Genomic DNA, 57,671 nt, shown 5'->3' with positions numbered 1-57,671 from the left:
CAAAAGAAAGTGCAGAAAAGCCATCCATATAAAGGGCAATTTATTGATTTTTCAGGCTAAACCTTGCACAACTGAAGGAGGAGAAATGAGCACAATCGCCATTATCAGTTTAATTCTTCACGGGGTGACGTTTCTCTGGATCATCACACTCATGCAAAAGCTATCGTTAAAAGAAACGGAGACAGACCACAAAAAGACGGTCAAAGAAATAGAGGATTTACTTGCGGCGTATACGCTCGAAATGAAAGAAGAAAATGAAAAGCTTCTCAAGCAGTTCGAAGCGATGAGAAAGGTGCCAGTAGCAAAGGAGCCGGAGGACGCTTCTACCCTAGCTACCCCCGCTAAGCCAATGAGTGAGCCTGAGCCAGAGGCTGTACGAGAATCGGATCCCGCTCCGCCAGAAGAACAAGAGGAGTCTGTTCCCCCGTGGCTTGACGGGTCCAATGACGAAGCCGTCATTGTCGAAACATCCGATCAAAGCCGAGTCATTTCATTAGCGAAACAGGGACTTTCCGTTGAAGAGATTGCTAAAAAATTAAATATGGGAAAAGGGGAAGTAGAGCTACTATTGAAATTTTACGGTTAAATCGTGACTCGCTCTTGCTTTCCCTCTTTTCGTGTGGTATATTAATCCACGGTGTTAATCACACACGCCTCGGATTCAGGCAAAGGTGCTATCTGAACAGGTAGTCTTGCATGAACATGATGAGTGCGGAGGACAAAAAAACCAAAGAGGAGGTGTTGGATGTGGCAGTTATTTCCATGAAACAATTGTTGGAAGCTGGGGTGCACTTCGGTCACCAAACACGCCGTTGGAACCCTAAAATGGATCGCTACATCTTCACAGAACGTAACGGAATTTACATTATCGATTTACAAAAGACCGTCAAAAAAGTAGAGGAAGCGTACAATTTTGTTCGCGAGCTTGCTGCTGACGGCGGGAAAGTCCTTTTCGTAGGGACGAAAAAGCAAGCGCAAGATTCAGTGAAGGAAGAAGCTGAGCGCTGCGGTATGTACTATATCAACCAACGTTGGTTAGGTGGTACATTAACGAACTTTGAGACCATTCAAAAGCGCATTGATCGCCTTAAAAAGCTCGAGAAAATGGAAGAGGATGGAACGTTCGATGTTCTTCCTAAGAAAGAAGTTATCCTTCTTAAGAAAGAGATGGAGCGTCTTGAGAAGTTCCTAGGCGGAATTAAAGATATGAACAGCCTTCCGGATGCCCTTTTTGTGATCGACCCTCGTAAAGAGCGTATTGCGATCGCGGAGGCTCATAAGCTAAACATTCCAATCGTAGCGATTGTAGATACAAACTGTGACCCAGATGAAATCGATTATGTCATTCCAGGTAACGATGACGCGATTCGCGCGGTTAAACTTTTGACTGGAAAAATGGCAGATGCTGTAGTAGAAGCAACTTCTGGTGCTGGCGAAGAGGCAGAAGAAGTGGCGGAAGAGACAGAAGAGACAACAGCTTAATGTCAAAACTCTCGGAAAGGGTGATAAAGGGGAGTGACCCTTTATCGCCTTTTTTTCCACTCTGAGAAAAGATAGGAAAGCAAAGCATACTAAAAAAGCCGAGCTTTTCTTAAAATGAACAGCTTACAAAGATAAGATCATCATACATAATCATTAAGGAGGAATGTTCCATGGCAATTACGGCAAGCATGGTAAAAGAGCTGCGCGAAAAAACAGGCGCAGGGATGATGGATTGTAAAAAAGCATTAACAGAAACGAACGGAGATATGGATAAAGCGATTGACTATCTTCGTGAAAAAGGGATTGCGAAAGCGGCGAAAAAAGCGGACCGCGTAGCTGCTGAAGGACTAGCCTATGTAAAAGCAGAAGGGAATCACGCGATCATCGTCGAAGTTAACTCTGAAACAGACTTCGTCGCAAAAAACGAAAACTTCCAAAAACTCGTAGCTGAATTAGCTTCTCACTTGCTAGAAAAACGTCCTGCTTCTGTGGAAGAAGCGCTAGAGCAACCATTTAGCGGTGGAGAAACGGTTCAAGAATACATCAACTCTGCGATTGCAAAAATTGGCGAAAAGCTTTCCCTTCGTCGGTTTGAAATTGTTGAAAAAGAAGACGGAGATGTGTTTGGACAGTACATCCATATGGGTGGACGCATCGGGGTTCTTTCCGTTATCGGTCAATCTTCAGATGAAGAGCTTGCGAAGGATATTGCGATGCACGTTGCAGCGATTAACCCTACTTATGTGACACGCGATCAAGTGTCTGAGGATGAAGTAGCTCGCGAGCGCGAAGTGTTAAAACAACAAGCACTTAATGAAGGTAAGCCAGAAAACATCGTCGAAAAGATGGTGGAAGGGCGTCTTGGCAAATACTTTGAGCAAGTATGTTTACTTGACCAAGCATTCGTTAAAGATGGCGATCAAAAAGTTGGCAAATACGTGCAAAGCAAAGGGGCTACTGTGAAAGAGTTCATCCGCTATGAAGTAGGCGAAGGGCTCGAGAAGCGTGAAGACAACTTTGCAGAAGAAGTTATGTCTCAAGTGAAGAAGTAATGAGGAACATGCAAGGCGCATAGTAGAGTGAGCGGTGGCGCCTGTTTTGAAGATAAAAAGGGGCACTGCGTGTCCCTTTTTTCAAAAAAGCGAGCTTCAGCATGAAACACATATACATAGAGAGTGGAGCTTGAACTTCAGATAAGACTTTGGAGGTACTCATGGCTAAATATAAACGAGTCGTTTTAAAGTTGAGCGGCGAGGCGTTAGCAGGAGAACAAGGATATGGCATCGATCCGGAAGTCATTCAATCGATTGCTTCACAAATTAAAGAAATCGTTGAATTAGATGTAGAGGTTGCTGTCGTCGTAGGTGGTGGCAACATTTGGCGCGGGATGGCAGGTAGCGCGAAAGGGATGGACCGAGCAACTGCAGATTACATGGGGATGCTAGCGACGGTCATGAATTCATTAGCGTTACAGGACAGCTTGGAAAACCTTGACGTCCAATCACGCGTTCAAACCTCGATTGAAATGAGACAAGTGGCAGAGCCTTATATTCGCAGACGGGCGATTCGCCATTTGGAGAAAAAGCGGGTCGTCATTTTTGCCGCAGGAACAGGAAATCCTTATTTCTCTACCGATACAACGGCTGCACTACGGGCAGCTGAAATCGAGGCTGAAGTCATTTTAATGGCGAAAAATAAAGTGGACGGTGTGTACAATGCCGACCCTTCTGTTGATCTCAATGCCAAAAAATATACGTCCATTTCCTATTTGGATGTGTTAAAAGAAGGCCTAGCGGTCATGGACTCAACGGCTTCATCCCTATGTATGGACAACAACATTCCGCTCATTGTGTTCTCGATTATGGAAGAAGGTAATATTAAAAAGGCCGTTCTTGGAGAAGAAATCGGTACTGTTGTAAGGGGGAGTAACTAATGTCAAAAGAAGTGTTAAACGATGCAGAACAACGTATGACGAAAGCAACGGAAGCGCTAGGACGTGAATTAGCAAAGTTACGAGCTGGTCGTGCGAATCCAGCGATGCTTGATCGCATCACAGTGGAATATTATGGAGCGGAAACACCGCTTAATCAGTTGGCGACCATTTCAGTTCCAGAGGCTCGTTTATTAGTCATTCAACCATTCGATAAGTCATCCATTTCAGACATTGAACGTGCGATCCAAAAGTCAGATCTCGGATTAACCCCTTCCAATGACGGAACTGTGATTCGTATCACAATTCCACCGCTTACGGAAGAGCGTCGTCGCGACTTAACAAAGCTTGTGAAAAAGTCAGCAGAAGAGGCGAAGGTTGCCGTTCGAAACATTCGTCGTGATGCCAATGATGATTTGAAAAAACGACAAAAAGACGGTGAACTGACAGAGGATGATTTGCGCAGAGTGACAGAGGATGTCCAAAAGCTGACAGACAAGTACATCGAGCAAATCGACCAAAAAGCAGAAGCGAAAGAGAAAGAAATCATGGAAGTATAATCACTTTCACGTTAAAATAGAGTAATGTAAGAGACCCTCTGATGATAGGGGGTTTTTTTCTCTAATTAAATTGTTCATAAAAGGCTCCGATCTGGTTGGCACAACGGTCTTCATAAAATAAGGAGTTTGAACGCAACATTGTTGGAGGGCTATCCATGCTTGAAAAGTTTTCAAAGTGGAAGGGAAATCGTTCAAATCATACGACACCTTCCCATTCGCTTGATGAATCAGCAATTCCAAAACATGTGGCCATTATTATGGATGGAAATGGCCGTTGGGCCAAGAAAAAAGGTCTTCCTCGCATAGCAGGACACCGCGAGGGGATGAAAGTCATTAATAAAATTGTCCGAAAAGCCATTGATTTAAAGATTGAAGTGCTGTCCCTATACGCATTTTCTACGGAAAATTGGAAGCGTCCAAGAACAGAAGTAGATTATTTGCTTAAGCTTCCCGAACGTTTCTTAAAGCTCGAGCTGCCAAACTTGATGGAAGAAAATGTACAAGTGCGAATCATGGGGGGATTGGACACCTTACCGGAGCACACAGCGAAGGCTGTCACAAAAGCGATGGAGGAAACGAAAGATAACACGGGCCTTATATTAAACTTTGCGCTAAATTACGGCAGTCGATATGAAATGGTGGAAGCGATGAAACAGGTTGCCAAAGAAGTAGAGACGGGAACCCTTTCGAGCGATGCCATTACAGAAGACGTGATTAGCCGCCATTTAATGACGGCTGACCTCCGCGACCCAGATTTGCTGATCCGAACGAGTGGAGAAATACGCTTGAGCAATTTTATGCTATGGCAATTAGCTTACAGTGAATTTTGGTTTACCGATGTGCTTTGGCCGGATTTTACAGAACATCATTTGACGGAAGCGATCGCTGTCTATCAAAAACGGGCACGGCGCTATGGAGGCGTTTAAGAAAGGGGCGAACCTCTTTTGAAACAAAGGGTTGTTACAGCCATTATTTTTGGACTAGTTTTTCTAACATTCGTCGTTGTAGGCGGGCTTCCGTTTACGATGTTTATCATTGTCGTCGCAACGATCGCAATGAGCGAATTGTTAAAAATGAAAAAGATTGCGCCTTTCTCACCGATGGGGGCGTTCAGCCTTTTGCCAATGTGGATGCTGCTCCTGCCGAACGATTGGTTTAAAGTAGTTATTCCTGACTTCACGAAGGTTGAAATTTTCATCTTTTTTATATTATTTCTTTTGTTACTTACCGTATTAACGAAAAATACATTTACATTTGATGAGGCAGGGTTCGTGATCCTCTCTTCAGCGTACATAGGATATGGATTTCATTTTTTACTATTAAGTCGCGAAATCCCCGAAATCGGGCTTCCTCTCGTCTTTTTCGTCTTGTTTGTTATCTGGGCGACCGATTCAGGCGCTTATTTTGCAGGACGGGCGTTCGGCAAGCATAAGCTTTGGCCACACATTAGCCCGAATAAGACGATCGAAGGGTCCATCGGAGGAATCATATTAGCGGTTATCATCGGTAGCCTTTTTTACTGGATTATGCCGCTATTTTCCTCTTATGGAGTCGCTCTTGCGGTGATCGTAGTCGCTTCTGTCTTCGGGCAGCTTGGTGATCTTGTGGAATCCGCCTTAAAGCGTCACTATGCCGTAAAAGATTCAGGGACTGTCTTGCCAGGTCATGGTGGAATATTAGACCGGTTTGACAGCTTGATTTATGTCATGCCCATCTTGCATTTATTGCATTTGCTTTAACGTCTATTTAGAAGTGTAGGTGAAAATGTGAAAGGTATCAGTGTATTAGGAGCAACTGGATCCATAGGGACGCAAACATTGGACGTGCTGGCGAACCACCGAGACAAATTTCGCCTTGTCGCCATGTCTGTAGGAAAAAATTTAGCGCTCGCAGAAGAGCAGATTCATCAATTTAAACCGCCTCTAGTGTCAGTCATGACAGATGAGGATCGGAAAACGTTGGCTTCCAAAGTTCCAGAAGGTACGAGAGTTGTCTGTGGAGAAGAAGGACTTATCGAAGTGGCAACTGCCGAGAAAGCCGAGATTCTTGTCAATGCCGTTATTGGTAGCGTCGGATTAGCTCCAACTCTCGCGGCGATTGAAGCAAAGAAAACGATTGCTCTCGCGAATAAAGAAACCCTTGTTACAGCGGGACATCTTGTAACAGAAAAAGCAAGGGAAAATGGCGTAAAGCTGCTGCCAGTTGATAGTGAACATTCGGCCATCTTCCAAGCGTTGCAAGGAGAACGGATGGATCGATTGCACCGAATCATCATTACCGCCTCTGGAGGGAGCTTTCGCGATAAATCACGGGACGAGTTAAACGGTGTAACCGTAGAGGATGCCTTAAAACACCCTAATTGGTCCATGGGGGCAAAAATTACAATCGATTCGGCAACGATGATGAACAAGGGGCTTGAAGTTATTGAAGCCCACTGGTTGTTCAATCTTCCGTATGAAAAAATTGATGTGTTGCTACATAAAGAAAGCATTATCCATTCCATGGTAGAGTTTGTCGATCGAAGTGTCATTGCCCAGCTAGGGACACCCGATATGCGCGTGCCGATCCAATATGCCCTTTCCTATCCCGACCGACTTGAATTTCATAAGGGACAACAGTTAAACTTATGGGAAGTAGGTAAGCTTCATTTTGCTCCATTAGATATGGAACGTTTCCGTTGTATGGCGTTCGCATACGAATCAGGAAAGCAAGGTGGAACGATGCCTACGGTCTTAAATGCAGCGAATGAAGAAGCCGTCGAGTTGTTTTTAAACAACCAGCTATCGTTTTTAGGCATTGAAGATGTGATTGAAAAGGCGCTTGAACGACACGAGCGCATCGATTCACCAAGTTTAGCGGACATTTTACATGTCGATCAAGAAACGAGAGCGTTTGTCCACTCGTTGATAAAATAAAGGTGGGGTATAACTGTGCAAACACTAATTGCTTTTTTAGTGATGTTTGGGGTCTTAGTTTCTGTTCATGAATGGGGGCATCTCTATTTTGCAAAAAGGGCAGGCATCTTGTGTCGCGAGTTTGCGATCGGGTTTGGACCAAAACTGTTCTCATGGAAAAGAAATGAGACAGTTTACACGATTCGTTTAATTCCTCTTGGAGGATACGTGCGTATGGCGGGCGAAGATCCAGAGTTGATTACCATTAAACCTGGATATGAAGTGGGGCTCGTGTTTAATGAAAAAAACGTAGTGTCTCGCATCATTGTGAACAACAAATCAAAGCATCCAGAAGCACAGGTTGTCCAAGTAGAGCGCATTGACTTAGAACGTGAACTGTTCATTGAGGCCTATGACGACGACGGTGAACGGAAGCGATGGGACGTCGATCCAAAAGCGGAGATGGTACAAGATGAAGAGGCAACACAAATTGCCCCTTATGATCGGCAATTCGGTTCAAAATCGGTAGCACAGCGAGCATTGGCGATTTTTGCAGGCCCTTTAATGAACTTTGTCTTAGCGTTTGTCCTGCTTGCCGCTTATGGCTTTATGCAAGGAATTCCTGTAGAAGACCCAGTTGTCGGAAATATCGCTGAAAATAGTGCAGCTGAGACTGCTGGCTTGCAGAAGGGCGACTATGTGCTAAGCATTGATGGTCAGACTCTTGAGACATGGGTTGATATGACGATGATCATCCAACAACACCCAAATGAAGAGATTACTTTTGAAGTGGAGCGGGCAGGACAAATTTTGCAAATTCCGGTCACACCCAATCAGGTCGAAGGGATGGATGGTGAGCCAATTGGCTTAGTAGGGATCGAACGCCCAGCACCAGAACCGGCCACTCTCGTTTCAGGTCTTCAATTCGGAGCGACGCAAACCTACACGTATATGACGATGATTTTTGACGTGCTTCGACTGCTCGTCACAGGTCAATTTTCTTTAGATTACGTAGCAGGTCCTGTCGGGATTGTCAATTATACTGGCCAGGCAGCGGAAATGGGTATATTTGTCCTATTACAATGGACAGCAGCGCTGAGTGTTAACTTGGGGATCGTCAACTTGCTACCATTGCCTGCCCTTGATGGCGGGAGACTCGTCTTTTTAGGTTTGGAGGCGGTGCGCGGGAAACCGCTCGATCCGAGCAAGGAGTCGCTCGTTCATTTCGTCGGTTTTGCGCTATTAATGCTCCTCGTCCTTGTCGTCACATGGAATGATATTAACCGGTTGTTTTTATAAAAAGCATTTAAATGATGAGTAGATATGAAAGAAGGGACGTTTCATGAAACAATCTTTTTTCCTCGTGCCAACGATGAGAGAAGTTCCAGCAGACGCAGATGTCGTAAGCCATCAGCTGATGCTACGAGCTGGGATGATCCGTCAAGTGGCCGCAGGTATTTATACGTACTTACCACTTGCACGTCGAGTAATTCGTAAAATCGAATCAATTGTAAGGGAAGAGCTCGATCAAACTGGAGCGCAAGAGATTACGATGCCAACGTTGCATCCTGCAGAGCTCTGGCAAGAATCTGGACGCTGGGAAAAGTATGGTGACGAGCTCATGAGGCTAACGGATCGGCATAACCGTCAGTTTGCCCTCGGCCCGACCCACGAAGAGGTCATTACATCCCTCATTCGTGATAGCATCAACTCCTATAAAAAATTACCGCTCAACGTTTATCAAATTCAGTCGAAGTTCCGTGATGAACGAAGGCCTCGGTTCGGACTCCTTCGCGGACGCGAATTTATTATGAAAGACGCTTACTCGTTTCACACGGGTGGTGAAAGCTTAGATGAGATGTACAAGGTAATGTATGATGCTTACAGTCGCATCTTTCGCCGTGCAGGCCTTAACGTGCGCCCAGTTATCGCTGATTCTGGTGCCATTGGTGGGAAGGATACCCATGAATTTATGGCCCTTGCTGATGTGGGCGAAGATACGATCGCTTACTCCGATCAATCGGATTATGCGGCGAATATTGAGATGGCAGCTGTCAAGGTAAACTACACACGCCCAGATGAGCCATTGCTTGAGCGGGAGTTAGTTGATACGGGAGATGCCAAAACGATTCGTGCAGTGGCAGAGAGATTGTCTGTTCAAGAGGAAAAAATCATTAAGTCACTGCTCGTATCGATCGATGACGAATGGGCCCTTATTTTACTCCGCGGCGATCACGAGCTGAATGACATTAAGCTGAAGCACGCTTTAGGCGCTTCAGACATTCGCTTAGCAACAGAGGAAGAAGTATTAGAGGTGATTGGTACCGAGGTGGGGACAATTGGTCCTATCGATGTAAAAGGGATGAAAGTCATTGCTGATCACGGTATTAAATCCATTGTAAACGGTGTGTGCGGAGCAAATGAAAGCAACAAGCACTTTGTTCATGTCAATGAGGGGCGTGACTTTACCGTCGACACATACGCAGATCTTCGCTTTATTCAAGAAGGGGACCCATCTCCAGATGGAAAAGGAACGATCCGCTTTGCTCAGGGGATTGAAGTCGGTCAAGTGTTTAAGCTCGGTACCGTTTATTCCGAAAAGCTTGGAGCCACGTTTTTAGATGAAAACGGGAAGTCCCAGCCAATGCTTATGGGCTGTTATGGCATTGGTGTGTCTCGGATGGTGGCAGCTGTCATTGAACAGCATCATGACGAGGATGGGATCGTCTGGCCGACGTCAGTCGCCCCATTTGACGTTCATGTGCTTGCGTTAAATGTGAAGAAGGAAGAGCAGATGAAACTAGCAGACTCGGTCTATCATTCTTTGCAACAAGCGGGTCTGGATGTTTTGTTGGATGATCGACCAGAGCGTGCCGGAGTGAAGTTTAAAGACGCTGATTTAATTGGCTTACCGCTCCGTGTCGCCGTCGGAAAACGGGCAGATGAAGGCTATGTGGAAGTGAAAGTCCGCAAAACAGGTGAAGTGATTGAGGTCCATGCAGATGAGCTGGTACCGACAATTCAAGCGAAGTTGCAGCAGCTAGCAGAGTAAGGGAAGCGTGAGAATGGTACCTCTCATCTGGAGGTACCTTCATTTTTGCCTGCTTCTTGTAAGGAAGCGAAGAATAAACAGAGATAATCTAGCTATTAACGAACACTTTTGCTTTTTTGTAAAGGAGGGAGAAGGATGAACGAAGAACAACGCGTGCGCCAGGAGCGCTTCAAATTGTTAATGGAGCAGCTACTCATCCCGGAAGACGTAACAGCTAACCATTTGAAGGATGGAAAAATCGAAAAGCTCACGATCAAAAAAGATGAGCGCCGATGGCACTTTCAGTTGTCTATACCGACGGTGTTACCCGCTTCCATCTATGAGCTACTTGCCGATCGCTTGGTTCAGACGTTCTCTCACATTGCCAAGGTGAGCTTTCAGATCCAATATGGACAACCGGATCTCTCAGAACAAGTGTGGCAATCCTATTGGCCATTGATCGTTGCTAAACTAACGAATATCTCGCAACCACTTAAAGAAATGCTTGAGAAGCAAACACCGCGCTTTGACGGCAAAAGACTTGTCATTCAAGTCGGAAATGAAACAGAAGCAATCGCGTTAAAGCGGAAGTTGACGGAACCGTTGCAGCAAGCGGTGCAATCGTTTGGCTTCCCGGCTGTGCAATTAGATGCGGAAGTCAAGGAATCGAAGCAGGCGTTTGAAAAATTTGTCGAACAGCGAAAGCAAGAAGATCATTCGAAAGTGGTTGAAGCGATACTAGAAAAGAAAAAGCTTGAACAGCAAGTGGAAAAGAAGATGAAGGAAGAGAAGCTGACGATTGGTTATCCGATCAAGGATGAACCCGTTCCCCTCGAGACGATCGTGGAGGAAGAACGCCGTATTACCGTTCAAGGTTACATATTTGCAGCCGAGACAAAGGAGCTTCGCAGCGGGCGGACGCTATTAACCTTTAAGATTACAGATTACACCGATTCGATCTTGGTGAAAATGTTCTCTCGTGATAAAGAAGACATTCCGTTATTACAAGCTGTGAAAAAAGGAATGTGGGTAAAAGTTCGTGGCGGGGTTCAAAACGATACGTTCGTTCGCGATCTTGTGATGATTGCGAACGACGTCAATGAAGTAAGTGGAAAAGAGACGAAAGATGAAGCACCAGACGATGAAAAGCGGGTTGAGCTCCATTTGCATACGGCAATGAGTCAAATGGATGGTATTTCGTCTGCGGGTGCGTATGTAACGCAAGCGAGCAAATGGGGCCACAAGGCGATTGCCATTACTGACCATGGCGTTGTTCAGGCGTTTCCTGAGGCGTACGGTGCTAGTCAGAAGCACGGGATCAAAGTCATTTATGGGGTTGAAGCAAACTTGGTCGATGACGGTGTACCGATTGCCTATAATGAAGCCCACATACCGCTTCTCGATAGCGAATTTGTCGTTTTCGACGTGGAGACGACTGGTCTTTCTGCCGTTTACAACAAAATTATTGAGCTTGCGGCAGTTAAAGTGAAAAACGGTGAAATCATTGATCGGTTCGAGCGATTTGCCGACCCTCATGAACCGCTCACCAATACGATTATTGAGCTAACAGGAATCACGGATGATATGCTGAAAGGCCAACCGGAAGTGGAGCAAGTGCTCAATGAATTTCATGCGTTTATCGGCGATGCCGTCCTCGTCGCCCACAACGCCAGCTTTGATATGGGGTTCCTCAATACAGGATTTCAAAAAATGGGGCTCGGTGAAGCAAAAAATCCGGTCATAGACACATTAGAGTTAGGACGCTTTCTTTACCCAACACTGAAAAACCACCGCCTAAATACGCTTTGCAAAAAGTTTGACATCGAGCTCGTAAGCCATCACCGGGCGATTTATGATGCGGAAGCAACAGGACATTTGCTTTGGAGAATGGTTAAAGACGCGACGGAGCGAGACATTTTGTATCATGACCAATTAAACGACAACATGGGGGAAGGAAATTTCCACCGCCAACGGCCGTCCCATTGCATTTTGCTTGCACAAACGCAAGAAGGGTTAAAAAACTTATATAAGCTCGTGTCCATGGCCCATGTCGAATACTTTTATCGTACACCGCGCATCCCTCGTTCTCAGTTGCAAAAGCATCGGGAAGGGATCCTCGTTGGCTCTGGTTGCGACAAAGGTGAAGTGTTCGAGGGTATGATGCAAAAAACTCCGCAAGAAGTAGAAGAAATCGCCAAATTCTATGATTATATCGAAGTCCAGCCGCTAGCAAACTATGAACATTTGATCGAAAAAGAGCTTGTGAAAAGCCGCGAAGCGTTGCAAGAAATCGTAGCGAATATCGTCAAGCTTGGAGAGCAGCTTGGCAAGCCAGTTGTTGCGACAGGAAATGCCCACTACCTTAAGGAAGAAGATTACATTTATCGAAAAATATTAATTGCTTCACAGGGCGGGGCCAATCCTTTAAATAAGCAAACACTCCCGCAAGTTCATTTTCGAACAACATCGGAAATGCTAGAGGCGTTCGCCTTTTTAGGGGAAGAGAAGGCGAAAGAGATCGTAGTCACGAACACGAATCACATTGCAGATCAGATCGAAGAGATTCATCCGATTCCAGATAAATTGTACACTCCGAAAATTGAAGGGGCCGATGAGGAAATTCGGCAAATGAGCTACAATAGAGCCCGGAAGATTTACGGTGATCCTCTACCTGAAATTGTGGAAGCCCGGCTAGAAAAAGAGCTTAAGAGCATCATCGGACACGGGTTTGCGGTTATTTACTTAATCTCGCATAAACTTGTAAAGAAGTCACTCGATGACGGCTACCTAGTCGGTTCTCGTGGCTCGGTCGGTTCATCGTTTGTGGCGACGATGACTGAGATTACTGAAGTGAACCCGTTGCCGCCTCATTACGTATGCCCTAACTGTCATCATTCTCATTTCTTTAATGATGGGTCGGTCGGTTCTGGCTACGACTTGCCAGATGAAAATTGTCCAAAATGCGGAACACCTTATGTAAAAGACGGACAAGACATTCCGTTCGAAACGTTCCTCGGCTTTAAAGGGGACAAGGTTCCTGATATAGATTTGAACTTCTCGGGGGAGTATCAGCCTAGAGCCCATAACTATACGAAAGAGCTGTTCGGTGAATCGTACGTCTACCGTGCAGGAACTATCGGTACAGTTGCGGAAAAAACAGCTTACGGATATGTTAAAGGCTACCAAAGTGATCACGACCTCCACTTCCGCGGGGCAGAGATCGACCGACTTGTGACGGGCTGTACGGGGGTAAAAAGGACGACCGGTCAGCATCCGGGCGGAATTATTGTTGTTCCAGATTATATGGACATTCACGACTTTTGCCCGATTCAATTCCCGGCAGATGACCGCGGAGCCGAATGGAAAACGACTCATTTCGACTTCCATTCCATCCATGACAACTTGCTAAAGCTCGATATTCTAGGACACGATGATCCAACGGTCATCCGAATGCTCCAAGATTTGAGTGGGATTGATCCAAAAACAATCCCGACGGATGACCCAGAAGTGATGAAAATCTTCAGTGGTCCAGACGTGTTAGGTGTTACTGAGCAACAAATTCTGTGTAAGACAGGAACGCTTGGGATTCCTGAGTTTGGAACAAGGTTCGTGCGGCAGATGTTAGAGGAAACAAAGCCGAGTACGTTTTCAGAACTCGTACAAATTTCAGGCCTATCTCACGGAACAGACGTATGGCTTAACAATGCGAACGAGCTCATTTATAACGGAACGTGTGAGTTAAAAGATGTGATCGGCTGCCGGGACGATATTATGGTTTACTTGATCTATAAAGGACTTGAACCATCACTTGCCTTTAAAATTATGGAGTTTGTCCGTAAAGGGAAAGGCCTTCAGCCAGAATGGATTGAAGAAATGAAAAAGCATGATGTGCCTGATTGGTACATCGGCTCCTGCTTAAAAATCAAATACATGTTCCCGAAAGCTCACGCCGCTGCTTACGTTTTAATGGCGGTTCGGATCGCTTACTTTAAAGTCCATTATCCGATCCTTTATTACGCCTCTTATTTTACGGTTCGAGCAGACGATTTTGACCTCGATACGATGGTAAAAGGCTCGGCAGCCATTCGGGCGAAAATCGAGGAGATTAACGGTAAAGGACTCGATGCATCTCCGAAAGAGAAAAGCTTGCTGACTGTCCTTGAACTTGCGTTAGAAATGGTCGAGCGTGGCTTCTCCTTCCAAAAAGTTGACCTATATCGCTCAGAAGCGACTGAGTTTCTTGTGGAGGGCAATACGCTTATCCCACCGTTCAACGCGCTGACAGGTGTTGGAACAAATGCTGCGATTAACATCGTTAAAGCAAGAGATGAGCGGGAGTTCCTTTCGAAGGAAGATTTGCAGCAACGAAGCAAAATAACAAAGACAGTATTAGAAAATCTCGATGCTCACGGGTGCCTGGAAGGATTACCTGAATCGAATCAACTATCGCTGTTTTAGTAGATCATCCTCTAGCCTAGTTGCAAAGAGCGAAAGAGTATGATATTGTTTTTATGGTAATACTTAGAATAGTTTCGGAGCAAAGAGTGGGGAAACCCACTCTTTCGTTTGTTCCTCTATCACAAAGGGAAAACCTCTGGAAGATAGGGGAGCACACGAAGGTGTAAACGTATGTTTTACCAAGCCAAATTTAACAATCGTACGAGCGGTTTTTTTGAAGGAAAACGAAACGACGGAAACAATAAGTGAAGGAGGGTATAGATGGGTAAAAAAGTAGTAGACATTACGGCAGAGCTCGTCAAGCCCATATTGGAGCAGCTTGATCTAGAACTGTACGATGTTGAATTTAAGAAAGAAGGAAAAGACTGGTTCTTGCGTGTGTTCATCGACTCTGAAACAGGCGTCGATTTAGAAGACTGTGGGAAGGTAAGCGAGCGATTAAGTGAAAAGCTCGATGAAACAGATCCTATTGAGCAGGCTTATTTTCTTGAAGTCTCATCCCCTGGAGCAGAGCGCCCGTTAAAAAGGGAAAAGGATTTGTTGCGTTCGATCGGCAAAAACGTTCATGTGACGCTATATGAGCCAATTGATGGAGAAAAAGCGCTTGAGGGAGAACTAACCGAGTTTGACGGTGAAACCTTAACGATCGAGATAAAAATTAAAACGAGGAAGAAGACAGTCACCATTCCGTATGCGAAAGTCGCAAGCGCGAGGCTCGCAGTTGTCTTTTAATTTGAAAGGGGGAAGCTGGCGTCATGAATAGTGAGTTTATGGACGCACTGACAACGCTTGAAAAGGAAAAGGGAATTAGCAAAGAAGTAATCATTGAGGCCATTGAAGCGGCACTTATTTCTGGCTATAAGCGCAATTTTAATCAGGCGCAAAATGTACGTGTGGATGTGAATCGTGAAAATGGTAGCATTCGCGTGTTTGCTAGAAAGGAAGTTGTTGAGGAAGTATTTGATGCAAGACTGGAAATTTCTCTTGATGAAGCCAAAGGGATTAATCCTAACTATGAAGTGGATGATGTGGTGGAAATCGAAGTAACACCAAAAGACTTTGGACGGATTGCCGCGCAAACGGCCAAACAGGTTGTTACACAACGAGTGAGGGAAGCAGAACGTGGCATTATTTATGCCGATTTCATTGACCGCGAAGAGGATATTATGACGGGGATCGTCCAGCGCCAAGACAATCGGTTTATCTATGTTGATTTAGGAAAGGTAGAGGCGCTGTTGCCACTTAGCGAACAAATGCCAAACGAATCGTACCGTCACAACGACCGAATCAAAGCGTACATTACAAAAGTAGAAAAGACGACAAAAGGTCCGCAAATTATGATTTCTCGTACTCATCCTGGTTTATTAAAACGGCTGTTTGAACTCGAAGTACCGGAAATTTATGACGGAACAGTTGAGCTAAAATCGGTTGCCCGTGAAGCGGGAGATCGTTCAAAAATTTCCGTCCATGCGGAAAATCCCGAGGTGGATCCAGTCGGGGCGTGTGTGGGTCCGAAAGGGTCGCGGGTGCAAACAATCGTCAATGAATTAAAAGGCGAAAAGATCGACATCGTTCGCTGGTCTGAAGACCCTGTTGAATATGTAGCGAATGCGCTCAGCCCTTCAAAGGTAGTCAAAGTTAATGTGAACGAAGAAGAAAAAACGACACAGGTCATCGTTCCAGATTATCAACTGTCACTAGCGATTGGTAAGCGTGGACAAAACGCTCGTCTTGCAGCAAAGCTGACAGGATGGAAAATTGACATTAAAAGTGAGAGCGAGGCTCAGGAGCTAGGCTTACTTGAGGATGAAGCAGCTAGCCATGAGACTCTAGTATTGGATCAGGAAACGGCTGATCAGCCAGAAGCGACGGTGGAAACGAGCAAAAACCACGAGGAAGAGTAAAGGGGATGATGCTAATGAAACAACGTAAAATCCCTCTCCGAAAGTGCGTTGTCACAAATGAAATGAAACCAAAGCAAGAATTAATCCGCGTCGTACGCTCACCAGAAGGGAACGTTTTCATTGATCCGACTGGAAAGCAAAACGGACGAGGTGCCTATATTAGCAACAATAAAGAGTGCTTTGAATTGGCAAAGAAAAAAGACATTTTGTCTAAACATTTAAACGTCAAAGTGTCGGATGATGTGTACGACCAGCTAGAGGAAGCGAGACAGCGAGGGAGCTCCAAATGAGTGAGGCAAAGTGGCTATCGCTATTAGGATTGGCCGCTCGCGCCCGCCAATTGCTCACAGGGGAAGAACAAGTGGTGAAAGCCGTCCAAAACGGCCAAGTAACCCTCGTCATCCTTTCATCTGATGCTGGGATTCATACAAAGAAAAAACTTTTAGATAAATGTGGCAGTTATCAAATTCCTGTAAAGGTTGTCGGCAACAGACAGATGCTTGGGCGAGCAATCGGCAAGCATGAGCGCGTTGTGATCGGAGTGAAAGACGCAGGATTTTCTCGAAAGTTAGCCGCATTAATCGACGAATGAGGTGGAGGTAGACATATGAGGAAGATGCGAATATATGAGTACGCCAAAGAAAAAAACCTATCAAGTAAGGAAGTAATCGAAAAGTTAAAAGGTCTTAATGTCCACGTTTCCAACCATATGTCCGTGATCGATGAAAAGACGATCACACTCCTTGAAGGGAACGGGAACCAAAAGCAAGGTGGAAGCGGGAAGTCTGAGCAGCAGAAAAAGGCCGGAGAGAAAAAACCTGCTCAAGACCATGGACAACGTAAGCCGAATCCAGCCCCTGCTAAAGCTAATAATCAACATGACCCCTCCCAAGGTAGCGACCAACAAAAAGGAAAGGCGCAAGATGGGGGACAAAAGCCGAAACACAAGGGCAACAAAAATAAAAAACAACATCAAAAAAACAACAACAATAAGCGAAATCAACGGGGAAGAGGGCGTCAGCCGGAGATGAACAAAGCGAAGCCATTACCGGAGAAAGTGACATTTTCCGGATCACTAACGGTCGGAGAGCTTGCGGAAAAGTTAAACAAAGAGCCGTCTGAGCTTATTAAAAAATTAATGTTTCTCGGCGTGATGGCCACAATTAACCAAGAGCTTGATAAAGATTCAATCGAGTTAATTTGCGAAGACTACGGAGTAGAAGTAGAAGAAGAAGTGATCATTGATGAAACGGACATTGAAAGCTATGTCGTTGAAGATGATCCGTCCCTATTGAAAGAGCGTCCACCTGTCGTAACGATTATGGGTCACGTCGACCATGGGAAAACAACGCTCCTTGATTCGATCAGAAACACGAAAGTAACCGAAGGGGAAGCGGGCGGAATTACGCAACATATCGGTGCTTATCAAGTGACCGTCGAAGGAAAGAAAATCACGTTCCTCGACACACCAGGTCACGCGGCATTTACAACAATGCGAGCACGTGGTGCACAAGTGACGGATATTACGATCCTAGTCGTTGCTGCCGATGACGGTGTGATGCCGCAAACAAAAGAGGCGATCAGCCATGCGAAAGCGGCAGGTGTTCCAATTATTGTTGCGGTTAACAAAATGGATAAGGAAACAGCAAATCCAGATCGTGTCATGCAAGAGTTAACAGAATATGAGCTCGTACCAGAAGCATGGGGAGGCGAAACAATCTTTGTGAACGTCTCGGCTTTAACGGGCACAGGCATTGACGAGTTACTTGAAATGGTGCTTCTCGTGGCTGAAGTGGAGGAGCTGAAGGCAAATCCAGACCGGTTAGCTCGCGGAACGGTCATTGAAGCGGAGCTCGATAAAGGACGCGGTCCAGTTGCTACCCTTCTCGTTCAGAGCGGAACGTTAAAAGTTGGCGATCCAATCGTCGTTGGAAGCACATTTGGCCGCGTGCGGGCGATGGTCAATGACGAAGGTCGTCGCGTGAAAGCAGTGGGACCGTCCACGCCAGTTGAAATTACTGGTTTGAACGATGTACCGCAAGCAGGCGATCAATTCCAAGCATTTGCTGATGAGAAGAAAGCTCGTTCAATCGGGGAAGCTCGCGCGACACGTCAAAAAGAAGAAGAGCGGGCCGAAACATCAAAAGTGAGCCTTGATGATTTGTTTAATCAAATCCAACAAGGGGAAGTTAAAGAGATCAATGTCATTATTAAAGCAGACGTACAAGGATCGGTTGAAGCGATGCGCGGCTCGCTTGAAAAAATAGATGTTGAAGGTGTTAAAATTAACATCATTCATACAGGAGTTGGGGCGATCACTGAGTCCGATATTATTTTAGCTGCGGCGTCCAATGCCATTGTCATCGGATTTAACGTTCGTCCAGATGGAGGAGCGAAGCGGACAGCCGAACAAGAAAAAGTTGACATCCGTCTTCATCGCGTCATCTACAATGCAATTGAGGAAATCGAAGCAGCGATGAAAGGGATGCTCGATCCAGAGTATGAAGAGAAAATTATCGGGCAAGTGGAAGTACGGACAACATTCAAAGTATCTCGTATCGGAACGATTGCTGGTTCCTATGTCACAGAAGGAAAAATCGTTCGCGATGCAACCGTTCGTTTAATCCGTGACGGTGTCGTCATTTACGAAGGAAGTATCAACGCTCTAAAACGCTTTAAGGATGACGTGAAGGAAGTCGCACAAGGATATGAGTGCGGGATTACGCTAGAAAATTTCAATGACATTAAAGAAGGCGACATCATTGAAGCGTACGTCATGGAAGAGATTGAGCGAACATGATCATTGGCGCTGTGTACTGTGAGCTGATCATCTATGATGTCAACTCATTAAAAGCAAAGCGCGCGGTCTTAAAAAGTGTGTTAACACGGCTAAAGCAACGGTACAATGTCGCGGTCGCGGAAACGAACTATCAAGATGTGTGGCAGCGGGCCGAGCTTTCAATTGTCACAGTCGCTTCTGATCGCAGGGTAGCCGAACGGGAGCTACAACGCTCCCTTTCCCTTATTGACGGGGAGCCAGCTCTTGAGCGAGCGCTCACGAATTACGAATGGTTATAACATCGAGCGAAAAGAGGTGAAAAATTCATGAGCAATGTTCGTGCCAACCGTGTCGGTGAACAAATGAAAAAAGAGTTAAGCGATATTTTTATGCGGGAACTGAAAGATCCGCGAATTGAATTTGTGACGGTTACTGGGGTCGACGTTACAGGTGATTTGCAGCAAGCCAATGTGTATATTACGGTCCTTGGTGATGATGAGCAAAAAGAGGCTACTCTTGCTGGACTTTCAAAGGCAAAAGGATTTATTCGCTCAGAAATCGGTAAACGGATTCGCTTACGAAAAACCCCTGAATTGTTTTTCCATTTTGATGAATCCATTGAATACGGAAATCGCATCGAAAAATTACTCCAGGATATTAATCGAGATGGGGAGTAACGGTGCATTAGGATAGGACGCGATGGTTCCTATCCTCTTTTCCATCTTTATGTCTTATTTTCACACGCCGATAGGCACGAGCTAGAGGAGAGAGTCGAACGATGGATATGACAGGAATTTTGCCGTTAGCAAAACCAAGAGGGATGACATCCCATGATTGTGTGGCGAAGCTTAGGCGACTACTGAAAACGAAAAAAGTCGGCCATACGGGGACACTGGACCCTGACGTTTATGGTGTATTGCCGGTTTGTATTGGCCATGCGACCAAAGTGGTCCAGTACATGTCCGACTATCCGAAAGCTTATGAAGGTGAAGTGACGATCGGGTTTTCGACGACAACGGAGGATCGAAGCGGTGATACGGTTGAAACAAAAACGATTCAGCAGCCGTTTGTCGAAGCAGTAGTTGATCAAGTGCTCGCAACATTTGTTGGAGAAATTAAACAAATTCCACCGATGTACTCTGCCGTAAAGGTGAGAGGAAAGCGCTTGTATGAGTATGCACGAGCAGGTATCACTGTCGAACGACCAGAGCGTACGGTCACTATTTTTTCTCTCGAACGAATGAGTGATATAGTCTATGAAGAAGGTGTTTGTCGCTTTCGGTTTAACGTCTCTTGCAGCAAAGGAACGTATGTCCGAACGTTAGCGGTTGACATAGGAAAGGCGCTCGGCTATCCTGCCCATATGTCAGACCTCGTCAGAACGAAGTCAGGTCCTTTTTCATTGGAGGAATGCTTCACCTTTACAGAACTAGAGGAGAGACTAGAACAAGGGGAGGGTTCCTCGCTGTTGCTGCCAATAGAAACAGCGATCTCAGATATCCCTCGTGTGCAAGTGAACAAGGAGATAGAGGAAAAAATTCGCCATGGTGCCGTCTTGCCACAAAAATGGTTCAATCATCCTCGTTTTACGGTTTATAATGAAGAAGGAGCATTGCTTGCTATTTACAAAGCCCATCCGTCGAAGGACGGGTTCGTCAAGCCAGAAAAAATGCTAGCGAATGATCAGCAATAAAAAAGGGGAACAAGGCCGATGGAAACCATCTATTTAACACATCCGATTCAATATGACCGACATGAAAATCCGCCAACCGTCATGGCACTCGGTTATTTTGATGGCGTGCATCTCGGACATCGAACGGTGATCGAAACGGCTGTAAAAATAGCAAAAGAAAAAGGCGCAATGTCTGCTGTTATGACCTTTCATCCGCATCCGAAAGAAGTGTTGCGGAAGCCGTCTGAACCGATGTATTATATTACACCCCTTGAGGATAAAATCACAGAAATCGAAACACTCGGGGTTGATAAGCTATTCGTCGTAACATTTAATGAGATTTTCGCTTCATTAACTCCGCAGCAGTTTGTCGATGAGTATTTACTTTCATTACATACGATTCATGTTGTGGCTGGCTTTGACTTTACATACGGCCAGCTCGGAAAAGGAACGATGGAAACCCTCCCGTTTCATGCCCGTAATCTTTTTTCTCAAACGACTGTCGCTAAGGTGGAGGAGCATGGAACAAAAATTAGTTCAACACATATCCGCCAACTCCTTGACGAGGGCAGAGTAGAAGAGATCTCTCAGTTTCTCGGAAGGGACTATGAGGTGAAAGGGAAGGTCGTACATGGAGAAAAGCGAGGGCGGACAATCGGTTTTCCGACAGCGAACGTTGCACCAATTGCTCGCTATATGATTCCGGCGACGGGCGTATATGTTGTGGAAGCCGTTCTTGATGGTCGGACGCTTCAAGGGGTTTGCAATGTCGGCTATAAACCGACCTTTCACGATTCCACTTGTCACGGGCGGACGATTGAAGTCCATCTCTTTGATTTCGCTAGTCATATTTACGAACGGGGCTTAACCGTACGCTGGAAAAAGCGAATTCGGTCAGAGCAAAAATTTGCTAGCCTCGAAGACTTGAAAAAGCAAATCCAACAAGACACAGAAACCGCAAAAGCATACTTTAATCAATGAAATAAAGATTCAGCTTGCATTTCTATTCGAAACGTTGTAAACTACACTTTGTACTTAACGGGAGATACGATCCCGGAAAAGATCCATTGCTTGGCAAGACGATTTCACCGACGCTTGCTAGGGAATTGGAGTTTTTACTAAAAGGAGGTGGACAGGATGGCATTAACACAAGAACGCAAAAATGAAATTATTAATGAGTTCAAAACCCACGAGAATGATACAGGTTCTCCAGAGGTTCAAGTGGCTATCCTTACTGAGCAAATCAACACGTTGAACGAGCACTTACGTACGCACAAAAAGGATCACCATTCACGCCGTGGTCTTCTTAAAATGGTAGGTCAACGTCGTAACTTGTTAACGTATTTGCGTAACAAGGATGTTACTCGTTATCGTAACCTTGTTGATAAGCTTGGCCTACGTCGATAATGAAGAGAAAAAGCGGGAGATTTCCCGCTTTTTTCTAACGGAAAAAGGCAGGCAAAATTACGTAATGACTCTTTTAATTTCCTCATAAATCGGCAATAATAAAAAAAGATTGTTTAATTTGCGTGCGAGAGGAGTACGTCTGAATGGAACAAGAAAGACATGAGTTTTCTATTGATTGGGCAGGACGGAAGCTCACAGTGGAGACAGGCCAGTTGGCGAAACAGGCAAACGGTGCCGTACTAGTTCGTTACGGCGATACCGCGGTTCTTTCAACAGCTACTGCATCCAAGGAGCCAAAGGACCTTCCGTTTTTTCCACTTACAGTTAATTACGAAGAGCGACTTTATGCAGCCGGAAAAATCCCTGGTGGCTTCATTAAGCGGGAAGGTCGACCAAGTGAAAAAGCGATTTTGGCGAGTCGTTTAATCGACCGTCCGATCCGACCGTTGTTCCCAGAAGGATTTCGTAATGAAGTGCAAGTGATCAGCATTGTCATGAGTGTGGATCAAGATTGTTCCTCTGAAATGGCAGCGATGGTAGGATCATCTTTAGCCCTATCCATCTCTGATATCCCGTTTGAAGGACCTATAGCAGGTGTGACGGTTGGTCGGATTGACGGACAATTTGTCATTAACCCAACGCAGGATCAGCTCGAGAAAAGCGATATTCACTTAGTGGTGGCAGGAACAAAAGACGCGATTAACATGGTAGAGGCCGGAGCTGAAGAAGTACCGGAAGATGTTATGTTAGAAGCGATCATGTTTGGTCATAACGAAATTAAACGCCTAATTGAATTCCAAGAGAAGATTGCAGCTGAAGTTGGAAAATCGAAAACCGATGTGGTGTTAAAGCAAGTAGATCCGATGCTTGAACAAGAAGTTCGCGTAAAAGCGGAGGAGGATTTAAAGCAAGCAGTTCAAGTGCCAGAAAAACATGCCCGTCAAGATGCGATTGAAGCTGTGATGGATAAAGTATTAGAGACGTATGAAGACAATGAGGACGTTCCTTTATCTGAAGTGAATGAAATCTTACATAAAATTGTCAAGGAAGAAGTACGTCGTCTCATCACAGTGGAAAAGATTCGCCCGGATGGTCGTGAGATTGATGAAATCCGTCCACTCTCATCACAAGTGGGGATCTTACCGCGAACACACGGATCTGGCTTGTTCACACGTGGACAAACCCAAGCGCTCAGCATTTGTACACTCGGTGCGTTAGGTGATGTGCAAATTCTTGATGGCCTTGGGATTGAAGAATCGAAGCGGTTTATGCACCATTATAACTTCCCACAATTCAGTGTGGGTGAAACTGGGCCTATTCGTGGACCAGGACGTCGGGAAATTGGTCACGGTGCATTAGGGGAGCGAGCGCTAGAGCCGGTCATTCCGAGCGAACAGGATTTTCCATACACGATCCGTCTCGTTTCTGAAGTTTTAGAATCGAACGGGTCCACATCACAAGCGAGCATTTGTGCCTCTACCTTGGCCATGATGGATGCAGGGGTTCCAATCAAAGCACCCGTTGCGGGCATTGCGATGGGGCTCGTCAAGCAAGATGAGCATGTGAGCGTCCTTACGGATATTCAAGGAATGGAAGATGCCCTTGGTGATATGGACTTTAAAGTGGCGGGTACGAGAAAAGGTGTAACGGCCTTACAGATGGATATTAAAATTTCTGGTATTGATCGAGCTATTCTCGAACAAGCTCTGGAACAAGCACGCAAAGGCCGGATGATCATCCTAGATAACATGCTTGAAGCCATTAGTGAATCTCGCAGTGAGCTTTCACCATATGCGCCAAAAATCTTAACAATGACAATCAATCCTGATAAAATTCGTGATGTTATTGGACCAAGTGGAAAGATGATCAACAAAATCATTGAAGATACAGGTGTAAAGATTGACATTGAGCAAGATGGGACGATCTACATCTCATCAGCTGATACAAACATGAACAACAAAGCCCGTGAAATTATTGAGGACATCGTTCGGGAAGTAGAAGTTGGACAAATGTACCTTGGGACCGTCAAACGGATTGAAAAGTTCGGTGCCTTCGTTGAACTATTTAAAGGAAAAGACGGACTTGTTCATATTTCACAGCTAGCAGAAGAGCGAGTAAATAAGGTCGAAGATGTTGTGAAAATCGGCGATGAAATTCTCGTAAAAGTTATGGAAATTGACAACCAAGGCCGAGTCAACCTGTCGCGCAAAGCAGTGTTGAAGGAGCAAAAAAAGGCGGAAGAGCAGAACCAGAAGTAACTGAAAGAGACTGGAGCCTGTAAACCAGTCTCTTTTTTCAACGATAGAAAACATGAAAATTAGCGGTGAACATCGTTCGACGTAGAAAAAACTTTAGATGTAAAGTATCAGCATCTGCGGCTCTGCTGCCCCTTAAAGTCACCTTGTTTTCTTTAACTCATGAAGGGATGTTAGAGAGTTTGCTGACAAGTGAACTCTCTCCTATACATAATTATAAGCCCCTCTCTCTAACGTTCTAACCTGTCCACCTCTTGCATAGCGTTAATAGAAGAGGGAGGGTGTCACATGAAAAAAATACTCATCCACGGCTGTGTATTTGCAATCATTTTACTCATGACGTACGGAGCGGTTCAAAATCCGTTTTCCTCACAATATATCGGGCAACTAAAAGAAGAGGCACTACCTGTTGCAAAAATGACAGATTCGCTTTACGAAGAAATTAAAGACCGAGCACCTGAGTACGAGCAGCCTGCCATCGACGCAAAAATTGATCGCGTATGGAAAGCGATCCCCGGCTATAATGGGCTTGAGGTAGATGTAGAGAGCTCGTACAATCGGATGAAGCAGGAGGGGCGCTTCGATGAACGCTATCTCGTCTTTCGCGAGACAAAGCCAAGCGTACATTTAGACGATTTGCCCCCTTCCCCTGTTTTTCGCGGCAATCCAGAAAAGCCGATGGTGACGCTGCTTGTAAATGTAGCTTGGGGAAACGAACATTTGCCCACAATGCTCAAAACGATGAACAAGTACGATGTAAAGTCCACTTTTTTTCTTGACGGCTCATGGGTGAAAAAACACCCACAATTAGCTACAATGATAGTAGAGGAAGGGCATGAAATCGGGAATCATGCCTATTCTCATCCAGATATGCAGCGTCTGACACGTGAACGAATGGATGAAGAAATAGTACAAACGAATGAAGTCATCAAGGCAACAATTGAAGTTACACCGAAATGGTTTGCCCCTCCAAGCGGCAGCTACAATGATCTTGTCGTTCAGCGTGCAGCAGAGCACGGAATGCGGACGATTATGTGGTCTGTTGATACAATCGATTGGCGCAATCCAGATCCAAATGAGATGGTTGATCGGGTTTTGAGCAAAGTCCACCCAGGGGCGATGATTTTAATGCATCCAACGGAGTCATCAGCAGCTGGTTTGGAAAACTTAATTCGCGGAATACAAGATAGAGGCTTGCATATTGGAACAGTCTCTGATTTGATGGATGAGTCTCGGATCAATGCAGGTGTAACTCCTTGAGGCGTAAGGAGGAAAGCGAGCATGATTAACACGATGACGCTAGATAACGGTGTTCGGATTATTACCGAGAAGATGTCAACCGTTCGCTCCGTATCCATCGGGATATGGGTGGGAACGGGCTCAAGGCATGAATCAGCTGAAGAAAACGGCATCTCTCATTTTCTTGAGCATATGTTTTTCAAAGGGACGAATACGAGGTCTGCTCAGGAGATTGCCGAGTTTTTTGACTCGATTGGCGGTCAAGTCAATGCATTTACGTCGAAAGAATATACGTGCTATTATGCGAAAGTTCTAGACGATCATGCCGGACAGGCTATTGATACCCTTTCAGACATGTTCTTTCACTCTACTTTTCAAAAAGAAGAGCTGGAAAAAGAACGCAAGGTCGTGTTTGAAGAAATTAATATGGTTGATGATACGCCAGACGATATCGTTCACGATTTATTAAGCTCGGCAACCTATGGAAAGCACTCTCTCGGGTATCCGATTCTCGGAACGGTGGAAACGTTAAATTCATTTAATGAGGGAATGTTACGTCATTATATGGATCGCTTCTATACCGGTGACTATGTCGTCATTTCGGTTGCGGGAAATGTTCATGATGAACTGATTGATAAAATCAAGGAAACGTTTAGTCAGGTGAAGCCGACAACCTATAACTATCAAGGGGAAAAGCCGATGTTTCTTCCGAATCGGATTGTACGTAAAAAAGAGACGGAGCAAGCCCACTTATGTCTCGGTTATCCAGGACTTCCGATTGGGGACAAGGATGTGTATGCCCTTGTGTTGTTGAACAATGTTTTAGGTGGTAGTATGAGCAGCCGGCTGTTTCAAGACATTCGCGAGAAGCGAGGGCTCTGTTACTCCGTGTTTTCCTACCATTCTTCGTTCCGGGATAGCGGTATGCTTACAATCTATGCAGGAACAGGCCATGACCAGCTAGATGATTTAGTTTATTCGATTCAAGAGACAACGTCAGCCCTGGCCGAAAAGGGTTTGACGGAAAAGGAATTGGAAAACGGAAAAGAACAGCTAAAAGGGAGCCTCATGCTAAGCTTGGAAAGCACGAATAGCCGCATGAGTAGGAATGGGAAAAATGAACTGTTATTAAAAAAACATCGTTCATTGGATGAAATGATCGAACAGATTAATGCAGTTCAAAAGCAAGATGTGTCTCGTTTAGCGAAAATACTCTTATCTGCTAGTCCGTCCATTTCTTTGATTAATGCAAACGGTGAGCTTCCAAAAGCATTGATTCACTAATAGAAAAACAAAGATCAGCGCCTCGCTGGTCTTTTTTTGTTCGTTTCCTCATACATGTGAACTATGGGAAATTGTACGGGAGGGATGCCGATGCGGCTAAGTGAAATTAGCGGTAAAGAGATTATTGATTTTCAAAGAGGCGAACGTCTAGGGGTACTCGGTCAAACGGACTTAGTCATCGACGAGGAAAATGGGCAAATTGAGGCATTCATCATTCCAACGATGCGTTGGTTTGGGTTTGGTAAAAAGGAAAAAGAAGTGACGGTTTATTGGGATCAGATCAAAAAAATTGGTCAAGACATGATCATCATTGATCTAGAGCATATGGAGTCATCATAAAAAGACTCCTATGAGTGGCTGGTGACCTTCCTTTATTTAGGGGGAAACCAGCCTTTTTTAATGTAGAAAGAAGGACAGGCTCCGCATCTACCATTCACCGAATGTCATGGCTTTTCATAAGCTATCGTGAATGGCTGCACCCCGTCATTCCTTGGATGAATGGGGGAAAAGAAAGGAGTCAGCAAGATGTTAACGGGAAAGCACGTCGTCATTATCGGCGGTGATGCCAGACAACTAGAGATTATTCGAAAGCTGTCCACCTTTGATGCGAAGATATCCCTTGTCGGATTCGATCAGTTGGATGATGGCTTTATCGGTGTTACGAAAATGAGAATCGATGAAGTGGACTGGAATACGGTAGATGCGATTCTTTTACCCATTAGTGGAACAAATGAAGCAGGAAAAGTGGATACAATCTTTTCAAATGAGTCGATTGTATTAACGGAAGAAATGATCGAAAAAACACCCAACCATTGTGTCGTCTACTCGGGAATTAGCAATACGTATTTAAAACAATGTATGAAAAAGACGAACCGGACCCTTGTCAAGCTGATGGAACGGGATGATATCGCCATATATAATTCCATTCCTACGGCAGAAGGAACGATCATGATGGCGATTCAACACACGGACTTTACGATTCATGGTGCCAACGTAGCCGTTCTCGGTTTAGGACGTGTCGGGATGTCGGTTGCACGTAAGTTTGCGGCATTGGGAGCGAAAGTAAAAGTAGGTGCGAGAGAATCTGACTTGCTTGCCCGGATTGCAGAGATGGGCATGGAGCCATTCCACATTTCCAAAGCGGCCCAAGAACTGCGCGATGTGGATGTGTGCATCAATACGATTCCCGCACTTGTCGTGACGGCGAACGTGCTAGCCGAAATGCCTTCTCACACATTCGTGATCGATTTAGCCTCTAAACCAGGAGGCACGGATTTTCGTTATGCGGAAAAACGGGGAATTAAAGCGTTGCTCGTCCCAGGATTGCCGGGGATTGTTGCCCCGAAAACAGCTGGTCGCATTTTAGCTGATGTCCTCGTGAAACTGTTAGCTGAACCATCTTAGAGGGGGAGATTATCAATGAATTTTGCAGGAAAGCATGTTGGATTTGGATTAACGGGTTCTCATTGTACGTATCATGAAGTTCTTCCGCAGATGGAGCGACTAGTAGAGTTAGGAGCGAAGGTCACGCCATTCGTCACCCATACAGTGCAAACGACAGATACGAAATTTGGTGAAAGCAGCGAGTGGATAAATAAAATCAAGCAGATTACTGAAGAGCCGATCGTTGATTCAATGGTGAAAGCTGAGCCATTTGGTCCGAAAACACCACTTGATTGTATGGTCATCGCCCCAATGACAGGAAACTCAACGAGTAAGTTTGCCAATGCTATGACGGATTCTCCCGTTCTCATGGGGGCCAAAGCAACGTTAAGAAATGGAAAGCCAGTCGTTGTCGGAATTTCTACGAACGATGCACTAGGCCTAAATGGGATAAATATCATGAGATTGATGGCAACAAAAAATATTTATTTTATTCCATTTGGCCAGGACAATCCGCAGGTCAAGCCAAACTCTCTTGTCGCTAGAATGGAAGCATTACCGGAAACGATAGAGGCTGCGTTACGTGGTCAGCAATATCAGCCAGTTTTAATTGAAAAATTCAGAGATTAGCCTCAGAGTGGAGTTGCGCAAATAAAAAATTTCCCTTAAAGTTGTAGGAAGAGAGTCGAGATGTGATTTCAAAGCGTCTCATAATAGAAACCGACTGTAGGGGAAGGAGAACGACTTAAATGACCAATCAGCAAACTTTTTCAGTAGCTGTTGTCGGCGCAACAGGCGCAGTAGGACAGCAAATGTTAAAAACGTTAGAAGAGCGTAATTTTCCAGTAGGACAGTTAAAGTTACTTTCATCTAAACGTTCTGCGGGAAAAACGATTACATTTAAAGGTGAACCATATACGGTGGAGGTGGCGACTCCAGAAGCGTTTGAAGGCGTGCAAATTGCCTTATTTAGCGCGGGTGGCTCTGTTTCCAAGAAGCTTGTACCAGAAGCAATTAAACGTGGTGCCATTTGTGTTGATAACACAAGTGCGTTCCGGATGGATCCAGAAGTGCCGCTCGTTGTACCGGAAGTAAATGAAGAAGATGTGAAAAGCCATAATGGCGTCATCGCAAACCCGAACTGCTCGACGATTCAAATGGTTGTTGCTTTAGAGCCAATTCGGCAAAAATACGGCTTGAAAAAAGTGATTGTCTCCACGTATCAAGCTGTTTCTGGAGCTGGCCTTGAGGCGATTGAAGAAATGAAAACTCAAACGAAAGAAGTGCTTGAGGGCAATGAAGTAAACCCAGAGATTTTACCTGTGGGTGGGGACAAAAAGCATTATCAAATCGCATTTAATGCCATCCCGCAAATCGATTTGTTCCAAGACAATGGTTTTACATTTGAAGAAATGAAAATGATCAACGAAACGAAAAAGATTATGCACATGCCTGAATTAGAAGTAGCTGCCACGTGCGTGCGTCTTCCGGTGGAAACGGGACACTCTGAATCGGTCTATTTTGAAACCGTACAGGGCGGAGCTTCCGTTTCTGAATTAAAAGGACTTTTAGAAACAGCTCCAGGTATAACGGTCCAGGACAATCCGAGCGAGCAGCTTTATCCAATGGCGATCCATGCGGTCGGTAAGCCAGACGTCTTCGTCGGTCGACTTCGCCGTGATCTAGACCGGGATAATGGATACCATATGTGGGTCGTATCTGACAACCTATTAAAAGGGGCTGCATGGAACTCTGTGCAAATTGCAGAGAGTCTCGTGAAGCTCGGTCTCGTGAAGTAGGTGTCATATGAAAATTATCATCCAAAAGTTTGGTGGTACCTCGGTTAAAACGGCTGAAGTACGTGAAATGGCAGCTAAACACGTCAAAAAAGCCGTAGAGGGTGGATATAAGGTCGTTGTCGTCGTTTCCGCCATGGGACGAAGCGGTGATCCTTATGCGACAGATACCCTTTTACAGCTAGTGGATACGAAAACAATTGCAAAACGAGAGCAGGATCTTCTCGTCTCGTGCGGTGAAATCATCTCTTCGGTTGTTTTCACCGAACTTTTGCTCAAGAAAGGAATTCAAGCTACTGCGATGACCGGGGCACAAGCTGGGTTCCGGACGAATGAAGAATTCACCAATGCAAAAATAGTCGATATGAAAGTGGATCGTTTGAAAAAGACGCTCGTTCATCAAGATGTCGTCGTCGTGGCTGGTTTCCAAGGTCAATCACCTACAGGTGAGACGACAACGCTTGGACGCGGCGGAAGCGATACGTCTGCCACGGCCCTTGGGGCAGCCCTGGATGCCGAATGGGTTGACATCTTCACGGACGTGGAGGGGATCATGACAGCCGATCCACGGATCGTAAGTCAGGCTCGCCCACTGGATACGATGACGTATAATGAAGTGTGTAACATGGCATATCAAGGAGCGAAAGTCATCCATCCCCGCGCAGTTGAAATTGCCATGCAAGCGAAGATCCCTATCCATATTCGCTCTACGTACTCCGATGGAAAAGGAACGCTTGTCACTTCGATGCTGACGGAAGCTGGTGCGAGGGATGTCCAAGATCGGATCATCACGGGGATCGCCCACATGTCGGGAGTGACACAAATCAAAGTCCACGCGAAAGATGGAGAATTTGATTTGCAGGAAAAAGTGTTCAGGGCGATGGCCGCTGAAAAAATTAGCGTTGATTTCATCAACATTAATTTAACCGGTGTTGTTTATACGGTAATGGATGAAGTGGCAGATCGGGCGATCGAAGTATTACGAGAGCTCGGTTTTGATCCAGAAGTGAAGCGGCATTGTGCTAAGGTGTCTGCTGTTGGTGCGGGGATGACAGGAGTCCCAGGTGTAACTGCTAAAATTGTTGCAGCTCTTTCTCAGGAGAACATCCGTATCTTACAATCGGCTGATTCTCATACAACGATTTGGGTGCTCGTCAGCGAAGACGATTTAACAAAAGCAGTCAATGCGCTTCATCGCATGTTCCACCTTGAACAATCGGAGCAAACGAAACAAAAACAAGTTTGACAAGAAACGAAAAAAGGGGTAAATGAATAGTATACGATAAAGGCTAGGCGGTTTCAGTTTCCTTTAAGGAAGGAGGCTGAACCGCTTGTTGTTCGCGCAAATACAGCCGTTGTTAGGAGATGATGATGATGGACTTTGGCCACGTCCTTACAGCCATGGTCACCCCTTTTGATGCAAAGGGAAATGTTGATCTAGAAAAAGTGGAACGACTTGTGGAATTTTTGCTTGCCAATGGGACAGAGGGTCTCGTTGTAGCAGGTACGACTGGTGAATCACCAACATTGAGAGAAGAAGAAAAGCTAGCCCTATTTGAAAAAGTTGTCACGGTTGTGAACAAACGAGTTCCAGTGATCGCAGGGGCAGGTTCGAACAATACGTACGTCTCCGCCCAACTGACGAAGAAAGCGACGGCTCTTGGAGTTGATGGCATTATGGCTGTCACACCTTATTACAATAAACCGTCTCAGGAAGGGATGTACGCTCACTTTGCAGCGATCGCAGAAGCGACACACTTGCCGGTTATGTTGTACAATATTCCGAGCCGTTCCGTTGTGAATTTATCAGCGGAAACAATTGTGAAACTCTCTTATATCCCGAATATTACCTCATTAAAAGAAGCGAACGGTGATTTGGATCATATGGTGTCGGTCATCGAACAAACCCCTGATACGTTTCATCTATATAGTGGGGATGATTCTCTAACACTCCCGGCCTTATCCATCGGAGCAAAAGGGGTCGTGTCGGTCGCCTCCCACATAATAGGACCTGAAATGCAGCAAATGATGATGGCGTTTCGGGGTGGAGATGTGGAGCATGCAGCAAATCTCCACCGGAAGCTTTTGCCGATCATGAAAGGCTTATTTACTGCGCCAAATCCTACATGTGTGAAAGCCGCCTTGCAAATCAAAGGACTCGATACAGGTGGTGTCCGCTTACCGCTCGTGCCACCTACATCTGAGCAACGGCAACATTTACAGTTTTTGATTGAACAGTTGAAAGTCTCGTAAAAGCGTCGAATGGACTCGGCGCTTTTTTTACATAATGTGAAAAGTATAGAAACGAGCTTTGAATGGGGGAAGTATGTGGAGAAGGATAATAACCGTCACTTTCCTTCCATCAGAAAAACCAAGCAAAGGAAAGAACATATTCCATGGTAAAAGGCTATGGATATGGAACGTAGCACAATTTTACAGCTAGACTTGTTTTCGACTTGAGAGATCATGTATACTAAGCATAAGTGATGAGTTCGGATACAGTATGTCAACGATCGTTCGTTGGCGTCACTTTTTTTCAAGGTGTGTATGGAACGGTACTTTTTATTGGGTGGCGACTATTTCATTATGAGGACGCTCCTTAGTCTCAAGAATGCACAATCGTGACGGTGCCATGTGATGACTTGAAGGAGATCCATTTAGAGGAAGCGGATGAAAGGTCGGCTCCTGACTAACTTTTGCTGAATTAAGATAGGGATGTTATGAAAAAATTGGACAAATTTGTCTTGTGTAGCTCACGAAAAATGTAGGATTATTTTTTTTGAATAGAAGTAGGAGGAACAGAATTGTCAAAGCAAACAACAGAATCCATTCGTGTTTTTGCCTTAGGTGGCGTAGGTGAAATTGGCAAAAACATGTACGTCGTAGAAGTAGACGATGACCTTTTCGTCATCGATGCAGGCTTAATGTTTCCCGATGATGAAATGCTCGGGGTTGACGTGGTCATCCCGGATATTTCATACTTAGTGGAAAATGAAGAGCGAGTAAGGGCCATCCTGCTCACTCACGGTCACGAAGATCACATTGGCGGCTTGCCATATGTATTGCAAAAGTTAAATGTCCCTGTCTATGGAACAAAGCTTACCCTTGGTTTAGTTGAAGAAAAACTAAAAGAAGCAGGCTTGATCCGTTCAGCAAAGTTAAAGCTTATTGATAGTAACTCTCGCTTAAAATTAGGCTCTACCCCCGTTTCCTTTTTTCGAACAAATCACAGCATTCCAGATTCGGTAGGAATCTGCATTCAAACGTCACAAGGTTTTATTGTTCATACAGGTGATTTCAAATTCGATCAAACGCCTGTAGATGGAAAGCAAGCTGAGATTGGAAAGATGGCGGCGATTGGTCACAAAGGGGTGCTATGTCTCCTTTCCGATAGTACGAACGCAGAGCGCCCAGGGATGACGAAGTCAGAGACGGAGGTCGGTCGGGGGATTGCAGAGGCTTTTGAGCAAACAAAAGGCCGAATCATCGTCACAACATTTGCGTCAAATGTCCATCGAGTACAGCAAGTGATTCATGCAGCGATTGCAACGAATCGGAAATTAGCTGTAGCAGGGCGAAGCATGGTCAAAGTCGTTTCGATCGCAGAACGATTAGGTTACTTAGAGGCTCCGGATGATCTATTTATCGATATTGAGGAAGTATCAAAATATGATGATGAACGGGTCGCGATTATTACGACCGGTAGCCAAGGGGAGCCAATGTCTGCTTTATCGCGGATGGCAAAAGGGGCGCATCGTCAAATCACAATTACGGAAAACGATACGGTGATTATCGCCGCAACCCCAATTCCAGGAAATGAGAGAAGTGTATCCACTATCGTTGATTTACTTCACCGTATTGGTGCAGATGTCATTTTCGGTCATGGAAAGGTTCATGCGTCAGGGCATGGAAGCGCCGAGGAATTGAAGCTGATGTTGAACCTCATGCGTCCAAAATTTTTCGTCCCCATTCACGGTGAATTTCGCATGCAACATGCTCATAAAGAGTTAGCGAAAAGTGTAGGGATCAGAGAAGAGGCCATTTTTCTTGTCGATAAAGGAGAAGTCGTTGAATTTCGAAATGGTCAAGGAAGAAAGGCAGGCAAAGTCCCATCTGGTAACGTCCTTATTGATGGACTAGGTGTCGGAGATGTGGGAAATATTGTTCTTCGTGACCGTCGCCTCCTTTCAAAAGATGGCATCCTTGTTGTTGTTGTGACGTTAAACAAACAATCAGGAACGATTCTTTCTGGACCAAATATTATCTCGCGCGGATTTGTTTACGTACGAGAGTCGGAAAAATTAATTGAAGAAGCGAATGAATTAGTGACCGAGACGTTAAAAAAATGTGTCACCGAAAATGTGAACGAATGGTCTTCATTGAAAAGCAATGTTCGTGAAGTCCTCAGTCGGTTTTTGTTTGAAAAAACAAAGCGTCGGCCAATGATTTTACCAATTATTATGGAAGTATAAAAATGGGGGCTGGGACAAAACCCCAGGAAATAAAAAAATAAGGCGTAGGAGCTTACACTAAAAAGTGTAGGCTTCACGCCTTTTTATTCGTATTTTGTGTAAACCAAAAGGACACCTTTTGATAAAATTAAAGTGACTAAACAATAATTTTTGGAGGTGTCCTTATGTTTAAACAGTATACCATGAATCAAATTGTTTTGCCGCTAGATTTAGAAATAAAATTACAAGAAAATGATATTGCTTTTGCGATTAATGACCTTGTAGAGAGCATACCAGAGGAAGCATTCAAAGATTTCTTACGCCAAACTGGACGTCCTGCCTATCATCCTCGTATGATGTTAAAAGTTATTTTGTGTGGGTATACACAATCTGTGTTTTCTGGTCGTAAGATAGAAGCGTTGCTCCAAGACAGTATTCGGATGATGTGGTTAGCCCAAGGAAATGAGCCGAGCTATCGGACGATTAATCGTTTCCGTTCCAATCCACTTATTGAAAAATTACTGCGCGAATGTTTTGTCCAATTCCGTAATCAACTCGTGGAAAAGGAGTTGATTGAAGAAGAAGCAATTTTTATTGATGGTACGAAGATTGAAGCGAACGCAAACAAATTTACCTTTGTATGGAGAAAATCCGTCGAACAATATAGTGAAAAATTAATAGAAAAGTCCAACCAACTGTATGATGAATTATTGGAAAAGGAAATTATCCCAGCGATAGAACGAGAAAGTAAAGAAGAACTAACCGTTAAAGAAATGGAAGAAGTGGTCAAAAAGTTAGACGAAACAGTCAGCGAATATGATAAAAAAATTGAAGCTTGTGAGGTCGGCAGTGAACGGAAGAACATTCGCGCTGAACGTAAAGCACCAAAACAAGCTCGTAAGCAGTTCATGGATTTCATTGCTCGTAAACAAAAGTATCAAAAAGATATGGAGACTTTCGGCGAACGCAATAGCTATTCAAAAACTGATCCTGATGCGACGTTTATGCGGATGAAGGACGATTACATGAAGAACGGTCAATTGAAAGCTGGTTATAATGTACAACTTGCGACAGAAGGTCAATACGCACTCGCTTACGATGTTTTTCCAAATCCAACAGATACACGCACCTTGATTCCATTTCTTCAAACGATAGAAGATTTCTTCGAATTACCAGAATATATCGTTGCAGATGCAGGATACGGAAGCGAACAGAACTATGAAGAAATCATTGAGAATCGAAATCGAACGCCACTTATTACATACAATCAGTATCGAAAGGAAAAGAAAAGGAAACACAAAGACAATGCTTTTCATGTAGACAATTGGGATTATAATGAGGAAGAGGACGCTTTCCGATGTCCAAATGGTCAAAAAGTATGGTTTAGCCATCAGTCCAAACGAACAGACAGGTACGGATTCACACGGGAATTTAAAGTGTACGAATGTGAAGATTGTTCAGGCTGTCCATTCCGCGAACTGTGCACGAAAGCAAAAGAAGGCAACAATCGAAAAGTCTACATTAATGAAAAGTGGGAATCTCAAAAAGAAAATATACGTATGAAGCTTTCAGACGAGAAAACTGGTGAAATTTACAGGAAACGAAAAGTTGAAGTAGAACCAGTGTTCGGTTTTCTGAAGGCTAATTTGGGTTTCACTCGAATGTCCGTCAGAGGCAAAGATAAAGTGAAAAATGAATTGGGGTTTGCATTTATGGCCGTGAACTTGAGAAAGTACACGGCCACGAACGGTGACATAGGGCCAGGAAATAAGAAAAACTCCACAAAAAAGGTTCCAAGCACTTATTATTTGCTTGGAACCTTTTTACTTACTATTTTTGGCTAGTTTTGTCCCAGCCTCTTTTGCTTCTGAGAAATATCGCTGTCGCATGAAATGCTCCCTTGCCGTTTATACTAACACCACGATGAAAAGGAGGATGATCATGGATTACGGACGACAAGATGAACAGCCAGAGCAACCTCAGCAGCCAGAGCAACCGCAACAAGAGCCTAATCAAGAAGGGAAGCCTTCAGGCATTATTGAAAAAATTCAGCAATTGGGTCAAACGAACGTTCCAGAAATGGAACAGTCCAATATCCATTGCATAACGGTTGTCGGTCAGATTGAAGGGCATATGCAGCTACCTCCGCAAAACAAAACGACCAAATATGAGCACATTATTCCACAGCTTGTAGCCGCGGAACAAAATAAAAAAATTGAAGGATTACTGATCATTTTAAATACGGTGGGCGGAGATGTTGAAGCAGGACTTGCCATCGCCGAAATGGTTGCGACCATGTCAAAGCCTACCGTCACCCTCGTATTAGGAGGGGGTCATTCGATCGGCGTTCCGATTGCGGTCGCCGCTAATTATTCATTTATTGCTGAGACTGCGACGATGACGATTCACCCGGTCCGGCTAACAGGACTTGTCATCGGTGTACCGCAAACATTTGAATATTTAGATAAAATGCAGGAACGGGTCGTTAGCTTCGTGACGAAACATTCTCATATTTCGGAGGAAAAGTTTAAGGAGCTCATGTTTTCAAAAGGGAATTTAACGAGGGACATCGGGACAAACGTCATTGGAACTGACGCCGTAACATACGGACTCATTGATGAAGTGGGAGGGATCGGAAAAGCGATGCAGAAATTAACGGAACTCATCGAAAAGCAGCAGCTACCCCATCCTGAAGGGGAAATGATGCAATGATATTGTATACGATGGTTCCATATGAATCGATCTTCTATGAAGACACGCAGCCATCGGGAAATGTGCGGACCATTGACGTAGACGGAGCGATGGTGATCGTAGAAGAGATGTCCTCATCTGAATACAGAGTAGTCCGTTTAATAAGCAGCAACCCTCGTCACTATTTAGAGTCAAGGTTCGCACCCGGAACGGTGATTTACGCGAAACCGCAACTTTAAGCACGGGAAACTTGCTATTTTCCGTTTTCCTCGGATGCAGTGATGTTTTTGTCTGTGCTATAATAATTTCATCCAAGGATGGTGGAAGCAGCCAACATGGCTGCTTCTTATGTAGCATCCTCCTTGATTGTTTAAGTAGTAGAGGGTGACACGATGGCTAAACGTAAAAAAAAGAAAAAAGTTGCATGGCAATCCCAACTAACCTTTGAGCTAGTAGGGCTCGGCATTTTGGTTATTGCCGTAGTCGCATTAGCACAGTTAGGTACGGTCGGTGAAACGCTCGTTCGGTTGTTTCGTTTTTTCCTAGGAGAGTGGTACGCCGTTCTCTCAATTGCGCTGCTTGTAGCCGCGCTTTACATTATGGTTAAGCGAGAGAAACCACCCCTATGGTCAAGAAGGATCGGCGGCCTATACTTGATGCTGCTTTCAGCCCTTCTTTTTAGCCATGTAGGATTGTTTGGACAACTCCAAGGAAACGAAGGATTCAGCGATCAATCCGTTATTCGTAACACGTGGAATTTATTTTGGCTTGATATGTATGGTGAGGTTCAGCATTCCGATCTAGGAGGAGGGATGATCGGAGCGATAGCTTATGCAGCCAGCCATTTTTTATTTGCTGACGGTGGGACATTGTTTTTATGTTTTATTTTATTTATGGCTGGATTGATTTTGCTTACCGGCCATTCCATCACAGATTTGTTCGGAAAAGCAATCCGCCGTACGTATTTATGGGTAGTCGACTTTATCAAAGGGACATGGAATGAATGGAAGCAATTTCGTCAAGAATCAAAAGAAAAGCTGGAGCAAGATCGTAAGCTGTTGAAGGAACGAAAAGAGAAAAAAGCGGCGAAACGCAGCCGTAACGAAGACCCTGCTCAAGAAGAAAACGATCAACCGTTAGAGATCGTCGACTTTTCTCAGAGGGTGAGTCATGAAGCGAAAAATGATGCAACGGTTAAGCAGCAGGTGAAGCCAGCTAAGCAAGAGGATCAGGTGAGCAAAGAGGCACCTGAGGAAGATAAGCTAGCATCTCAAGGTCAAGAAGGAGAAGAGATGCCAACTGTATCGCTTGCAACCGCTGTAACACCGAATGATGATTATCAATTACCAACCATTGAGTTATTGAAATTGCCAAACAATCCAAATCAATCGATGGAGAAACGACTGCTACATAAAAACGCAGAAAAACTAAGAAAAACGCTTGAAAGCTTCGGTGTAAAAGCTCACGTTTCAAAGGTACACTTAGGTCCTGCTGTGACAAAATATGAAGTGAATCCCCATGTGGGAGTGAAGGTGAGCAGAATTGTCAACTTAGCCGATGATTTAGCCTTGGCTCTAGCCGCAAAAGACATTCGCATCGAGGCGCCGATCCCTGGAAAATCAGCGATTGGGATTGAAGTGCCGAATCAAGAAGTGGCGATCGTAACGCTTAGGGAAGTGCTTGATTCTCCGCAAGCTAAGGCGGATCGCAACGTATTATCGGTTGGGCTTGGTCGAGATATTTCTGGTGAGCCTGTTTTTGCCCCTTTAAACAAAATGCCCCACCTGCTTGTGGCAGGTGCGACAGGTAGCGGTAAAAGCGTTTGTATCAACGGGATCATTACGAGCATCTTACTGAAGGCGAAGCCCCACGAAGTGAAGCTGATGATGATCGATCCGAAAATGGTTGAGCTCAATGTCTATAATGGCATTCCTCATTTGCTTACACCGGTTGTCACTGAACCGAAAAAAGCATCGCAGGCTTTAAAGAAAGTCGTTGCGGAAATGGAGAGACGATATGATTTGTTCTCCCATTCAGGTACGCGAAATATTGAAGGGTATAATGAAATGATTACGCGCCAAAATGAAAAGGAAGATGCAAAGCAACCGACGTTGCCATACATTGTGGTCATTGTGGACGAGCTTGCAGATTTAATGATGGTTGCCTCAGGCGATGTGGAAGATTCCATCGCTCGACTTGCGCAAATGGCACGGGCAGCTGGTATTCATATGATATTAGCAACACAGCGTCCATCAGTGGACGTCATTACCGGTGTCATCAAAGCAAACATTCCGTCAAGGATCGCGTTCGGAGTTTCCTCGCAGACGGATTCCAGGACGATTTTAGATACAGGTGGAGCCGAGAAACTGTTAGGCCGTGGAGACATGCTCTACTTGCCAATGGGAGCAACGAAACCGACCCGTGTCCAAGGGGCCTTTTTATCTGATGAAGAAGTGGAAACGATCGTAGAATTTGTCGTCGCCCAGCAGAAAGCTCAATATGCTGAAGAAATGACGCCGACGGAAGAGACGAAAGTAACAGAGAAAGTGGATGATGAGCTCTATGATGATGCAGTAAACCTTGTCATTGAAATGAACTCAGCATCGGTTTCCATGTTACAACGAAGGTTCCGTATCGGTTATACACGTGCGGCGAGGCTCATTGATGAGATGGAAGCGAGAGGTATTGTCGGCCCGTACGAAGGCAGTAAGCCGAGAGAGGTGCTCGTTCAGGCACAAGACGATGAAGCTTCGTCCCATTAATGGCTGCATAAGGAGTATTTTTTGAGAGGGAGAATCAAGGGGGGATTCATGTGATTAAAGTCGATCACAGGCCGTTGTATTTACAGGTCATTGATAAATTAAAGCATGATATGGAATCGGGTGTCTATGAAGAAGGAGAGAAGCTCCCATCTGAGTTTGAACTGTCCAAGCAGTTAGGTGTCTCTCGGGCAACACTTCGAGAAGCCCTTCGTCTGCTTGAAGAAGAGGGGGTTGTGGTTCGTAGACACGGGGTAGGCACATTTGTCCATACGAAGCCTCTTTTTTCGGCAGGAATTGAGGAATTATACAGTGTCACCGACATGATACGCCATGCGGATATGGAGCCTGGGACGATCTTTTTATCTTCTTATCAGATCGAAGCAACAGACGATGATAAGCGGAGGTTTCAAACAGATAACCTAGACCAGCTCATGATGATTGAACGAGTGCGGACAGCCGACGGGGTGCCAATTGTTTACTGTCTTGACAAGCTTCCGGCTGAATTAATCGGGCAGCATTCTGTTCACGAGATCAACTCCATTCTCGACCATTTGGAATCTGGCTCTGATCGGATGATCACCCATGCGGTGACAACGATTGAACCGATTGGTTTCCATGAAAAGGTATCTGAAATCTTAGAATGTGAAGCAGAGACAGGGCTCCTTTTACTTAAACAGATGCACTATGACCAATATGATACACCCGTTCTTTACTCTTATAACTACTTTCGTGCAGATAAATTTACGTTCCACGTTGTAAGAAAACGTGTGAAGGCATAACCTAAAGAAAACGTATCGACTTTTCCTATAGATAGACAAAGGAGCTGAATGAATTGAATGAATTGCAGGAAAGCTATGCCCGAGCTGGCGGGCTTCATGTGCATCTATTGAAAACGGATAAGTATAAAACAAACACGCTCATGTTAATGGTAAAGGCACCCCTTGAAAAAGAGACGGTCGCCAAGCGAGCATTGCTTGCGAACGTATTACAAAACAGTACGGCGAAAAGTCCAACGAGGAGTGACCTGCGAAACCGATTGGACGATTTGTACGGGGCAACATTAGCAACCGATGTGCAGAAAAAAGGAGAACAGCACATTATCACGATCCGCCTCGATGTGGCAAATGAAGAGTTTCTCTCTGATTCCACACCGCTTTTCGAAAAAGGGCTCTCCCTTTTAGCAGAAGTATTACTTGAACCAAAGGTGAGTGGCAACAAGTTCGATGAGGCGGTCGTCAAAAGTGAGAAGCGTTCTCTTTTAGAGCGCATTGAATCCCTTTATGATGACAAGATGAGATATTCGAGCCTGCGAGTGACAGAAGAAATGTGCAAGGACGAACCGTTTGGTTTATCTGTTTACGGAACACGTGAGCAGGTTGAACAGCTATCTGCAGAGGAGCTTTACCGTTATTATGAACAAATGCTACACTCCGACAGGATCGACCTGTTCGTTTTAGGCGAAAAAGGGGACCCGTCGCTCATGAGTACAGTGGAGGACACTTTTTCAAAGCTAGCAACGTATCAAAAGGAAGCGAAGACGGATAGTGTACCTGCCTCTATTCCAAGCCCTGAAGTGAAGGAAGCTCGTGAGGTCATCGAAAAACAAGACGTTAAGCAAGGAAAGCTAAACATTGGTTTTCGGGCGTATACAACGTATGGCGACCCAGATTATGTCGCCATGCAAGTGATGAACGGCTTGTTTGGCGGTTTCTCTCATTCAAAGCTTTTTATTAATGTAAGGGAAAAAGAAAGCTTAGCATATTATGCAGCTTCTAGGTTTGAAAGCCATAAAGGACTACTTATCGTCATGTCAGGGATTGAATTTACCAATTACGAAAAAGCGGTCACCATCATTAAAGAACAGCTCGAAGAAATGAAAAACGGTCGTTTTACGGATAAAGAGCTTGAGCAAACGAAAGCCATGTTAAAAAATCAATTGTTAGAAACGGCTGACGTTCCTAGGGGTCAAATTGAAGTGATGTATCATAATATCGTCAGTAATCATGAGCGAACGTTGGAGAAGTGGCTTGCCGAAATCGATGCGATTACGAAGGAGCAAGTTGTAGCTGCGGCTAACAAAGTGGTTCTCGATACCATTTATTTCTTGAAAGGGGAGGAGCAAGCGTGAATAACGTAACTTTTGAACAATTACAAGAAACCCTTTACCATGAGAAACTGGCGAACGGTTTAGACGTATACATCCTCCCGAAAACAGGATTTAACAAAACCTATGCTACGTTTACGACGAAGTATGGTTCAATTGATTCAGAATTTATTCCGCTGAACCAAAAAGAAGCGCTCCATGTTCCCGATGGAATTGCTCATTTTTTAGAGCATAAAATGTTTGAGGATGAAGAAGGGGATGTGTTCCAGCTTTTTAGCAAGCAAGGAGCCTCATGTAATGCGTTTACGAGCTTTACTCGAACCGCTTATTTATTTTCAAGCACGACAAACGTAAAGAAAAATGTAGAGACACTGCTCGATTTTGTCCAACATCCTTACTTTACCGAAGAATCGGTGGAGAAAGAGAAAGGCATTATCGGTCAAGAGATTACAATGTATGATGATAACCCTGATTGGCGAAATTATTTTGGTGTGATTGAAAACATGTATGAGCACCATCCAGTGAAGATTGACATTGCAGGTACGATTCCGTCTATTTCTAAGATAACGAAAGATTTGCTCTATACGTGCTATGAAACGTTTTACCATCCGTCCAACATGCTCTTATTCATCGTCGGCCCTGTTGATGTAAATGAGATGATGACACTAGTCAAAGAGAATCAAGGGAAAAAAGAATTTAAGCCGGCAGGCGACATTCAACGCTTTTTCCCAGCAGAGCCTGAGAAGGTGGCGAAGCCTCATAGCGTGATTTCGATGTCGGTTCAAACACCAAAGTGCTTAGTCGGTTATAAAGAAAAACAACCGGTCCGGCAAGGGAAGGATCTACTCGTTCGCGAACTAGGAATCAATGTTTTACTTGAGCTCATGTTTGGCCAAGGATCAAAACAATACGAACAGCTCGATGATGAAGGGCTCATTAATGATACGTTCTCATTTGACCACACATCTGAATACGGTTTTGGGTTTACGATTATGGGCGGTGATACAAAATCACCTAATCGATTGGCTGAACGTATTGAGGAGATGGTCGAAGCGTTTAAGGAGCAACCTCTTGATGAAGCTGCAGTAAAACGAGTCATTAAAAAGAAAATTGGCGGATTTTTACGCTCCCTTAATTCACCTGAGTTCATTGCCAACCAATTTACACGTTATGAATTCAATAAAATGAACTTGTTTGATGTTGTTCCTACGTTGGAATCCTTAACGGTAGAGAAGCTAACCGACATTTTACATGATCATTTCCAAAAAGAGCGTTTCACCGTTTGCCAAGTGAAGCCAGAAGGATATGAGGAAGGGTGAAGCAGCGACGGGTTTTAGTTACTGGTGCATCGGGGGGAATAGGGGCGGCCATTTCAAAGGCATTAGCCGCTCCTCATACGACCCTCTATTTACACTATTATCAAAATGAGCGGAGCATTGACGACGTTCGTCTTGCCTGCGAGCAGCTTCAGGCGGAAGTGGTCACAGTCAAGGCTGACCTTAGCCATGCCGCTGGAGTGGAGGAGCTTTTAACCCAATGCGGCTCGGCGATCGATGTGTTCGTACATAGCGCAGGACAAAGCGTAGAAAAGCTGTTTCTCGATACGTCCACGTCAGACATCATGAGAACTTTCCAACAACATTTGTTTAGCTTCATGGAACTCTCTCGGGGATTTCTCCCTCATATGCTAAGAAACCGCTACGGGAAGATAGTGGCGGTTTCTTCGGTTTGGGGTGAGACAGGTGCTGCGTATGAGGTCGTCTACTCGGCTGCGAAAAGTGGCATGAATGGCTTCGTTAAAGCGTTAGCAAAAGAAATGGCGCCAAACGGCATACAAGTGAACGGTGTGGCTCCAGGAGCGATTAACACTTCCATGCTTTCAAGCTATTCGGAGGAGGAAGTTTTAGCTCTTACAGAAGAAATCCCAGCAGGCCGACTAGGAACTCCAATGGAAGTCGCTGAAACCGTCGCGTTCTTATGCTCAGAGCGTGCGACTTACATTCATGGCCACGTATTGTCCGTAAATGGCGGCTGGTATTGTTAATAAAGTGACCAAAGAAATATTTCCTTCTGTTTTGTGTATATTTTCCACCCTCTTTGGCACACTAATCACGAAATTGATATTTGAGGAGGGTACAACATGTCTGTATTAGACAACTGGGAACAGTGGAAAGATTTTTTGGGCGATCGATTACAACAAGCCGAATCCGAAGGAATGAACGATGGTGTTATTTCTGATGTTGCTTATCAAGTTGGTGAATATTTGGCGAAGCAAGTGGAGCCGCAAAATGAGCAAGAGCGCATCTTAGCTGATTTATGGAAAGTCGCAAATGAAGAAGAGCAACATGCGATTGCAAACATGATGGTAAAGCTCGTTCGTAGCGATTATAGATAAGACAAATCAAAAACGCCGCAGTCGCGGCGTTTTTTCTTCTGGTTCCGAGACTGGAAAATAAGGAGGAATTTTCCTTTCTAGTCTCACACAATGTTTACGATTTTATGATGATTTCCAGGGCTATTTTCATAAAACGACTTTTTTCGGTGTGATTTTATGGGTTATGACAGAAATCCCTTTTCAATAAGTAGAAAATGAATTATTATAAAGGTTAGTTAACATTTGTTAGAAAGTAGCCCCTTCTTATGTGAAATTAAGCGGTTAGGCGTTTGGAATGATCCTTTGTACTTCATAAGGGGATGACAGTTGATGAGCGTGAAAGAATGGTACCTAGAATATCAAATTCATAAAAATCGTCCAGGCCTTTTAGGCGATATTTCATCAATACTCGGAATGCTTTCTTGTAATATTGTGACAATCAACGGTGTCGATGATATGCGTCGAGGGATGTTAATTCGTAGCGTCGATGACGACCAGATTTTGCGATTTCGTACGATTTTAGAGACGATTGAAGATATCACTGTGACAAAGTTTCGTGAGCCACGACTCCGTGATCGGTTAGCGATTCGCCACGGTCGTTATATTGAACGTGATGCAGACGACCGCAAAACGTTTCGATTCGTTCGTATGGAGCTCGGCTTGCTTGTTGATTTTATGGCCGAATTGTTTAAGCGCAACGAGCATTATTTAATCGGTATTCGTGGGATGCCGCGTGTTGGAAAAACGGAGTCAATTGTTGCTGCTAGCGTCTGTGCAAACAAGCGATGGTCGTTTATTTCTTCTACTCTTTTGCGGCAAACCGTACGAAGTCAACTGGCGGATGATGAGCTGAGCGAAGAGCATATTTACATCATCGATGGCATTGTTTCAACGATGAGAGCTAATGAAAAGCATCGCATGCTTGTTCGCGACATTATGAGATTGCCAGCTGTAAAGGTAGTGGAACACCCAGATATTTTTATTCGTGAAACAGAATACGAACTCGACGATTTCGATTGCATAATCGAGCTGCGGAATGAAGAAGGAGAAGAAATTACATATGATATGGTGGAATCTGGATTCTCCTCTTTCGATATTAGTTAGTTGGTAGGTGTTAAAAGTGTCAGAATTAGGTCAACGTTTGCGAGAAATACGTGAGGAAAAACAATTATCACTGGATGATTTACAAAGAACAACTAAGATTCAAAAGCGCTACTTACTTGCGATTGAAGAAGGACGCTATGATGTACTGCCAGGCGTATTTTATGCGAGAGCTTTTATTAAAACGTATGCAGAAGCGGTAGGGCTCGATCCTGAGCAGTTATTTGATGAGTTTTCGAATGAATTGCCAAACCCGCAAAAAGATTTGCCAGATCGACCGGCTCGTAGTGAACGTATGAAGCGTACCGCACCACCTGTGCCAAAGAAAAAATCAAAGTTGTTTTCCCTCTTGCCGATGGTGGCTGCTGTAGCGGCGATTTTATTGCTTGCGATCGGCATTTGGTATTTTGCACAAGGGAACGATCGGGCACAAGAGCCACCGCCAGAAGAGCATGATGTGGAAGCGGAAGTTGGTGAAGATCCCGGCGTAGAAGAAGTTGAAGAGGAAGAAGAGCAACCAGAGGACAATGGAAGCGATGCTGCCGAAGACGAGCAAGCGGAAGAGGCTGATGAATCAGAGCTTGTTCACATTGAATCTGTTGGCAATCGTTCCTATTATGAATTGAGTGGAACCGATCGATTTGATGTTGAGATTACATTTGATGGGACGTCTTATGTGGCGATTGAGAATGGCCTTGGAAATACATTTTTTGCTGCCAATGCCGGAGAAGGTGATGAGCAGACTTATGACTTTAGTGGAGAAGAGGAAATTGAATTTAATTTCGGCGCTTCCACTTTTGTTAACTTGACGATTAATGACGAGGCATTCGAATTCCCTCTTGACACCCCACATCAACGTGTGAACATTGTGTTTAACCCATCAGAACGTTAAGAACGACCTATGGCTACTGGCTCAGACCTATGGCTACTGGCTCATCAGTAGCTTTTTTCTTTTAATGTGATTTAAAATTACGAAATGAGTCCATATTATGGTACAATGTTACGTAGGCCTAAAAACGTTGCTTTCAATGCAGTATGAAAGGATGATGAACGTGGCAAAAGAGCATTCTTTTGATCTTGTCTCAGAGGTAAACCTTCAAGAAGTGGATAACGCCATTAATTTAGCGATGAAAGAAATTACGAATCGTTATGACTTTAAAGGCTCAAAAAGCTCAATCGAGCGAACAGGGGATGAGCAAGTTACCCTCATTTCAGACGATGAGTACAAATTAGAAAGTGTTATCGACATTTTAAAATCAAAGTTTATTAAGCGGGGATTATCACAAAAGACGATGGATTTTGGAAAGATTGAGCGTGCGGCTGGCGGCACGGTTCGCCAAGTGGTTACCCTTCTCTCGGGAATTGAAGGTGAGCGGGCAAAGAAGCTGACAAAGCTTATTCGTGATTCAAAATTAAAAGTGAAAGCGCAAATCCAAAACGATCAAATTCGGGTAACGGGTAAGAATATCGATGATTTACAGCAAGTGATTCAATTGGTGAAAGAGCAAGACTTGGACTTTCCCGTACAGTTTGTTAATATGCGATAATTCGTAAGGATAGCATAAAAGAAAGGGTCGAATACGGTGAACGTACCAAATAAGATCACGTTATCACGAATAGGGTTAATCCCGTTATTTATGCTGTTTTTGCTCGCCCCCATTCCGTTAGGTACAGCGGTGCTGTTCGGTGTGGAAATCCCTGTTTCGCATTTAGTCGCCCTGTTTCTGTTTGTATTAGCGGCTGCTACTGATTGGCTTGACGGTTATTATGCAAGGAAATGGAAGCTTGTAACTAATTTTGGGAAGTTCCTTGATCCGCTGGCTGACAAACTGCTCGTGACGGCGGCATTAGTGGGGCTTGTAGAAATTGGAACAATTCCAGCATGGATGGCCATCATCATCATTAGCCGTGAGTTTGCTGTCACAGGGATTCGTCTTGTGGCCGCCTCTGACGGAGCAGTGATCGCAGCAAGTAAGCTCGGAAAATGGAAAACGGTCTCGCAAATCGTGGCGATAATTGCCTGCTTGCTTTATAACGTTCCTTTTGCTGCAGTAGGTTTTCCTTTTATGATAATCGCGTTATGGGTTGCTACCATTTTAACGATTGTTTCAGGCGTCGATTATTTCCTGAAAAACAAAGAGTTTTTGTTGAAATCTAAGTAGGACTGAGGGAATTTTCACATGAAAGCAGAAGTAATTGCTGTCGGTTCAGAACTGCTTTTAGGACAAATTGCGAATACAAATGGCCAATTCCTCTCGCAGCAGCTAGCAAAAGCAGGGGTTGACGTTTTTTATCACTCTGTCGTTGGTGACAACGCGACAAGACTTCAGGAAACGCTTGAAATCGCAAGTAAACGTTCCGAGTTGATCATCCTCACTGGGGGACTGGGGCCAACGAAGGATGATTTGACTAAAGAGGTTGTGGCATCGTTTCTTCACAAAGAGCTTGTGATCGATGAAGTAGCCCTTGAGCAAATTGTTTCCTTTTTTGAGAAACGAAACTTGCCAATGACGGAAAACAATCGCAAACAAGCACTCGTCCTGAAAGAGGCTACTATTTTTCAAAATCATTATGGCATGGCACCAGGTATGGCGACGATCCATCAAGGGGTCACCTATGTTCTTTTACCAGGTCCGCCACGGGAAATGAGACCGATGGTGACAGAGCAAGTCATTCCATTCTTAAGCAGCCATGTTGGCGATGTGCAAATTATTTCCCGCGTACTGCGCTTTTTTGGCATCGGAGAATCGAAGCTTGAGACCGAGCTAGAAGATCTCATAGATGGTCAATCGAACCCAACGATTGCTCCCCTTGCCAGCGAAGGAGAAGTCACGTTAAGGTTAACAGTAAAGCATCATGATGAAACACAGGCAGCGCTGCTGTTAGATGAAACAGAGAGGAAGATACGTGAGCGGGTCGGTCACTATTTTTATGGATATGACGAAACTTCTTTAATGGAAAAGCTCGTTTCGTGTTTAACGAAAACGGGGCTTTCGCTTGCTAGTGCAGAAAGCCTGACAGGAGGATTATTCGGCGCCAGAATAACAAATATTCCTGGGGCATCTGCCTGTTTTCTTGCCGCGATAACCACATATACTAATGACATGAAGCAAAGTTGGCTAAACGTCCCTCCACACGTGTTAGAACAGCACGGGGCAGTCAGCCCAGAATGTGCTATAGCGATGGCACAAGGAGTGAAAAAGCTAACAAAGGCTGATGTGACGATCAGTTTTACAGGTGTAGCTGGACCGTCACCATCCGAAGGAAAAGAACCAGGTACGGTATTTATCGGTTTGTGCTTCCGAGATGACGAGCCGGAAGCGATCACCCTTCAACTTTCTGGCAGCCGTGAACAGATTCGTGAGCGCACATTAAAGCACGGATGCCAGCAGATCTTGAACAGAATAAAAAGGTGGAATGAACGAAGCAATGATAAAGTTTAATGAGTTACAAATTGGAGAAGAAATTAAAAAGGCGATTATTGAGATGGGATTTGAAGAGCCATCTCCTATCCAAGCAAAGGCGATTCCTGCAATCCTTGCAGGTGGTGATGTCATTGGCCAAGCCCAAACAGGAACAGGAAAAACAGCTGCGTTTGGCATACCAGTAGTGGAAAAAGTGACGACGGGCCGCCATGTACAGGCTCTTATCTTAACACCTACACGAGAGCTAGCAATCCAAGTGTCAGGAGAAATTCAAAAGCTTTCCAAGCACAAAAAAATTCGTACCCTTCCGATTTATGGGGGACAATCGATTGTTCATCAAATCAAAGCTTTAAAACAAGGAGTTCAAGTCGTCATTGGGACACCGGGTCGTATTATCGATCATCTGCGTCGGAAAACGTTAATTTTAGACCACGTTAATACAGTGATTTTAGACGAAGCTGATGAAATGCTTGATATGGGCTTTATCGATGATATCGAGTCCATTCTGCGCCAGGTGAAAAATGAGCGCCAAACCTTGCTTTTCTCTGCGACGATGCCGCCAGCGATTAAAAAGCTATCTCGCAAATATATGAACGATCCACAAACCGTATCCATCAATCGACGTGAAGTGACAGCACCTTCTATCGATCAATTTTATTATAAAGTGTTAGAGCGGAATAAATTAGATTCTCTTTGCCGGATTATTGACAGCGAGCAGATTGATCTTGGAATTTTGTTTTGCCGGACGAAAAAAGGGGTGGCAGAGCTAACGGAAGCATTGCAAGCTCGCGGTTACATTGCCGATGGATTACACGGTGATTTAACACAATCTCAGCGTGATGCAGTTATGCGGAAATTCCGTGACTCATCGATTGAATTCTTGATTGCCACCGATGTGGCGGCGAGAGGGATTGACGTGGGGAACGTCTCTCACGTGATCAATTATGATATTCCCCAAGATCCAGAAAGCTATGTTCACCGGATCGGTCGTACAGGCCGTGCAGGACGTAAAGGGCTTGCACTTACGCTTGTCACGCCAAGGGAAATGAAACATCTCCGTTCGATCGAACAAGAAATTAAAATGTCAATCCCGTCTCAAGAAGTGCCAACGATTGAAGATGTGGTGGAAAAACAAAAAGAATCATGGAAGAAACAAATCGCCCATCGAATTGAGAAAGGCTCTAACCAAAAGCACCTCTTCGAGCAAATGACTGAAGAGTTGATGGCAGAGTACGATTCAAAAGAGGTGATCTCTGCTCTCCTTCAATTAAACTACGCGATGGACACAACTCCTGAGGATGCGGGATATAGCTTTGGGGAAACCGGTGGTGCCAAAGGCATGGTCCGTTTCTTTATCAATGTTGGTAGAAATGTGAATATGAGTCCAAAGATTCTTGTCGAGGAGATTGCAGAGCTTGTTGACATTCCTGGTAAGGCGATCGGCCGAATCGACATCTTTGAAAAATTCACGTTTGTTGAAGTGCCTGAAGAAGTGGCTCCGTTTGTTTATGAAGCGCTTCGTTACTCAAGGATCAACGGTGCTCGTGTGAACCTTGAGCCAGCAAAACCTCGTCCAAAGCGGGAATCACAGCGAAGAACATTTCAAAAATAGAGTCGAACGATAATCGTTGGAGAGGGCTGAGCGCATTCAGTCCTTTTCTTCATCTTCTATGATAAAAAAAGCGAATAAATGTTCGTAAAAATGGTTGGCAAATGGATCAAAACATTGTATGATAGAAAAGGAACGAAACATAGATTCGCCTATTTGTATAATGGATCGTATCAATAGAGGAGAGATGATAGATGAGTGATCGTAAAGCAGCGTTGGACATGGCGTTACGACAAATTGAAAAGCAATTCGGAAAAGGCTCGATCATGAAGCTGGGAGAACAAGCAGAACAACGTGTATCTACCATTTCCAGCGGTGCTCTTGCCCTTGACATCGCCCTGGGTGTTGGTGGATACCCTCGTGGAAGAGTTATTGAAGTGTATGGTCCAGAATCATCTGGTAAAACGACCGTTGCCCTCCATGCGATTGCAGAGGTGCAAAGAAATGGTGGTCAAGCTGCGTTTATTGATGCGGAACATGCCCTTGATCCGGTTTATGCGAAAAAGCTAGGTGTAAACATTGATGAGCTCTTATTGTCACAGCCTGATACCGGAGAACAAGCGTTGGAAATCGCTGAAGCGTTAGTTCGCAGCGGGGCCATTGACGTCATTGTCATCGACAGTGTGGCAGCTCTTGTACCGAAAGCGGAAATAGAAGGGGAGATGGGTGACAGCCATGTTGGCTTGCAAGCACGCCTAATGTCTCAAGCGCTTCGGAAGCTTTCAGGTGCGATCAATAAGTCAAAAACAATTGCGATTTTCATTAACCAAATTCGTGAAAAAGTTGGTGTTATGTTCGGAAACCCGGAAACGACACCGGGGGGAAGAGCGCTTAAGTTCTATTCCTCTGTTCGTCTCGAAGTGCGCCGTGCAGAGACGTTAAAGCAAGGAAACGATATGGTCGGTAACAAGACGAAAATTAAAGTCGTGAAAAACAAAGTGGCTCCTCCGTTTAAACAAGCGGAAGTGGATATTATGTACGGTGAAGGGATTTCCCGTGAAGGCTCGATTTTAGATATTGCTTCTGAGCTTGATATTGTGCAAAAAAGCGGAGCTTGGTATTCCTTCAATGACGAGCGTCTCGGTCAAGGGCGCGAGAATGCGAAACAATTTTTAAAGGAAAACCCTGAAGCTGCGGAGGAAATTGAAAGCCGAATTCGCGAGCATTACGGTTTGAACGGAGAGATTGAGGTGGAGGCTCCATCGGAAGAGGAGTTTGAAGATCTCCCACTCGATTTGAAATAATATACGTGCTGTACGTCCCCCCTAACGTTACAATAGACATAGGGGGATTTTCGTTATGGTCATCCCATAGTTTAATGGAAAGGTAGGTGCGAAGGCTTCTGATTAAGCCACAGACGAGCAAATGATCAAATTTTTATATTTTACAGATACACATATTCGCGGAACAGCACCGAAAAATCGGTTAGATCCGTTCGTGGAAACGTTAAAACACAAGCTCCATGAAGTAATGGAGATCGCAGAGACGGAAAAAGTGGATATGCTGCTCCATGGGGGGGATGTGTTTGATCGGCCTGACCTTTCACCAAATGTTGTCGGTCAGTTTGCGCAAATTTTCCGTAAAACCTCACGGCCGATCTACGCGATTGCTGGAAATCATGACACATTTGGGCATAATCCTGAGACGATTTCACGCACGATGCTTGGATTGCTTCATTCATTTGGAATCATTCACATTATCGATCCACAAACGCCCGTGTTAGTTGAAAAAGATGGAGTGAAAGTCCAAATTTCTGGCCAGCCGTACCATTACGATATTGATCAGCGAGATCCGAAGCTTGACTATTATCCGGTGAATGTCCATGAAGCGGATGTGATGGTCCATCTCGTTCATAGTATGCTCGTTGAGAAAGCCTTGCCGGAAGGAATTCCACATACATTGATCGATCATATATGGGGAACAAGTGCGGACGTGTTGTTAACAGGCCATTTTCACGGTGGCTTTGGCATTAAACAAAAGGACGGACGTTACATATGCAACCCAGGGGCCATTGCTCGGATTAACAACCACTGGACAGAGCTTGTCCGCACTCCTACGGTCATTTTAGGGACGATTACAAAAGATGGTATTGATTTAAAGGAGCGTCCGCTACAATCAGCGAAAAATGGCGAAGAGGTTCTTGATCGGAGCTTTTTAGAAAAGTCTGTAAATCAAGAAGAAAAACTTCATGCCTTTATTCAGCAAGTGAAAGAGCATGCCGAATTCCAGTCGTTAAATATGAATGATGTGATCAATGAAATTGCGGCGATGTCCAATGTGGAAGAACCGGTGAAACAAGAGGCATTAAGGAGAATTACCGTCATTGAGGAAGCTTGGAAAGGTGGGGAACATGAGTACGATTAATCAGGTCAGGCTTGAAAATTTTCAATCACACCTTGATACGGTTATTGAATTTGGCGAAGGGATGAATGTCATTGTCGGGGAATCTGACAGTGGAAAGACCTCAATCTTACGGGCCATTCGCTGGGCCTTGTTTAATTTGCCAAGAGGGACGGACTTCATGAGGGCAGGTGCTGATTTTGTCCGTGTTCGTGTGACGTTTACTGATGGAACAACCATTGTTCGTGAACGTACTCCTTCGAAGAATCGTTATGTCATAAAGCGGCCAGAGGAGGAAGACCTTATCCTAGAGGGATTTGGTATTCATGTTCCACAAGAGGTGCTGGACGCCCACGGAATGAAGCCACTTCGAATTGACCGTGATCATGAAATCCAGCTTCACGTTGCTCAACAGCTTGACGGACCATTTCTCCTTGATCAGACAGGAGCGATCCGAGCAAAAGCAATCGGTCGAATTAGTGGTGCACACTTTTTGGACATGGCGATACGCGATACGACGAAAGACCTCTCGAGATTGAATCAAAAAATGAAGTATGATGAAGAAGAGGCACAACGAATCGAGGGGGAATTGCTTCCTTTTCAATCGCTCGATTTACATAAGCGGAAGCTTGAACAAGCGGAACAGAAAATGAACGAGCTTCACCAGCTTGAGGAAAAAAAGAAAAAGCTTATGGAATTCGAGCGCGCGCTGGAACAACAAAGGGAACAACAAGCCCACGTTCGGAGGCAGCTGACGCGGGTACAACACCTTGAGGAGTGGATCCATGGGTATGAACGGATTCAAGCGGCTCTCTCACGCCTAACGGTTTATCGTCAGTTTCATCGCCAACTAGGTGAGTTAAAGACACAGGTGACAAAGTGCCACTTATGGATTCAGAAAACAAATCAAATGGCATTAGCGAATGAGCAGTTGAACAGAATGAGTGAACTAAAAGGAAGGCTTGAAGTCCTATCTAAACATAAGCGGTATTGGGACGAACAGGAAAGGGTTAAGCATCATGCCTTTGCGGCGTTTGAAAAAACGTCCTTTGTCACAACAGATCGGATCGTCAACTTTCATAAGCTGCAAGCTTATTACGAACGGAAGCAACACCTTGACACTATCTATCGTAGATGGCGGAACTATGAACAAGAGCGGATTCAATGGCAAGAAAAAAAAGATCAATCGAATGGGGCCGTCATAGCGAACGAGCAGATTGGACAGTTAAACGCCCAGCTCGAAAAGCTGGGGAAACTAAAAGAGTTACAGCAACAAGTTGAACACGTGAGAAAACGAATGGACGATGGACAAGCCTTCTTACATAAAACAAAACAAGAACTGATCAAGCTTGAGCATGACCATCATCAGCTTCTTTTACAGGAAGGTACGTGCCCGACCTGTGGTCAGGCGATTCGCCACTGATCGGTTGAGTAAAGATTTGGAGGATGGAACCATGAAACAAGTAGAACAACAGCTAGCAAAAATGAAGGAAGCGATTGAAAAAGGAAAGGATATGCGCTACCGAGCTGAAGCGAAACTAGAGGAGCTTGAAAACCAGCGAAAACGCCTATTGGAAGATTTGGAGGAGCTTGGCGTAAAACCTGAGGATTTAGAAGGAGAAATTGCACGCTTGGAGCGGGAAATCGAAAAAGGCCTCCAGGAAACGATGGATTTAATTCCAAAGGAACTGTTGCGGGATGAGTGAGTATGTTGTCCATTTTGCGAGCGTCCAGCAACGATTGAAGAAAGCGAATGAAGAGTGGCAACGGCTTGATGCGACAAGACAGCTACTGCTAAAGCAATTGGATGAAAAGCTAAAACAGCTAGAATCTTTTCGTGAGACAAGGGATGTTTATGAAAAGGCGCGAATTCTCTTGCAACAGTCTGCAGAATATGCACGGGAGCAAGCGAAGCAACAAATAGAATCGCTCGTAACGAATGCTCTGCAATATGTGTTTGGACCATTGTTTTCCTTTCACATTGAACTTGAAGAGCATGGAAGCAAAGCGGTCGCTGAATTTTACGTGTTAACAGAATACGAGGGAGTAAAAGTCAAAACGAAGCCACAGGAATCGAGAGGAGGCGGGGTAGTCGACATCGTCACTCTCGCCCTTAGGGTTGCATTGCTTGAAACGATACAACCGTCCATGCCAGGCCCGATTTTGCTTGACGAGCCAGGCAAGCACGTCTCCGAGGAATATGTCCAGCCTCTTTATGAGTTTTTGAGGTCATTAGCTACGATGTTTGGGCGCCAAATCTTAATGATTACCCATAATCATCACTTGGCGGAGTCAGGGGACACAGCCTATCATGTTGACATTCGCGATGGCGTCAGCGAAGTTGTTAAAATTGACAACACTTGACAATCTCCTGTATCACCGATAGAATAAAGAAGAATGCAACAAAATGTTAACCATTTTTTTCTGTGGCATTCGTGTGTTTAATTATGAGAAAATGAATGATTGTAATGTGAATCCCAACAATTAGATAGCAAGAGGAGGTGAAAGAGCATGGAATTTAACGTCTTGTTCATCTCCATTTTGCTTGTTGTCTCTGCAGTCAGTGCAGTTGTTGGATATCTTGTTCGAAAATCGATTGCCGAAGCGAAAATTTCCAGCGCCGAACATGCTGCGAAACAAATCGTTGAAGATGCGAAGCGCGAAGCCGAAGCGGGGAAAAAGGAAGCCATCCTTGAAGTGAAGGATGAGGTTCATAAGCTTCGAACAGAAGCGGAGCGCGAAATTCGTGAAAGAAGAAACGAGATTCAAAAACAAGAGAATCGTTTGGTTCAGAAAGAAGAGATTCTAGACCGGAAAAGTGAAACCTTGGACAAAAAAGAGGAATCATTGGATAAAAGGGAGGAATCTCTCACCAAAAAACAACGACAAATTGAAGAGATGGATAGCAAAGTGGAGGAAATCTTGAACAAGCAGCAAGTAGAGCTTGAGCGAATTTCGGGATTTTCTCGCGAAGAGGCACGTGAAGTCATCCGCGCTGAAGTCGAGCAGGAGATGGCTCATGAAACGGCCTTGCTGATCAAAGAGCGCGTAGCAAAAGCGAAAGAAGAGGCGGATAAAAAAGCCCGTGAAATTCTGTCGCTCGCGATTCAGCGTTGCTCTGCGGATCATGTAGCGGAAACCACTGTCTCTGTTGTGAATTTACCGAACGATGAGATGAAAGGACGTATCATCGGACGGGAAGGACGCAACATTCGAGCCTTAGAGACGCTAACAGGGATTGATCTCATCATTGATGATACCCCGGAAGCTGTTATTTTATCTGGGTTTGATCCGATCAGACGAGAAATTGCTCGAACCGCTTTAGAGAAGCTCGTTCAAGATGGACGGATTCATCCAGCTCGAATTGAGGAAATGGTTGATAAAGCTCGCCGTGAAGTGGACGAGGCCATTCGAGAATACGGCGAACAAACGACGTTTGAAATGGGCATCCACGGGCTCCATCCAGATTTAATCAAAATCTTAGGTCGACTGAAGTTCCGGACGAGCTACGGCCAAAATGTGTTAAAGCATTCGATGGAAGTGGCATATTTAGCAGGACTAATGGCAGCGGAGTTGGGGGAAGATGTAAAACTTGCCCGCCGGGCCGGCCTGCTTCATGATATAGGAAAAGCAATTGACCATGAAGTGGAAGGAAGCCATGTGGAAATCGGTGTTGAGTTAGCGACAAAGTACAAGGAACATCCGGTGGTCATTAATGCGATTGCCTCACACCACGGTGATACAGAAGCCACATCAATTATCTCTTCATTGGTTGCTGCAGCTGATGCATTATCGGCCGCACGACCTGGAGCGAGACGGGAAACGCTTGAAACTTACATCCGACGCCTAGAAAAACTTGAAGAGATTTCAGAGTCCTTCGATGGTGTTGAAAAAACGTACGCCATTCAAGCGGGGCGCGAGGTGCGAATTATGGTTAAGCCGGATATCGTCGACGATGTCCTTGCCCATAAGCTCGCCCGCGACATTACGAAGAAAATTGAAGAGGAGCTTGACTATCCGGGACATATTCGCGTCACTGTCATTCGCGAAACCCGAGCGGTCGAGTATGCAAAATAAAGTGGTGCTAGCACCACTTTATTTTTATATCAGTGAGCTCTGTTGTTACAGGTGATTAATCTTGGCTCTACAATAAATGTTGGGGTTTTTGCACAAAAGAGGGCAAAAAAAATGCACGCAGGCTCCTTTATCCATTATCCTTGAATTGCCTAGAAACAAAGAAAGGATAGGAGCTACGTGTACGATGAATTTTACCATGGATTTGCCCGGATTAAAAGGTGTGAAGGTCACAAAGATGGAGGAACGAGAGGACTTTATCGCGCTCCATGTAGAAATGCCGCGAACGCCTCATCGTTGCCCATCCTGCGGGGAGAGAACCGAGAGAATCCATGATTACCGCATCCAAAAAGTTCAACATCTCAAGCTCTTTGAACGGTGGGTGTATCTATTCTATCGAAAGCGCCGGTACGCGTGCAGATGCGGGAAGCGGTTTGCGGAGAAAGCCTGTTTTGTAGAGCGATATCAGCGTCAGACAGTGGAATGGAATCAAGCGTTTCGCTTACGGCTCATTCAAGGGAAGAACTTTACGGACACAGCGAATCAATTCCAAACGTCCGTGACAACTGCCATGCGCCGGTTTGATCAATTGGCGGCCCCCCTCGTGAAGAAGGTGGATCACCTTCCTCCTCGGATTGCGATTGATGATTACAAAGGGGATACGAA

Annotated in this window: 54 protein-coding genes (1 of these 54 running past the window's edge); all 54 read left to right on the top strand. The window is 44.8% G+C overall.

Annotation, left to right across the window (positions count from 1 at the left end):
• Positions 1 to 60: the 3' end of a hypothetical protein gene (locus E2L07_RS03370; RefSeq protein ID WP_010898582.1), read on the top strand. It extends 252 nt beyond the left edge of the window; the window shows 60 of its 312 coding nt (coding positions 253–312); its start codon lies beyond the left edge, outside the window; the stop codon is at positions 58 to 60.
• Positions 61 to 85: 25 nt separating this feature from the next.
• The gene (locus E2L07_RS03365; protein ID WP_010898581.1) at positions 86 to 586 is read left to right on the top strand and encodes a DUF6115 domain-containing protein; all 501 of its coding nucleotides are present in this window, start codon (positions 86 to 88) and stop codon (positions 584 to 586) included.
• Between the two features lie 161 nt (positions 587 to 747).
• A complete protein-coding gene (gene rpsB / locus E2L07_RS03360) occupies positions 748 to 1,482 on the top strand; it encodes a 30S ribosomal protein S2 (RefSeq protein ID WP_053431955.1) in 735 nt (244 codons plus the stop codon).
• Between the two features lie 170 nt (positions 1,483 to 1,652).
• On the top strand, positions 1,653 to 2,534 hold the full coding sequence (gene tsf, locus E2L07_RS03355) for a translation elongation factor Ts (RefSeq protein ID WP_134228843.1): 882 nt from the start codon (positions 1,653 to 1,655) through the stop codon (positions 2,532 to 2,534).
• Positions 2,535 to 2,695: 161 nt separating this feature from the next.
• On the top strand, positions 2,696 to 3,415 hold the full coding sequence (gene pyrH / locus E2L07_RS03350) for a UMP kinase (protein ID WP_134228842.1): 720 nt from the start codon (positions 2,696 to 2,698) through the stop codon (positions 3,413 to 3,415).
• Complete coding sequence (gene frr / locus E2L07_RS03345; protein ID WP_010898577.1) at positions 3,415 to 3,972, top strand: ribosome recycling factor; 558 nt, start codon at positions 3,415 to 3,417, stop codon at positions 3,970 to 3,972. Before pyrH ends, frr begins: the two co-directional genes overlap by 1 nt.
• 155 nt (positions 3,973 to 4,127) lie before the next feature.
• Positions 4,128 to 4,898, top strand: a complete 771-nt coding sequence (locus E2L07_RS03340) for an isoprenyl transferase (RefSeq protein ID WP_010898576.1) — start codon at positions 4,128 to 4,130, stop codon at positions 4,896 to 4,898.
• Positions 4,899 to 4,916: 18 nt separating this feature from the next.
• On the top strand, positions 4,917 to 5,711 hold the full coding sequence (locus tag E2L07_RS03335) for a phosphatidate cytidylyltransferase (RefSeq protein WP_010898575.1): 795 nt from the start codon (positions 4,917 to 4,919) through the stop codon (positions 5,709 to 5,711).
• 27 nt (positions 5,712 to 5,738) lie between these two features.
• Positions 5,739 to 6,887 (top strand): 1-deoxy-D-xylulose-5-phosphate reductoisomerase, encoded by a 1,149-nt coding sequence (dxr, locus tag E2L07_RS03330; protein WP_134228841.1) that lies wholly within the window; start codon positions 5,739 to 5,741, stop codon positions 6,885 to 6,887.
• Between the two features lie 15 nt (positions 6,888 to 6,902).
• Positions 6,903 to 8,165 carry an RIP metalloprotease RseP gene (rseP, locus tag E2L07_RS03325; RefSeq protein WP_010898573.1) on the top strand — a complete coding sequence of 421 codons (1,263 nt, stop codon included), beginning with the start codon at positions 6,903 to 6,905 and terminating at the stop codon, positions 8,163 to 8,165.
• Between the two features lie 43 nt (positions 8,166 to 8,208).
• A complete protein-coding gene (locus E2L07_RS03320) occupies positions 8,209 to 9,918 on the top strand; it encodes a proline--tRNA ligase (protein WP_134228840.1) in 1,710 nt (569 codons plus the stop codon).
• A gap of 135 nt (positions 9,919 to 10,053) precedes the next feature.
• Complete coding sequence (locus E2L07_RS03315; RefSeq protein WP_134228839.1) at positions 10,054 to 14,355, top strand: PolC-type DNA polymerase III; 4,302 nt, start codon at positions 10,054 to 10,056, stop codon at positions 14,353 to 14,355.
• Positions 14,356 to 14,616: 261 nt separating this feature from the next.
• On the top strand, positions 14,617 to 15,087 hold the full coding sequence (rimP, locus tag E2L07_RS03310) for a ribosome maturation factor RimP (RefSeq protein ID WP_010898570.1): 471 nt from the start codon (positions 14,617 to 14,619) through the stop codon (positions 15,085 to 15,087).
• 23 nt (positions 15,088 to 15,110) lie between these two features.
• Complete coding sequence (gene nusA / locus E2L07_RS03305; RefSeq protein WP_134228838.1) at positions 15,111 to 16,259, top strand: transcription termination factor NusA; 1,149 nt, start codon at positions 15,111 to 15,113, stop codon at positions 16,257 to 16,259.
• Between the two features lie 14 nt (positions 16,260 to 16,273).
• Positions 16,274 to 16,549, top strand: a complete 276-nt coding sequence (rnpM, locus tag E2L07_RS03300) for an RNase P modulator RnpM (RefSeq protein ID WP_010898568.1) — start codon at positions 16,274 to 16,276, stop codon at positions 16,547 to 16,549.
• Positions 16,546 to 16,851 carry a YlxQ family RNA-binding protein gene (locus E2L07_RS03295; protein WP_010898567.1) on the top strand — a complete coding sequence of 102 codons (306 nt, stop codon included), beginning with the start codon at positions 16,546 to 16,548 and terminating at the stop codon, positions 16,849 to 16,851. Before rnpM ends, E2L07_RS03295 begins: the two co-directional genes overlap by 4 nt.
• A gap of 15 nt (positions 16,852 to 16,866) precedes the next feature.
• Positions 16,867 to 19,059: a translation initiation factor IF-2 gene (gene infB, locus E2L07_RS03290; RefSeq protein ID WP_134228837.1), complete on the top strand. Its 2,193-nt coding sequence runs from the start codon at positions 16,867 to 16,869 to the stop codon at positions 19,057 to 19,059.
• Positions 19,056 to 19,337: a DUF503 domain-containing protein gene (locus E2L07_RS03285; RefSeq protein ID WP_010898565.1), complete on the top strand. Its 282-nt coding sequence runs from the start codon at positions 19,056 to 19,058 to the stop codon at positions 19,335 to 19,337. Before infB ends, E2L07_RS03285 begins: the two co-directional genes overlap by 4 nt.
• A gap of 27 nt (positions 19,338 to 19,364) precedes the next feature.
• Entirely contained in the window at positions 19,365 to 19,715 is a 351-nt protein-coding gene (gene rbfA / locus E2L07_RS03280) for a 30S ribosome-binding factor RbfA (RefSeq protein WP_010898564.1), read from the top strand.
• 101 nt (positions 19,716 to 19,816) lie between these two features.
• On the top strand, positions 19,817 to 20,731 hold the full coding sequence (truB, locus tag E2L07_RS03275) for a tRNA pseudouridine(55) synthase TruB (RefSeq protein WP_276399876.1): 915 nt from the start codon (positions 19,817 to 19,819) through the stop codon (positions 20,729 to 20,731).
• 18 nt (positions 20,732 to 20,749) lie between these two features.
• On the top strand, positions 20,750 to 21,691 hold the full coding sequence (ribF, locus tag E2L07_RS03270) for a bifunctional riboflavin kinase/FAD synthetase (RefSeq protein WP_010898562.1): 942 nt from the start codon (positions 20,750 to 20,752) through the stop codon (positions 21,689 to 21,691).
• 156 nt (positions 21,692 to 21,847) lie between these two features.
• Positions 21,848 to 22,117, top strand: coding sequence for a 30S ribosomal protein S15 (gene rpsO / locus E2L07_RS03265; protein WP_010898561.1), 270 nt, complete (start codon positions 21,848 to 21,850; stop codon positions 22,115 to 22,117).
• A 143-nt stretch (positions 22,118 to 22,260) separates the two neighbouring features.
• Positions 22,261 to 24,375 (top strand): polyribonucleotide nucleotidyltransferase, encoded by a 2,115-nt coding sequence (pnp, locus tag E2L07_RS03260; protein ID WP_010898560.1) that lies wholly within the window; start codon positions 22,261 to 22,263, stop codon positions 24,373 to 24,375.
• 285 nt (positions 24,376 to 24,660) lie between these two features.
• Complete coding sequence (locus tag E2L07_RS03255) at positions 24,661 to 25,632, top strand: polysaccharide deacetylase family protein (protein ID WP_010898559.1); 972 nt, start codon at positions 24,661 to 24,663, stop codon at positions 25,630 to 25,632.
• 21 nt (positions 25,633 to 25,653) lie between these two features.
• Positions 25,654 to 26,895, top strand: coding sequence for a M16 family metallopeptidase (locus tag E2L07_RS03250; protein WP_134228836.1), 1,242 nt, complete (start codon positions 25,654 to 25,656; stop codon positions 26,893 to 26,895).
• 90 nt (positions 26,896 to 26,985) lie between these two features.
• Positions 26,986 to 27,234 carry a YlmC/YmxH family sporulation protein gene (locus tag E2L07_RS03245; protein WP_010898557.1) on the top strand — a complete coding sequence of 83 codons (249 nt, stop codon included), beginning with the start codon at positions 26,986 to 26,988 and terminating at the stop codon, positions 27,232 to 27,234.
• Between the two features lie 186 nt (positions 27,235 to 27,420).
• Complete coding sequence (gene dpaA / locus E2L07_RS03240) at positions 27,421 to 28,299, top strand: dipicolinic acid synthetase subunit A (protein WP_134228835.1); 879 nt, start codon at positions 27,421 to 27,423, stop codon at positions 28,297 to 28,299.
• 15 nt (positions 28,300 to 28,314) lie between these two features.
• Entirely contained in the window at positions 28,315 to 28,908 is a 594-nt protein-coding gene (locus tag E2L07_RS03235) for a dipicolinate synthase subunit B (protein WP_010898555.1), read from the top strand.
• Positions 28,909 to 29,027: 119 nt separating this feature from the next.
• On the top strand, positions 29,028 to 30,077 hold the full coding sequence (gene asd, locus E2L07_RS03230; protein ID WP_134228834.1) for an aspartate-semialdehyde dehydrogenase: 1,050 nt from the start codon (positions 29,028 to 29,030) through the stop codon (positions 30,075 to 30,077).
• 7 nt (positions 30,078 to 30,084) lie between these two features.
• Positions 30,085 to 31,320 (top strand): aspartate kinase, encoded by a 1,236-nt coding sequence (gene dapG / locus E2L07_RS03225; protein ID WP_134228833.1) that lies wholly within the window; start codon positions 30,085 to 30,087, stop codon positions 31,318 to 31,320.
• 125 nt (positions 31,321 to 31,445) lie between these two features.
• On the top strand, positions 31,446 to 32,327 hold the full coding sequence (gene dapA, locus E2L07_RS03220) for a 4-hydroxy-tetrahydrodipicolinate synthase (protein WP_134228832.1): 882 nt from the start codon (positions 31,446 to 31,448) through the stop codon (positions 32,325 to 32,327).
• 551 nt (positions 32,328 to 32,878) lie between these two features.
• Positions 32,879 to 34,546, top strand: a complete 1,668-nt coding sequence (locus tag E2L07_RS03215; RefSeq protein WP_010898551.1) for a ribonuclease J — start codon at positions 32,879 to 32,881, stop codon at positions 34,544 to 34,546.
• 164 nt (positions 34,547 to 34,710) lie between these two features.
• A complete protein-coding gene (locus tag E2L07_RS03210) occupies positions 34,711 to 36,369 on the top strand; it encodes an IS1182 family transposase (RefSeq protein WP_243854893.1) in 1,659 nt (552 codons plus the stop codon).
• Positions 36,370 to 36,466: 97 nt separating this feature from the next.
• A complete protein-coding gene (locus tag E2L07_RS03205) occupies positions 36,467 to 37,237 on the top strand; it encodes a ClpP family protease (protein WP_053430975.1) in 771 nt (256 codons plus the stop codon).
• Positions 37,234 to 37,455 (top strand): YlzJ-like family protein, encoded by a 222-nt coding sequence (locus tag E2L07_RS03200; protein WP_053430976.1) that lies wholly within the window; start codon positions 37,234 to 37,236, stop codon positions 37,453 to 37,455. The genes E2L07_RS03205 and E2L07_RS03200 overlap by 4 nt, the downstream gene beginning before the upstream one ends.
• A 153-nt stretch (positions 37,456 to 37,608) precedes the next feature.
• Positions 37,609 to 39,978: an FtsK/SpoIIIE family DNA translocase gene (locus tag E2L07_RS03195; protein WP_134228831.1), complete on the top strand. Its 2,370-nt coding sequence runs from the start codon at positions 37,609 to 37,611 to the stop codon at positions 39,976 to 39,978.
• Positions 39,979 to 40,028: 50 nt separating this feature from the next.
• Positions 40,029 to 40,757, top strand: coding sequence for a GntR family transcriptional regulator (locus E2L07_RS03190; RefSeq protein ID WP_134228830.1), 729 nt, complete (start codon positions 40,029 to 40,031; stop codon positions 40,755 to 40,757).
• 53 nt (positions 40,758 to 40,810) lie between these two features.
• Positions 40,811 to 42,106: an EF-P 5-aminopentanol modification-associated protein YfmF gene (gene yfmF, locus E2L07_RS03185; protein WP_053430978.1), complete on the top strand. Its 1,296-nt coding sequence runs from the start codon at positions 40,811 to 40,813 to the stop codon at positions 42,104 to 42,106.
• The gene (gene yfmH / locus E2L07_RS03180; protein ID WP_010898545.1) at positions 42,103 to 43,401 is read left to right on the top strand and encodes an EF-P 5-aminopentanol modification-associated protein YfmH; all 1,299 of its coding nucleotides are present in this window, start codon (positions 42,103 to 42,105) and stop codon (positions 43,399 to 43,401) included. The genes yfmF and yfmH overlap by 4 nt, the downstream gene beginning before the upstream one ends.
• Positions 43,398 to 44,126 carry an elongation factor P 5-aminopentanone reductase gene (ymfI, locus tag E2L07_RS03175; protein ID WP_134228829.1) on the top strand — a complete coding sequence of 243 codons (729 nt, stop codon included), beginning with the start codon at positions 43,398 to 43,400 and terminating at the stop codon, positions 44,124 to 44,126. The genes yfmH and ymfI overlap by 4 nt, the downstream gene beginning before the upstream one ends.
• Before the next feature lie 96 nt (positions 44,127 to 44,222).
• Positions 44,223 to 44,477, top strand: a complete 255-nt coding sequence (locus tag E2L07_RS03170; RefSeq protein ID WP_010898543.1) for a DUF3243 domain-containing protein — start codon at positions 44,223 to 44,225, stop codon at positions 44,475 to 44,477.
• Between the two features lie 309 nt (positions 44,478 to 44,786).
• Positions 44,787 to 45,560, top strand: a complete 774-nt coding sequence (locus E2L07_RS03165; protein ID WP_010898542.1) for a DUF3388 domain-containing protein — start codon at positions 44,787 to 44,789, stop codon at positions 45,558 to 45,560.
• A 16-nt stretch (positions 45,561 to 45,576) separates the two neighbouring features.
• Positions 45,577 to 46,449, top strand: coding sequence for a helix-turn-helix domain-containing protein (locus E2L07_RS03160; RefSeq protein WP_041820638.1), 873 nt, complete (start codon positions 45,577 to 45,579; stop codon positions 46,447 to 46,449).
• A 160-nt stretch (positions 46,450 to 46,609) separates the two neighbouring features.
• Positions 46,610 to 47,104: a YajQ family cyclic di-GMP-binding protein gene (locus tag E2L07_RS03155; RefSeq protein WP_010898540.1), complete on the top strand. Its 495-nt coding sequence runs from the start codon at positions 46,610 to 46,612 to the stop codon at positions 47,102 to 47,104.
• Positions 47,105 to 47,140: 36 nt separating this feature from the next.
• Complete coding sequence (gene pgsA / locus E2L07_RS03150) at positions 47,141 to 47,719, top strand: CDP-diacylglycerol--glycerol-3-phosphate 3-phosphatidyltransferase (RefSeq protein WP_010898539.1); 579 nt, start codon at positions 47,141 to 47,143, stop codon at positions 47,717 to 47,719.
• Positions 47,720 to 47,737: 18 nt separating this feature from the next.
• Entirely contained in the window at positions 47,738 to 49,000 is a 1,263-nt protein-coding gene (locus tag E2L07_RS03145) for a competence/damage-inducible protein A (RefSeq protein WP_053430980.1), read from the top strand.
• Positions 48,975 to 50,594, top strand: a complete 1,620-nt coding sequence (locus tag E2L07_RS03140; protein ID WP_420897784.1) for a DEAD/DEAH box helicase — start codon at positions 48,975 to 48,977, stop codon at positions 50,592 to 50,594. The genes E2L07_RS03145 and E2L07_RS03140 overlap by 26 nt, the downstream gene beginning before the upstream one ends.
• Positions 50,595 to 50,785: 191 nt before the next feature.
• Positions 50,786 to 51,835: a recombinase RecA gene (gene recA, locus E2L07_RS03135; RefSeq protein WP_010898536.1), complete on the top strand. Its 1,050-nt coding sequence runs from the start codon at positions 50,786 to 50,788 to the stop codon at positions 51,833 to 51,835.
• Between the two features lie 121 nt (positions 51,836 to 51,956).
• Positions 51,957 to 52,955, top strand: a complete 999-nt coding sequence (locus E2L07_RS03130) for a metallophosphoesterase family protein (protein WP_053430982.1) — start codon at positions 51,957 to 51,959, stop codon at positions 52,953 to 52,955.
• On the top strand, positions 52,942 to 54,354 hold the full coding sequence (locus E2L07_RS03125) for an AAA family ATPase (RefSeq protein WP_134228828.1): 1,413 nt from the start codon (positions 52,942 to 52,944) through the stop codon (positions 54,352 to 54,354). Before E2L07_RS03130 ends, E2L07_RS03125 begins: the two co-directional genes overlap by 14 nt.
• A gap of 31 nt (positions 54,355 to 54,385) precedes the next feature.
• Complete coding sequence (locus tag E2L07_RS03120) at positions 54,386 to 54,637, top strand: hypothetical protein (protein ID WP_010898533.1); 252 nt, start codon at positions 54,386 to 54,388, stop codon at positions 54,635 to 54,637.
• Positions 54,630 to 55,295 (top strand): AAA family ATPase, encoded by a 666-nt coding sequence (locus E2L07_RS03115; RefSeq protein WP_010898532.1) that lies wholly within the window; start codon positions 54,630 to 54,632, stop codon positions 55,293 to 55,295. Before E2L07_RS03120 ends, E2L07_RS03115 begins: the two co-directional genes overlap by 8 nt.
• Before the next feature lie 147 nt (positions 55,296 to 55,442).
• Positions 55,443 to 57,008 carry a ribonuclease Y gene (rny, locus tag E2L07_RS03110; protein ID WP_010898531.1) on the top strand — a complete coding sequence of 522 codons (1,566 nt, stop codon included), beginning with the start codon at positions 55,443 to 55,445 and terminating at the stop codon, positions 57,006 to 57,008.
• 184 nt (positions 57,009 to 57,192) lie between these two features.
• The coding region (locus tag E2L07_RS03105; protein ID WP_134228827.1) for a transposase family protein at positions 57,193 to 57,671 on the top strand (479 nt) is incomplete at its 3' end.

This window comes from Halalkalibacterium halodurans, from assembly GCF_004376175.1.
GTDB classification, from domain to species: domain Bacteria; phylum Bacillota; class Bacilli; order Bacillales; family Bacillaceae_D; genus Halalkalibacterium; species Halalkalibacterium halodurans.
This window is presented reverse-complemented; position numbering and strand designations above follow the sequence as displayed.

Bases quoted from the DNA above. Each gene is read 5' to 3' on its own strand.
- E2L07_RS03365 (WP_010898581.1), top strand. From the start codon at position 86: ATGAGCACAATCGCCATTATCAGTTTAATTCTTCACGGGGTGACGTTT.
- tsf (WP_134228843.1), top strand. From the start codon at position 1,653: ATGGCAATTACGGCAAGCATGGTAAAAGAGCTGCGCGAAAAAACAGGC.
- pyrH (WP_134228842.1), top strand. From the start codon at position 2,696: ATGGCTAAATATAAACGAGTCGTTTTAAAGTTGAGCGGCGAGGCGTTA.
- frr (WP_010898577.1), top strand. From the start codon at position 3,415: ATGTCAAAAGAAGTGTTAAACGATGCAGAACAACGTATGACGAAAGCA.
- E2L07_RS03340 (WP_010898576.1), top strand. From the start codon at position 4,128: ATGCTTGAAAAGTTTTCAAAGTGGAAGGGAAATCGTTCAAATCATACG.
- E2L07_RS03320 (WP_134228840.1), top strand. From the start codon at position 8,209: ATGAAACAATCTTTTTTCCTCGTGCCAACGATGAGAGAAGTTCCAGCA.
- E2L07_RS03315 (WP_134228839.1), top strand. From the start codon at position 10,054: ATGAACGAAGAACAACGCGTGCGCCAGGAGCGCTTCAAATTGTTAATG.
- rimP (WP_010898570.1), top strand. From the start codon at position 14,617: ATGGGTAAAAAAGTAGTAGACATTACGGCAGAGCTCGTCAAGCCCATA.
- nusA (WP_134228838.1), top strand. From the start codon at position 15,111: ATGAATAGTGAGTTTATGGACGCACTGACAACGCTTGAAAAGGAAAAG.
- rnpM (WP_010898568.1), top strand. From the start codon at position 16,274: ATGAAACAACGTAAAATCCCTCTCCGAAAGTGCGTTGTCACAAATGAA.
- E2L07_RS03295 (WP_010898567.1), top strand. From the start codon at position 16,546: ATGAGTGAGGCAAAGTGGCTATCGCTATTAGGATTGGCCGCTCGCGCC.
- infB (WP_134228837.1), top strand. From the start codon at position 16,867: ATGAGGAAGATGCGAATATATGAGTACGCCAAAGAAAAAAACCTATCA.
- E2L07_RS03285 (WP_010898565.1), top strand. From the start codon at position 19,056: ATGATCATTGGCGCTGTGTACTGTGAGCTGATCATCTATGATGTCAAC.
- rbfA (WP_010898564.1), top strand. From the start codon at position 19,365: ATGAGCAATGTTCGTGCCAACCGTGTCGGTGAACAAATGAAAAAAGAG.
- truB (WP_276399876.1), top strand. From the start codon at position 19,817: ATGGATATGACAGGAATTTTGCCGTTAGCAAAACCAAGAGGGATGACA.
- ribF (WP_010898562.1), top strand. From the start codon at position 20,750: ATGGAAACCATCTATTTAACACATCCGATTCAATATGACCGACATGAA.
- rpsO (WP_010898561.1), top strand. From the start codon at position 21,848: ATGGCATTAACACAAGAACGCAAAAATGAAATTATTAATGAGTTCAAA.
- pnp (WP_010898560.1), top strand. From the start codon at position 22,261: ATGGAACAAGAAAGACATGAGTTTTCTATTGATTGGGCAGGACGGAAG.
- E2L07_RS03255 (WP_010898559.1), top strand. From the start codon at position 24,661: ATGAAAAAAATACTCATCCACGGCTGTGTATTTGCAATCATTTTACTC.
- E2L07_RS03250 (WP_134228836.1), top strand. From the start codon at position 25,654: ATGATTAACACGATGACGCTAGATAACGGTGTTCGGATTATTACCGAG.
- E2L07_RS03245 (WP_010898557.1), top strand. From the start codon at position 26,986: ATGCGGCTAAGTGAAATTAGCGGTAAAGAGATTATTGATTTTCAAAGA.
- dpaA (WP_134228835.1), top strand. From the start codon at position 27,421: ATGTTAACGGGAAAGCACGTCGTCATTATCGGCGGTGATGCCAGACAA.
- E2L07_RS03235 (WP_010898555.1), top strand. From the start codon at position 28,315: ATGAATTTTGCAGGAAAGCATGTTGGATTTGGATTAACGGGTTCTCAT.
- asd (WP_134228834.1), top strand. From the start codon at position 29,028: ATGACCAATCAGCAAACTTTTTCAGTAGCTGTTGTCGGCGCAACAGGC.
- dapG (WP_134228833.1), top strand. From the start codon at position 30,085: ATGAAAATTATCATCCAAAAGTTTGGTGGTACCTCGGTTAAAACGGCT.
- dapA (WP_134228832.1), top strand. From the start codon at position 31,446: ATGATGGACTTTGGCCACGTCCTTACAGCCATGGTCACCCCTTTTGAT.
- E2L07_RS03210 (WP_243854893.1), top strand. From the start codon at position 34,711: ATGTTTAAACAGTATACCATGAATCAAATTGTTTTGCCGCTAGATTTA.
- E2L07_RS03205 (WP_053430975.1), top strand. From the start codon at position 36,467: ATGGATTACGGACGACAAGATGAACAGCCAGAGCAACCTCAGCAGCCA.
- E2L07_RS03200 (WP_053430976.1), top strand. From the start codon at position 37,234: ATGATATTGTATACGATGGTTCCATATGAATCGATCTTCTATGAAGAC.
- E2L07_RS03195 (WP_134228831.1), top strand. From the start codon at position 37,609: ATGGCTAAACGTAAAAAAAAGAAAAAAGTTGCATGGCAATCCCAACTA.
- E2L07_RS03170 (WP_010898543.1), top strand. From the start codon at position 44,223: ATGTCTGTATTAGACAACTGGGAACAGTGGAAAGATTTTTTGGGCGAT.
- E2L07_RS03165 (WP_010898542.1), top strand. From the start codon at position 44,787: ATGAGCGTGAAAGAATGGTACCTAGAATATCAAATTCATAAAAATCGT.
- E2L07_RS03145 (WP_053430980.1), top strand. From the start codon at position 47,738: ATGAAAGCAGAAGTAATTGCTGTCGGTTCAGAACTGCTTTTAGGACAA.
- E2L07_RS03140 (WP_420897784.1), top strand. From the start codon at position 48,975: ATGAACGAAGCAATGATAAAGTTTAATGAGTTACAAATTGGAGAAGAA.
- recA (WP_010898536.1), top strand. From the start codon at position 50,786: ATGAGTGATCGTAAAGCAGCGTTGGACATGGCGTTACGACAAATTGAA.
- E2L07_RS03130 (WP_053430982.1), top strand. From the start codon at position 51,957: ATGATCAAATTTTTATATTTTACAGATACACATATTCGCGGAACAGCA.
- E2L07_RS03125 (WP_134228828.1), top strand. From the start codon at position 52,942: ATGAGTACGATTAATCAGGTCAGGCTTGAAAATTTTCAATCACACCTT.
- E2L07_RS03120 (WP_010898533.1), top strand. From the start codon at position 54,386: ATGAAACAAGTAGAACAACAGCTAGCAAAAATGAAGGAAGCGATTGAA.
- E2L07_RS03115 (WP_010898532.1), top strand. From the start codon at position 54,630: ATGAGTGAGTATGTTGTCCATTTTGCGAGCGTCCAGCAACGATTGAAG.
- rny (WP_010898531.1), top strand. From the start codon at position 55,443: ATGGAATTTAACGTCTTGTTCATCTCCATTTTGCTTGTTGTCTCTGCA.